Source organism: bacterium, assembly GCA_028820935.1.
Lineage (GTDB): Bacteria > Actinomycetota > Acidimicrobiia > Spongiisociales > Spongiisociaceae > Spongiisocius.
Genome location: JAPPHZ010000026.1, coordinates 1 through 56,761, shown reverse-complemented (window position 1 = coordinate 56,761; position 56,761 = coordinate 1). Strand labels below are relative to the sequence as shown.

Annotated in this window: 58 protein-coding genes (1 of these 58 cut by a window edge); 21 read left to right on the top strand and 37 right to left on the bottom strand. The window is 67.7% G+C overall.

The genetic code is table 11. The features are described 5' to 3' along the window. The 6 genes from OXM57_05680 to plsY all read right to left on the bottom strand — a co-directional run. Positions 1-621: the 5' portion of a haloacid dehalogenase gene (locus tag OXM57_05680; GenBank protein MDE0352161.1), read on the bottom strand. Its footprint begins 18 nt before the window's first position; the window shows 621 of its 639 coding nt (coding positions 1-621); it begins with the start codon at positions 619-621; its stop codon lies beyond the left edge, outside the window. Between the two features lie 70 nt (positions 622-691). Further along, complete coding sequence (locus OXM57_05675; protein ID MDE0352160.1) at positions 692-1,006, bottom strand: hypothetical protein; 315 nt, start codon at positions 1,004-1,006, stop codon at positions 692-694. A 263-nt stretch (positions 1,007-1,269) separates the two neighbouring features. After that, entirely contained in the window at positions 1,270-1,758 is a 489-nt protein-coding gene (moaC, locus tag OXM57_05670) for a cyclic pyranopterin monophosphate synthase MoaC (protein ID MDE0352159.1), read from the bottom strand. Next, positions 1,751-2,983, bottom strand: coding sequence for a molybdopterin molybdotransferase MoeA (locus OXM57_05665; protein ID MDE0352158.1), 1,233 nt, complete (start codon positions 2,981-2,983; stop codon positions 1,751-1,753). Before OXM57_05665 ends, moaC begins: the two co-directional genes overlap by 8 nt. Before the next feature lie 4 nt (positions 2,984-2,987). Beyond that, complete coding sequence (locus OXM57_05660; protein MDE0352157.1) at positions 2,988-3,806, bottom strand: sugar phosphate nucleotidyltransferase; 819 nt, start codon at positions 3,804-3,806, stop codon at positions 2,988-2,990. A gap of 22 nt (positions 3,807-3,828) precedes the next feature. Next, complete coding sequence (plsY, locus tag OXM57_05655; GenBank protein ID MDE0352156.1) at positions 3,829-4,410, bottom strand: glycerol-3-phosphate 1-O-acyltransferase PlsY; 582 nt, start codon at positions 4,408-4,410, stop codon at positions 3,829-3,831. Between the two features lie 95 nt (positions 4,411-4,505). Here plsY and OXM57_05650 point away from each other — a divergent pair, with 95 nt between their 5' ends. From OXM57_05650 to OXM57_05635, 4 genes are all read left to right on the top strand, one after another. Continuing rightward, a complete protein-coding gene (locus OXM57_05650; GenBank protein ID MDE0352155.1) occupies positions 4,506-4,814 on the top strand; it encodes an FmdB family transcriptional regulator in 309 nt (102 codons plus the stop codon). A gap of 43 nt (positions 4,815-4,857) precedes the next feature. After that, positions 4,858-5,442 (top strand): molybdenum cofactor guanylyltransferase, encoded by a 585-nt coding sequence (locus OXM57_05645; protein MDE0352154.1) that lies wholly within the window; start codon positions 4,858-4,860, stop codon positions 5,440-5,442. An 81-nt stretch (positions 5,443-5,523) separates the two neighbouring features. Next, on the top strand, positions 5,524-6,072 hold the full coding sequence (locus OXM57_05640; protein ID MDE0352153.1) for a hypothetical protein: 549 nt from the start codon (positions 5,524-5,526) through the stop codon (positions 6,070-6,072). 95 nt (positions 6,073-6,167) lie between these two features. Beyond that, entirely contained in the window at positions 6,168-6,932 is a 765-nt protein-coding gene (locus OXM57_05635) for an undecaprenyl-diphosphate phosphatase (GenBank protein MDE0352152.1), read from the top strand. A 48-nt stretch (positions 6,933-6,980) separates the two neighbouring features. Here OXM57_05635 and OXM57_05630 read toward each other — a convergent pair whose 3' ends face one another. Continuing rightward, complete coding sequence (locus tag OXM57_05630) at positions 6,981-8,072, bottom strand: Mrp/NBP35 family ATP-binding protein (protein MDE0352151.1); 1,092 nt, start codon at positions 8,070-8,072, stop codon at positions 6,981-6,983. 563 nt (positions 8,073-8,635) lie between these two features. Here OXM57_05630 and acnA point away from each other — a divergent pair. Beyond that, complete coding sequence (gene acnA / locus OXM57_05625; protein ID MDE0352150.1) at positions 8,636-11,323, top strand: aconitate hydratase AcnA; 2,688 nt, start codon at positions 8,636-8,638, stop codon at positions 11,321-11,323. A gap of 10 nt (positions 11,324-11,333) precedes the next feature. Here the strand turns inward: acnA and OXM57_05620 are convergent, their stop codons facing one another. Further along, positions 11,334-12,119, bottom strand: coding sequence for a VOC family protein (locus OXM57_05620; protein MDE0352149.1), 786 nt, complete (start codon positions 12,117-12,119; stop codon positions 11,334-11,336). A 315-nt stretch (positions 12,120-12,434) separates the two neighbouring features. Here OXM57_05620 and OXM57_05615 point away from each other — a divergent pair, with 315 nt between their 5' ends. Continuing rightward, positions 12,435-14,018 carry an NAD(P)/FAD-dependent oxidoreductase gene (locus OXM57_05615; protein MDE0352148.1) on the top strand — a complete coding sequence of 528 codons (1,584 nt, stop codon included), beginning with the start codon at positions 12,435-12,437 and terminating at the stop codon, positions 14,016-14,018. A 147-nt stretch (positions 14,019-14,165) separates the two neighbouring features. After that, positions 14,166-14,819: a TlpA disulfide reductase family protein gene (locus OXM57_05610; protein ID MDE0352147.1), complete on the top strand. Its 654-nt coding sequence runs from the start codon at positions 14,166-14,168 to the stop codon at positions 14,817-14,819. A gap of 29 nt (positions 14,820-14,848) precedes the next feature. Here the strand turns inward: OXM57_05610 and OXM57_05605 are convergent, their stop codons facing one another. Then, positions 14,849-15,349, bottom strand: coding sequence for a flavin reductase family protein (locus OXM57_05605; protein MDE0352146.1), 501 nt, complete (start codon positions 15,347-15,349; stop codon positions 14,849-14,851). A 58-nt stretch (positions 15,350-15,407) separates the two neighbouring features. On the opposite strand from OXM57_05605, the gene OXM57_05600 reads away from it, so the two are divergent. Next, entirely contained in the window at positions 15,408-15,548 is a 141-nt protein-coding gene (locus tag OXM57_05600; GenBank protein MDE0352145.1) for a hypothetical protein, read from the top strand. A gap of 23 nt (positions 15,549-15,571) precedes the next feature. Here OXM57_05600 and OXM57_05595 read toward each other — a convergent pair whose 3' ends face one another. Continuing rightward, positions 15,572-16,591, bottom strand: coding sequence for a TIGR03617 family F420-dependent LLM class oxidoreductase (locus OXM57_05595; protein ID MDE0352144.1), 1,020 nt, complete (start codon positions 16,589-16,591; stop codon positions 15,572-15,574). Positions 16,592-16,759: 168 nt separating this feature from the next. Between OXM57_05595 and OXM57_05590 the strand changes: the two genes are divergently transcribed. Both OXM57_05590 and OXM57_05585 read left to right on the top strand, forming a co-directional pair. Further along, positions 16,760-17,059 (top strand): hypothetical protein, encoded by a 300-nt coding sequence (locus OXM57_05590; GenBank protein ID MDE0352143.1) that lies wholly within the window; start codon positions 16,760-16,762, stop codon positions 17,057-17,059. A 173-nt stretch (positions 17,060-17,232) separates the two neighbouring features. Then, positions 17,233-18,927 carry a thiamine pyrophosphate-requiring protein gene (locus tag OXM57_05585; GenBank protein MDE0352142.1) on the top strand — a complete coding sequence of 565 codons (1,695 nt, stop codon included), beginning with the start codon at positions 17,233-17,235 and terminating at the stop codon, positions 18,925-18,927. Positions 18,928-19,017: 90 nt separating this feature from the next. Here the strand turns inward: OXM57_05585 and OXM57_05580 are convergent, their stop codons facing one another. The 7 genes from OXM57_05580 to OXM57_05550 form a co-directional block, all read right to left on the bottom strand. Then, on the bottom strand, positions 19,018-20,028 hold the full coding sequence (locus OXM57_05580) for a pyridoxal-phosphate dependent enzyme (GenBank protein MDE0352141.1): 1,011 nt from the start codon (positions 20,026-20,028) through the stop codon (positions 19,018-19,020). A 126-nt stretch (positions 20,029-20,154) separates the two neighbouring features. Beyond that, the gene (groL, locus tag OXM57_05575; GenBank protein ID MDE0352140.1) at positions 20,155-21,789 is read right to left on the bottom strand and encodes a chaperonin GroEL; all 1,635 of its coding nucleotides are present in this window, start codon (positions 21,787-21,789) and stop codon (positions 20,155-20,157) included. Positions 21,790-21,828: 39 nt separating this feature from the next. Then, complete coding sequence (gene groES / locus OXM57_05570; GenBank protein ID MDE0352139.1) at positions 21,829-22,119, bottom strand: co-chaperone GroES; 291 nt, start codon at positions 22,117-22,119, stop codon at positions 21,829-21,831. A 269-nt stretch (positions 22,120-22,388) separates the two neighbouring features. Further along, positions 22,389-23,180 carry an ABC transporter ATP-binding protein gene (locus OXM57_05565; GenBank protein ID MDE0352138.1) on the bottom strand — a complete coding sequence of 264 codons (792 nt, stop codon included), beginning with the start codon at positions 23,178-23,180 and terminating at the stop codon, positions 22,389-22,391. Continuing rightward, positions 23,177-24,202: an iron ABC transporter permease gene (locus OXM57_05560; GenBank protein ID MDE0352137.1), complete on the bottom strand. Its 1,026-nt coding sequence runs from the start codon at positions 24,200-24,202 to the stop codon at positions 23,177-23,179. The genes OXM57_05565 and OXM57_05560 overlap by 4 nt, the downstream gene beginning before the upstream one ends. Continuing rightward, positions 24,199-25,239 carry an iron ABC transporter permease gene (locus tag OXM57_05555; protein MDE0352136.1) on the bottom strand — a complete coding sequence of 347 codons (1,041 nt, stop codon included), beginning with the start codon at positions 25,237-25,239 and terminating at the stop codon, positions 24,199-24,201. Before OXM57_05555 ends, OXM57_05560 begins: the two co-directional genes overlap by 4 nt. Beyond that, positions 25,236-26,447, bottom strand: coding sequence for an ABC transporter substrate-binding protein (locus OXM57_05550; GenBank protein MDE0352135.1), 1,212 nt, complete (start codon positions 26,445-26,447; stop codon positions 25,236-25,238). Before OXM57_05550 ends, OXM57_05555 begins: the two co-directional genes overlap by 4 nt. 133 nt (positions 26,448-26,580) lie before the next feature. Between OXM57_05550 and OXM57_05545 the strand changes: the two genes are divergently transcribed. The 4 genes from OXM57_05545 (at position 26,581) to OXM57_05530 (ending at position 31,074) form a co-directional block, all read left to right on the top strand. Then, a complete protein-coding gene (locus OXM57_05545) occupies positions 26,581-28,296 on the top strand; it encodes an ABC transporter ATP-binding protein (protein MDE0352134.1) in 1,716 nt (571 codons plus the stop codon). Continuing rightward, positions 28,293-30,104: a thiol reductant ABC exporter subunit CydC gene (gene cydC, locus OXM57_05540; GenBank protein MDE0352133.1), complete on the top strand. Its 1,812-nt coding sequence runs from the start codon at positions 28,293-28,295 to the stop codon at positions 30,102-30,104. The genes OXM57_05545 and cydC overlap by 4 nt, the downstream gene beginning before the upstream one ends. Positions 30,105-30,183: 79 nt before the next feature. Then, positions 30,184-30,339 carry a hypothetical protein gene (locus OXM57_05535; GenBank protein ID MDE0352132.1) on the top strand — a complete coding sequence of 52 codons (156 nt, stop codon included), beginning with the start codon at positions 30,184-30,186 and terminating at the stop codon, positions 30,337-30,339. Positions 30,340-30,342: 3 nt separating this feature from the next. After that, on the top strand, positions 30,343-31,074 hold the full coding sequence (locus OXM57_05530) for a nucleoside phosphorylase (protein ID MDE0352131.1): 732 nt from the start codon (positions 30,343-30,345) through the stop codon (positions 31,072-31,074). A gap of 87 nt (positions 31,075-31,161) precedes the next feature. Here OXM57_05530 and tsaD read toward each other — a convergent pair whose 3' ends face one another. Genes tsaD through OXM57_05495 form a run of 7 tightly spaced genes read right to left on the bottom strand, consistent with a single transcriptional unit; the run spans position 31,162 to position 36,536 of the window. Then, positions 31,162-32,166: a tRNA (adenosine(37)-N6)-threonylcarbamoyltransferase complex transferase subunit TsaD gene (gene tsaD / locus OXM57_05525; protein MDE0352130.1), complete on the bottom strand. Its 1,005-nt coding sequence runs from the start codon at positions 32,164-32,166 to the stop codon at positions 31,162-31,164. Next, positions 32,163-32,663: a ribosomal protein S18-alanine N-acetyltransferase gene (rimI, locus tag OXM57_05520; GenBank protein MDE0352129.1), complete on the bottom strand. Its 501-nt coding sequence runs from the start codon at positions 32,661-32,663 to the stop codon at positions 32,163-32,165. Before rimI ends, tsaD begins: the two co-directional genes overlap by 4 nt. Beyond that, the gene (gene tsaB, locus OXM57_05515) at positions 32,654-33,358 is read right to left on the bottom strand and encodes a tRNA (adenosine(37)-N6)-threonylcarbamoyltransferase complex dimerization subunit type 1 TsaB (GenBank protein MDE0352128.1); all 705 of its coding nucleotides are present in this window, start codon (positions 33,356-33,358) and stop codon (positions 32,654-32,656) included. The genes rimI and tsaB overlap by 10 nt, the downstream gene beginning before the upstream one ends. Continuing rightward, the gene (tsaE, locus tag OXM57_05510) at positions 33,355-33,834 is read right to left on the bottom strand and encodes a tRNA (adenosine(37)-N6)-threonylcarbamoyltransferase complex ATPase subunit type 1 TsaE (protein MDE0352127.1); all 480 of its coding nucleotides are present in this window, start codon (positions 33,832-33,834) and stop codon (positions 33,355-33,357) included. The genes tsaB and tsaE overlap by 4 nt, the downstream gene beginning before the upstream one ends. Then, complete coding sequence (locus tag OXM57_05505) at positions 33,831-34,475, bottom strand: uracil-DNA glycosylase (GenBank protein ID MDE0352126.1); 645 nt, start codon at positions 34,473-34,475, stop codon at positions 33,831-33,833. The genes tsaE and OXM57_05505 overlap by 4 nt, the downstream gene beginning before the upstream one ends. Then, positions 34,472-35,383, bottom strand: a complete 912-nt coding sequence (locus OXM57_05500; protein ID MDE0352125.1) for a P1 family peptidase — start codon at positions 35,381-35,383, stop codon at positions 34,472-34,474. The genes OXM57_05505 and OXM57_05500 overlap by 4 nt, the downstream gene beginning before the upstream one ends. Before the next feature lie 13 nt (positions 35,384-35,396). Further along, the gene (locus OXM57_05495; protein MDE0352124.1) at positions 35,397-36,536 is read right to left on the bottom strand and encodes a hypothetical protein; all 1,140 of its coding nucleotides are present in this window, start codon (positions 36,534-36,536) and stop codon (positions 35,397-35,399) included. Between the two features lie 38 nt (positions 36,537-36,574). Between OXM57_05495 and alr the strand changes: the two genes are divergently transcribed. From alr to OXM57_05480, 3 genes are read left to right on the top strand one after another with little or no spacing between them, the layout of a single operon-like run. Next, the gene (gene alr / locus OXM57_05490) at positions 36,575-37,780 is read left to right on the top strand and encodes an alanine racemase (protein MDE0352123.1); all 1,206 of its coding nucleotides are present in this window, start codon (positions 36,575-36,577) and stop codon (positions 37,778-37,780) included. Positions 37,781-37,802: 22 nt separating this feature from the next. Continuing rightward, complete coding sequence (locus OXM57_05485) at positions 37,803-38,057, top strand: type II toxin-antitoxin system prevent-host-death family antitoxin (GenBank protein MDE0352122.1); 255 nt, start codon at positions 37,803-37,805, stop codon at positions 38,055-38,057. Beyond that, on the top strand, positions 38,050-38,463 hold the full coding sequence (locus OXM57_05480; GenBank protein ID MDE0352121.1) for a type II toxin-antitoxin system VapC family toxin: 414 nt from the start codon (positions 38,050-38,052) through the stop codon (positions 38,461-38,463). The genes OXM57_05485 and OXM57_05480 overlap by 8 nt, the downstream gene beginning before the upstream one ends. 42 nt (positions 38,464-38,505) lie before the next feature. On the opposite strand, the gene OXM57_05475 is transcribed toward OXM57_05480, so the two are convergent. Further along, complete coding sequence (locus OXM57_05475) at positions 38,506-39,423, bottom strand: permease (protein ID MDE0352120.1); 918 nt, start codon at positions 39,421-39,423, stop codon at positions 38,506-38,508. A gap of 51 nt (positions 39,424-39,474) precedes the next feature. Continuing rightward, positions 39,475-39,972, bottom strand: coding sequence for a YbhB/YbcL family Raf kinase inhibitor-like protein (locus OXM57_05470; GenBank protein ID MDE0352119.1), 498 nt, complete (start codon positions 39,970-39,972; stop codon positions 39,475-39,477). A 102-nt stretch (positions 39,973-40,074) separates the two neighbouring features. Here OXM57_05470 and OXM57_05465 point away from each other — a divergent pair, with 102 nt between their 5' ends. Next, entirely contained in the window at positions 40,075-40,770 is a 696-nt protein-coding gene (locus OXM57_05465; protein ID MDE0352118.1) for a hypothetical protein, read from the top strand. A gap of 9 nt (positions 40,771-40,779) precedes the next feature. On the opposite strand, the gene pabB is transcribed toward OXM57_05465, so the two are convergent. The 11 genes from pabB to OXM57_05410 all read right to left on the bottom strand — a co-directional run bounded on the left by pabB (position 40,780) and on the right by OXM57_05410 (position 52,067). Continuing rightward, positions 40,780-42,567, bottom strand: a complete 1,788-nt coding sequence (pabB, locus tag OXM57_05460) for an aminodeoxychorismate synthase component I (GenBank protein MDE0352117.1) — start codon at positions 42,565-42,567, stop codon at positions 40,780-40,782. A gap of 42 nt (positions 42,568-42,609) precedes the next feature. Continuing rightward, the gene (locus OXM57_05455) at positions 42,610-43,461 is read right to left on the bottom strand and encodes a methylenetetrahydrofolate reductase (GenBank protein MDE0352116.1); all 852 of its coding nucleotides are present in this window, start codon (positions 43,459-43,461) and stop codon (positions 42,610-42,612) included. A 1-nt stretch (position 43,462) separates the two neighbouring features. Beyond that, complete coding sequence (locus OXM57_05450) at positions 43,463-45,001, bottom strand: trimethylamine methyltransferase family protein (protein ID MDE0352115.1); 1,539 nt, start codon at positions 44,999-45,001, stop codon at positions 43,463-43,465. Continuing rightward, positions 44,998-47,067: an ASKHA domain-containing protein gene (locus OXM57_05445; GenBank protein MDE0352114.1), complete on the bottom strand. Its 2,070-nt coding sequence runs from the start codon at positions 47,065-47,067 to the stop codon at positions 44,998-45,000. The genes OXM57_05450 and OXM57_05445 overlap by 4 nt, the downstream gene beginning before the upstream one ends. A gap of 9 nt (positions 47,068-47,076) precedes the next feature. Continuing rightward, complete coding sequence (locus OXM57_05440) at positions 47,077-47,985, bottom strand: dihydropteroate synthase (GenBank protein ID MDE0352113.1); 909 nt, start codon at positions 47,983-47,985, stop codon at positions 47,077-47,079. Further along, positions 47,982-48,341, bottom strand: coding sequence for a virulence factor (locus OXM57_05435; GenBank protein ID MDE0352112.1), 360 nt, complete (start codon positions 48,339-48,341; stop codon positions 47,982-47,984). Before OXM57_05435 ends, OXM57_05440 begins: the two co-directional genes overlap by 4 nt. A gap of 28 nt (positions 48,342-48,369) precedes the next feature. Then, positions 48,370-49,035, bottom strand: a complete 666-nt coding sequence (locus OXM57_05430; GenBank protein ID MDE0352111.1) for a DUF1638 domain-containing protein — start codon at positions 49,033-49,035, stop codon at positions 48,370-48,372. Between the two features lie 4 nt (positions 49,036-49,039). Continuing rightward, positions 49,040-49,741 (bottom strand): B12-binding domain-containing protein, encoded by a 702-nt coding sequence (locus OXM57_05425; GenBank protein MDE0352110.1) that lies wholly within the window; start codon positions 49,739-49,741, stop codon positions 49,040-49,042. Positions 49,742-49,910: 169 nt separating this feature from the next. Then, positions 49,911-51,011: an aromatic ring-hydroxylating dioxygenase subunit alpha gene (locus tag OXM57_05420; protein MDE0352109.1), complete on the bottom strand. Its 1,101-nt coding sequence runs from the start codon at positions 51,009-51,011 to the stop codon at positions 49,911-49,913. After that, the gene (locus OXM57_05415; protein MDE0352108.1) at positions 50,998-51,909 is read right to left on the bottom strand and encodes a MurR/RpiR family transcriptional regulator; all 912 of its coding nucleotides are present in this window, start codon (positions 51,907-51,909) and stop codon (positions 50,998-51,000) included. The genes OXM57_05420 and OXM57_05415 overlap by 14 nt, the downstream gene beginning before the upstream one ends. A gap of 35 nt (positions 51,910-51,944) precedes the next feature. Continuing rightward, positions 51,945-52,067: a hypothetical protein gene (locus OXM57_05410; GenBank protein ID MDE0352107.1), complete on the bottom strand. Its 123-nt coding sequence runs from the start codon at positions 52,065-52,067 to the stop codon at positions 51,945-51,947. On the opposite strand from OXM57_05410, the gene OXM57_05405 reads away from it, so the two are divergent. From OXM57_05405 to OXM57_05395, 3 genes are all read left to right on the top strand, one after another. Continuing rightward, on the top strand, positions 52,066-54,480 hold the full coding sequence (locus OXM57_05405; protein MDE0352106.1) for an FAD-dependent oxidoreductase: 2,415 nt from the start codon (positions 52,066-52,068) through the stop codon (positions 54,478-54,480). The genes OXM57_05410 and OXM57_05405 overlap by 2 nt on opposite strands. Beyond that, entirely contained in the window at positions 54,477-55,811 is a 1,335-nt protein-coding gene (locus OXM57_05400; protein MDE0352105.1) for an aminotransferase class III-fold pyridoxal phosphate-dependent enzyme, read from the top strand. Before OXM57_05405 ends, OXM57_05400 begins: the two co-directional genes overlap by 4 nt. A gap of 174 nt (positions 55,812-55,985) precedes the next feature. Continuing rightward, the coding region (locus OXM57_05395; GenBank protein MDE0352104.1) for an FAD-binding oxidoreductase at positions 55,986-56,761 on the top strand (776 nt) is incomplete at its 3' end.

Here is a 56,761-nt window from a genome sequence, read left to right as displayed (position 1 = left end):
GGCGCGGAAGGCGGCCATGTCCTGGCGCAAGCGGTCGGCGACCAGGGCCGAGGTCAGATCGGCCCGGCTCCGTTCGGTAAGGCTGCGGGCCACGTCGGTAGTACGGCGCAGGCCGCCGGTCATGCCGTCGGGATAGTCGAGCGAGGCCAGCAGGTCCACCACCTCGTCCATGATCTCCAGCAACCGCTCCGCCTCGGCGAAGTCGTCCCCTCTCAGTCGATCGAGGAGCCTGCGCCTCAACTCACCCACGACTTCACCGAGGCCGTTGAGATAGGGCCCCATCCGCGTTCCCAGCTCCGAGGCCGCCGGAAGTTCGTCCCCCCGGGCCATGGCCAGGAACAGACGGGCCTCCGCGTACTCCTTGGCCGCGTCGTTGAGGATCCCGATCTTGATGTCGGGATGATCTGCGATGGCGGCGGTCGATTCGGCAAGCAACTCGCCGGCCTCGGCCAGCATCACTCCGGCTTCGTCCAACTCACCCCGATGACCGGCGCGGATCGCCTTGGCGGAGAACCGGATGACCCGCCGCCCGTTGGAGATGGCCACCTCCCGGGCCGTGAACTTGGGATCCAACTCGGCTCGCGCCGCCTTCTCGATGGAGGAAAGGTCCGGCTTGCTCACCAGGATCTAGTCGTCTACCCGAGAAACGGGTTGGTGTGTTCCGGCGGCCATCGACCTTCCCCAGACGCCACTAGCGGCGCTGCACGACCTTTATCGCCGAGTGGTCGCGGGTGGGAGCAACGTAGTCGTGGTCGGCGAACAGAGCGTTGACATCTTCGCGAAATGCCCGTATCCGGCGCAGCATCATGATGTACCAGACAAATACCGCATCCACGATGGCGTGTATCAGGAGCATCCACAGACTATTGAGAACGAACCAGCCGGCGAGGCTGGCTACGGCAGCGCCGAAGAGAACCGCCGCCGCCCGGCGCCGGCGGGTCAGCACGGCTTCCCGATGGGAACCGGTGTTGCCTTCCTCGCTCGACGGGGCCAGAACCCGCCCCACCAATCGGCCGAACCCGGCTTCGGAGTTCGATCGCTGGAGGGGTCTGAAGTCCGGGCGGACCGAACTGGGACTCTGGCTGGCACGATCAGCCCACCATCGCGGGATGAGGAACATCGCCCAAACAGCCGCGACTGCTAGAAATAGAGCCCAAGGCATATCCGAGGCCGTCTCCCGGATCCGCTAACCGGAAGGCAGCTTATACCCGAGCCCGGCCGAAGCCAAGGATTTCAGGAACCGGGTTCGCCCCGGCGGCACGGGATGGACTACCCGGCGAGCCCGGGGGCTGACCACTCCCCCGAGCGTCCACCTGCCTTGTGCAGCAGACGCACGCTCTCGATCCGGGCACCCCGCTCCACCCCCTTGATCATGTCGAACAGGGTCAGCGCGGCCACGGCCGCCGCGGTCATGGCCTCCATCTCCACCCCGGTACGGTCGGCGTTGCGCACCGTCGTCCGGATCCGGGCCGCCGAGGAGACCCTGTCAATCTCTACCGCCACCTCGGACAGCGAGATCGGATGGCACAGCGGGATGAGGTCCGAGGTCCTCTTGGCGCCCATGATCCCTGCGAGGCGGGCGGTGCCGATGGCGTCGCCCTTGGGCAGAGCACCCTCGAAGATCAGGTCGAGCGTGGCGCCGGACATGGACACCCGGGCTTCCGCAGTGGCCCGACGGTCGGTAACCGCCTTGTCCCCCACGTCGACCATCCTGACCCGGCCCCGGGCGTCGGTATGGGTCAGGCCTCCCTCATTCATCGAGAACCTCCGATGCGGTCCGAGCCTCAGGCGACCGGAACAGCTCGATGGTGATCGGGTCAGCGGGCTGCACCATCCCGGTGCCCACGGGAATGACCGCGAAGGCATCGGCCCGGGCCAGCGCGGAGAGGACGTTGGACGACTGCCCGCCGCTGCTCCGGACCAGCGTTACCCCGTCCTCGACCTCGGTGACCACCCGGGCGAAGACCGTCTTGGCCGGATCGGTCCGCCAGGTCTCGGCGGCCCGGGCCCCGGCCTGGGCCCGGAAGACGGCCCGGCATCCCATCATTTGCAGGAGGGCCGGGCGGGCGAACTGCTCGAACGCCACCATCACCGACACCGGATTGCCGGGCAGGCCCAGCAGCGGCGTCCCCTCGATGTGGCCGAAGGCGAAGGGCTTGGCGGGCTGCATCGCCACCTTCCAGAAGTCGATGGTGCCGAGCTCCCCGAGGACGATCTTCACGAGGTCGTACTCGCCCATCGAAACGCCACCCGACGTCAGCACCATGTCGGCCTCACCGGCGCCCCGCTCCAGGGTGTTGCGGAGCACCTCGGCGTCGTCTCCCACGATGCCCAGGTCGACGACTTCGACCCCCAACTCGTCCAGCATGGCCGCCAGCAACGGCCGGTTGGTGTCCCGGATCTGACCGGGACCGAGGGTCCCGGTCTCCGGCGGTAGAACCTCGTCGCCTGTGGACAGCATCGCCACCCTGGGCCGGCGATGTACTCTCGGGTTAACTCCCAGCGACGCCAGCACGGCCAGATGGGGGGGCGTGAGCCGCTCACCGGCCGCGAACACGGGATCCCCGGCCGCCAGGTCGCCCCCGGCGGGGCGCACCGCTGTGCCGGTCGGCGTGGCCGCCATGATCCGCACTCCGTCCGGCAGCGGCTCCGTGTCCTCGACCTTGACCACCGTGTCAGCGCCCTCCGGCATGGGCGCGCCGGTCATGATCTTGATGGCCGCACCGGAGCTTACGGCCTGATGCGCGACATGGCCCGCCGGGACGTCCTCGAGAAGCCGCAGGGTCACCGGCCCCTCCTCCACATCGGCGCCAAGCACCGCGTACCCGTCCATGGCCGAATTCGTGAAGGGTGGGACGGCGTGGGGCGCCACCACCGGGCCGGCCAGGCCCAGCCCCAGGGCATCCCACACGGGAAGTTGGAGCACCGGAAGGGTTTGAACGGCAGCCAGCACGTCTCGTTGGGCCTGCTCTAGGGAGCGCATGGGGTCATTCCACCAGAAGATCGTCGACTATGGACCGGTAAGCGTCACGGTAGGCCGGGTCGGCGAGACCGAGGACGGTGTTCGCCCGCAGGTAATCCAGCGGGTTCCCGACATCGAGCAGCTCCACGTCGGCCACGTAGGCCCGACACCGGCCTGCTCGGGCGAGAGAATCTACCGCATCGGTGAGTTGTATCTCGCCGCCGTAGCCCGGGGCGACGCCCATCAGGTGATCGAACACCTCGGGCATGAACACGTAGCGGCCATGTATGGCGTAGTTGGAGGGGGCCCGCGCCGCACCCGGTTTCTCCACCGCCCCCCCGATCTCCATCACCGAGTCGGACACGCCGGAGCCGGGAACGACCACTCCTTTCGCTCCCAGCATCCCATCGGGCAGCCTCCGGACGTACACGACGGAGATCTCCGGGTCGGCGGCTCTAGCCAGGGGTCTGAGCAGGTCTTCCCCGGGACGGATCAGGTCATCGGCAAGCATCACGTAGAAGGGCCGAAGGCCGATGGCCTCCCGCCCGGCCAGCACCGCATGGCCCAGCCCTCTTGCCTCCTCCTGTGTGACAGTTCGTACCTTGATACCGGAGAGGCCGGGCAGGAATCGTGACTCCTCGAAGTGTCGCTCGATCATCGCCCCCCCGTCGGGATCGACCACCACCACCACCTCCGTGACTCCGGCGCGGGCCGCCTCCTCGACCACCCACTGGACACTGGGACGATCCACGACCGTCAGGAGGGCCTTGGGGATGGCGTTGGTGGCGGGCCGCATCCGCGTACCGCGGCCGGCGGCCGGGACCAGCGCAACGTCCACCCTCATCGCGGCGAGACCGTTCGGCGCATCAGGCGAGCCGGTTCTCGGTGCCGGAGCGGAGACGGCTCAGGTTGGAGCGATGCCGGAAGACGATCAGCGCCATCATCAGCGCGAACCAGGCGACGGTCGCGCCTGTCTCACCGGTAATCAGCAAGACCGGGATGGAGACCACCGCCGCCGCCAGGGACCCGACCGCCGAGATCCGCGAGAACGCCAGCGCCGCCCCGTACACGATCACCATGGCGACCATGACCTGGGGCGACACGGCCAGCATCACTCCCCCGGCCGTCGCCACGCCCTTCCCTCCCCGGAACCGGTAATAGATCGGGTAGCAGTGACCGATTACCGCCCCCAGGCCGGCCACAGTCCCGATGGTGGGCGACCAGGCGAGAGACCCCACCAGCGCGGGCAGGAACCCCTTTGCCAGGTCGACCAGATATACGGCGGCCGCCGGCGCCTTACCGAGCGCACGCAACACGTTGGACGCGCCCGGATTGCCGCTCCCCACTTGCCGGATGTCCACTCCCCTGGCGCGGGACACGACCAGCGCCATGTTGATACCACCCACCAAATAGGCTCCGAGGAAGAGGGCGATAGCACCGATCAGCATCTCCGGTGGAGTCTAGGAGGGTGCTGGTATGATCCCGCCCGGAACGGCCCTTCGTCGCGGGCCGTGCTCCCCAGTCCCGACCGGAGTACCTGCGAATGCCTACGTACGTCTATCAGTGCAAGGAGTGCGGTCACCGGTTCGAGATCTTCCAGAGCTTCTCGGCGGATCCGCTCGATACCTGCCCGGAGTGCCGCGAGGTTGCCCTGCGCAAGGTGCTGTTCCCCGCCGGGGTGGTCTTCAAGGGGTCGGGTTTCTACGTCACGGACTCTCGCAGTCCGAAGCCATCCACCTCCGGCAAGAAGGAACGGTCCGGCGACAAGAAGGACAAGAAGCCCGACAGTTCCTCCAACGGCGCCGCATCCAAGCAGGAACCCGCCAAAGCAGGCGCCAAGAACGACGGCTAGTGCTGCCCGCCCGGTGCTACTCGAACTGGTACCGGTGATGTGAATGAGGGGTGTGGTCGGGATCATCCTGGCGGGCGGCGAGTCGCGACGCATGGGAAGCGACAAGGCCCTGGTCGAGGTGGGCGGCCGCCCGATGGCCGGATGGGTGGCCGATGCGATGGCCGGATTCGACCAGGTGGTGATGGTGGGGCGCCGCCGGGGCGTGGCGGGATTAGAGGCGATTCCCGACCTGCAACCAGGCCCCGCCGGGCCCCTTAGCGGGCTCCAGACCGCGCTGGCAGTGTTCAAGAGCCCTGTGGTGGCGGTGGCGGTCGATCAACCGCTGGTGCGATCCGGGACGTTGGCCCGCCTGGCCGAAAGGGCCGCCTCCAACGAGACAGCCGTCTGCGTCGACGAGCGGCCGCAGGTGACCTGCGCGGCATACTCACCGGACTGCCTTGACGAGGCCACCCGGGTCCTCCGTTCGGGAGGGTCGATACAGCAGATGCTCCGGTCGGTACCTTGGACTCGGGTGGGGCGAGAGGTCTGGTCCTCCTGGGGAGAGGACGGCCGGTCGTGGTTCTCCATGGACTCCCAGGACGCCATCGTCGCCGCCGAGCGGCGCTTCCGCATCGACCTCCTCGGTTAGAGGAAGCGGGGCACCCGGAGTCCGGCGACAAGCCTCTTCAATCCATGCCGGAACGGCGATACGTTCCGTGATGTGCTCTGGTTGACCCGTCCTCCGTACCTGCGCTGGTCGCTCGTCGGCCTGTTGGTCATCATCAGCCTCTGGGTGGAGATACGCCCCACGTCCAGCGTCAGGCATCCCTATGTCACCCGTGATGTGGCCCGCGGGGAGTCGGTGGAAGGCGCCCTCGAGTGGCGGACCGTGGCCGGCGGCGTGCTCGAGCCGGTCCTGGGCATCGGGTTCGCCGACCGCTACCTGACGGCCGGCCATCCCCTCCTGCCTGGTGACACCACCGAGGCTCCGATCCTGATTCCACCCGGTTGGTGGCTTCTAGATGTAGCGGTGCCGGCCGAGACCACCGCCGGGATGAGTGTCCAACTCGTGATCCTCCCCCCTTCGGGCGAGCGGGCCCTGCCGCCGATCGGCGGTCTGGTGACCAGCGTCCGTTCGGGTGACTACCAGAGCGACGGTCTGGTCGGTTCGGTGGCCTTCCCGCCGGACCGGGCGGCCACGGCGGCGGTAGCGATCGCCGAGGACCGTGTCTCGGTGCTGATCGAGGCCCGCCGCGAGCGGACGGCCGCCAGCCTCTAGGTACGGACAAACGAATCAGCAGCTCGCCGGTTGACGACCCGGGCCTCGAACGCGTGGTGTCCGTTCACGCGACATCTTCCGGGTACCCTGCGAGGATGCTGGAAGCCGTGGTCTGGGGACTCGTCCAGGGCATCACCGAGTTCCTGCCGGTCTCGTCGAGCGGGCACCTACGGATCATCCCCGACCTCTTCGGGCTCGAGCCCCCCGATCTGTCCACGTCGGCGATCCTCCATCTGGGAACGCTCGCCGCCGTGGTCGCGTATTACCGCCGGGACGTCGCCTGGATGGTGGGCGGGTTCGGGAGGGATCCGGTCGCCCGACGGATGGCGGCCATGGTCGTGGTCGCGACGGTCCCGGCCGGGGTCGTCGGGTTGCTGTTCTCATCGACCATCGAAAGATTCCAGGAGTCCGCTGCCGGCGTGGGGGTGGCGTTGGTGGCCACCGGTGCAGTGCTGTTCCTGACCCGGCTCGCCGGCCGTGGGTCGGGGAAGGCCGAGGACCTCACCGCCGGGGACGCCATCGTGATCGGACTGAGCCAGGCGCTGGCTCTGTTACCCGGAATCTCCCGGTCGGGAATGGTCATCACCGCCGGCATACTGCGGGGAGTGTCGCCCGAGGAGTCCGGACGGTTCGGCTTCATCATCGCCATACCGGCAATCCTCGGCGCCGGCCTGCGTGAGTTCATCGACCTGGGTTCGGCCTCGACCCTGTCGATCGAGTTGTTGGTAGCGACGCTGGTGGCAGGCGTGTGCGGATACTGGGCCATCAAGTTCCTGATCGATCGCCTTGCCCGGCGAAGCCTCGTGCCGTTCGCCGTCTACTGCGTGGGAATCGGGCTCGTCACCCTGATCTGGCTCTAGCAGGGAGCGGTCGCGGACCGGTACACGCCAGACAGGGGCTGGTGTGGGTCAGCCGATCCGAAGCTCAGGATGCATCCTGATGCGGGGTCGGGTTGCGACAAGGCGGGCGGCCAGGTCATCGAAGGCATGCACCGCCTCGCTGCCGGGCGCGGCCACCTTGACGGGGTCGCCCCGGTCGGCGCCCGATCGCATGGCCTCCAGGATCGGGATCTGCGCCAGGAGGTCCACACCCGTCGCCTCGGCCAGGTCGGCGCCGCCGCCCGATCCGAAGATCTCGTAGTGCTTGCCGTCATCGCCCACGAACCAACTCATGTTTTCGACCACCCCGATGACCTTCTGATCGACCCGATCGGCCATTCGAGCCGCCCGCGATGCCACCCGGCTGGCGGTGGGCTGGGGCGTGGTCACCAGGAGGACCCGTGCCCTGGGCACGAACTGGGATATCGAAATGGCGATGTCGCCCGTGCCCGGGGGCATGTCGATGAGCAGGAACTCGGGTTCGTCCCAGAACACGTCGGTCAGGAATTGCTCCAGCGCCTTGTGGAGCATGGGCCCGCGCCAGACCACCGCTTGGCCATCCGGCACGAAGTAGTCGATGGAGATGACCGACACCCCATGAGCGCGGAGGGGGATGATGGAGTCGGCGATCACGGCCGGTGCGCCCTCGGCGCCCAGCATCTTCGGGATCGAGTATCCCCAAACGTCCGCGTCGATCACCCCGACCGTGTGGCCCATGCCGGCCAGGCTCACCGCCAGGTTGGTGGTCACGGAGGACTTGCCCACCCCGCCCTTTCCGGACGACACCGCGACCACGTAGGTCGAGGAGCCGGGACCGCCGACGGCGCGCTTCTCTCCCCTCACCCGGGCCATGAGGTTGTCCCGCTGCTCGTCGGTCATCAACTCGTGCTTGATCTGGACCGAACGCACGCCTGGGACGGATCGGGCCGCGGCCGTGACGGTCTCGATCAGCGCATGTCCCGGAGGGCCGGGTACGGGGAGGAGCACATCTATCACAGCCGCTCCCAGGCGCTTCGTCCGGGCCGAGGTTACGTAACCCAACTCGGCCAAGGGCCGCTGCAGGATGGGATCGATGGTGCTGGCAAGGGTCGAGGAAAGCGCCTCGGTCTTGGAATCGGTCATAGGTGGGTCCGCCGGGAATCGGCTCCATACGTTAGTGGCCCGTACATGGCGGGAAGCCAGGCCCCCCCGGTGACCCGCAGCGCGTCCAACCTCAGGTTCAGGGCGTCATATGTGGTGTCCTGTTCCTGAGGTTCAGGGCGTCATATATGACGCCCTCTGCCTCAAGAACGTCCTGGAGTACCCAAACTCGCGAAAATCGCAGCAGGCGGGCTTCGCCCGCTGGGCCCCACCCCCGCCACCGCCGCCTTGGTTCGGGAGACGCGTTCGCCTATGTCCCGCCTGGGACCTTCTCCCGAGAGTATGTCCCCCGTCCCGCCGGACTGACGTCCCGGACCGCCGGTACGAGGTGCTTGGTCGCAATCACGAGTATGCGGCCACCGTGTGACAGTTTTAGGGTGCTCCCGCATCGCAAGGCGCCCGCCGGTCCGCTCGATTTCTGATCGGGCGCCGGTGGCGCCCGGTTGAACCGGCCCGGACAATTATCATCCGATGCGTGTCCGGGCGTTTCGCGTGAACGCCCGGCCCGCCAGGACCAACAGCGAGAGAACCCGGACCGTGCCCCCATGACCAACACCCCCTTCTCCAACCCCTTCGAAGCCGCCGCCACGATCCGGACGCCGCTCGGCGCCCGGACGGTCCACCGACTCGACGCGGTCCGCGACCACGGCGACATCCACTCGCTGCCCTACTCCATCAAGGTCCTGCTCGAGTCGGCGCTGCGCAACTGCGACGGCCGGACGGTCACCGAGGAGGATGTGGTCACGCTCGCCTCCTACAACGGCGCCAAGGTTCCCGAATCCGAGATCCCGTTCTCCCCCGGTCGCGTGGTGCTGCAGGACTTCACTGGAGTCCCGGCCATCGTCGACCTGGCCGCCATGAGGGACGCCATCGTCCGCATGACCGGCAATCCCTCGGCCGCCCGCAAGGTCAACCCCAGGGTTCCCTGCGACCTGGTGATCGACCACTCCATCCAGGTCGACACGTTCAATTCCAGCACCGCCCTGCAGATCAACTCCCAGCGTGAGTTCGAGCGCAACCGGGAACGCTACGAGTTCCTCAAATGGGGGCAGTCGGCCTTCGACAACTTCCGCGTGGTGCCGCCCGCCACCGGCATCGTCCACCAGGTCAACCTCGAATACCTGGCCCGGGTCGTCTGGGACGACGGCGCCGCCCTGTATCCCGATTCGCTGGTCGGGACCGACTCGCACACCACGATGATCAACGGCCTCGGCGTCCTCGGATGGGGAGTGGGCGGCATCGAGGCGGAAGCGGCCATGGTCGGCCAGCCGATCTTCATGCTGGTTCCGGAGGTGGTCGGGGTCCGGCTCACCGGACGTCTGCCCGAAGGGGCGACCGCCACCGACCTGGTGCTGCGGGTCACCGAGATCCTCCGTGAGCACGGGGTGGTCGGACGGTTCGTGGAGTTCCACGGTCCGGGCCTCGATGCCATGCCGCTGGCCAACCGGGCCACGATCGCCAACATGGCGCCCGAGTACGGCGCCACCTGCGGCTTCTTCCCGGTCGATCGGCAGACCATCTCCTATCTGGAGTTGACCGGACGCCCGCCCGAGCTGATCGAGACCATCGAGCAGTACGCCCGCCTCCAGGGACTGTGGCGGGACGACAGCCACGACATCGTCTATTCATCCCTGATCGAGCTCGACATGGGCGCCATCGAGCCCTCTCTGGCCGGCCCGCGCCGGCCCCAGGACCGCATCGCCCTCTGCGGTATGAAGGACCAGTGGGCGGCCGATCTGGAGACCACCTTCGCCGGCCACGGTCACCCCGAGGGCGCCGAGGGCGTGGAGAGCGACGGGGCGGACTTCGACCTGATGGACGGGTCGGTGGTCATCGCCGCCATAACCAGCTGCACCAACACGTCCAATCCGGAGGTCATGATCGGGGCCGGTCTGCTGGCCCGCAAGGCCCGCCGGCTGGGCCTGACCCGCCGGCCCTGGGTCAAGACCTCCCTGGCCCCCGGCTCCAGGGTGGTGACCGACTACCTCGACCGGGCCGGCCTCACCGAGGACCTGGAGGCACTCGGCTTCTACAACGTCGGCTACGGGTGCACCACGTGCATCGGTAACTCCGGCCCCCTCCCCGACCCCATCGCCGATGCCATCGACAGCCACGACCTGGTGGTCGCATCGGTTCTCTCCGGCAACCGCAACTTCGAGGGGCGGATCAGCCCGCACATCCGCGCCAACTACCTTGCTTCGCCGCCGCTGGTCGTGGCATACGCCCTGGCCGGGACAGTCGACATCGACCTGACCTCCGAACCGCTCGGGAAGGACCCCACCGGCAAGGACGTCTACCTTCGAGACATCTGGCCCCCACCGGCCGAGATCGCCGACATCGTGGGCGGGTCCATCTCCTCCGATCAGTTCACCCGGCAGTACTCGACCGTGTTCGACGGGTCCCCCGAATGGCAGGAGATCACCACCCACGCCTCCAACCTGTTCCAATGGAACCCGGACAGCACCTACATCCAGGCCCCGCCGTTCTTCGACGGTCTGACGATGGAGACCGACACCATCACGCCCATCAGCGGAGCCCGGGTGCTGGTGAAGGTGGGAGACTCGGTCACCACCGACCATATCTCCCCGGCGGGCTCGATCCCGGCCGACACTCCGGCCGGTAGGTACCTTCACGAGTCGGGCGTGCCCACCCTGATGTTCAACAGCTACGGGTCCCGCCGGGGCAACGACCGGGTCATGGCCAGGGGAACCTTCGCCAACCTTCGCGTGCGGAACCATCTGGCGCCGGGAACGGAGGGGGGCTGGACCACCGACTTCACCGACGGGCAGGTCAAGAGCATCTTCGAGGCCTCGCTGAGCTACCGGGCCGCCGGCACTCCCACCATCGTGATCGCCGGGATCGACTACGGGATGGGATCGAGCCGGGACTGGGCCGCCAAAGGCCCGTTCCTGCTGGGAGTGAAGGCGGCCATAGCCGAGAGCTACGAGCGGATCCACCGGTCCAACCTGGTGGGAATGGGGATCCTGCCTCTCGAGTTCATGCCGGGCGACAGCGCCGGTTCGCTGGGCCTAGACGGGTCCGAGACCTACGACATCGAGGTCGACGACTCCGTGAGGCCGAGGCAGATGTTGACGGTGACGGCCCGGCGGGAGGACGGTTCGGAGACATCGTTCCAGGCACTGGCCCGGATCGACACCCCGGTGGAAGTCGACTACTACCGCAACGGCGGGATCCTCCACACCGTCCTCAAGGAGATGGCCGCGACAGATTGACCCCGTCGCTCTAACAATCGGCGGCGGTGGAGTAGTCGTGGACGAGGAACACGCCTCCGGCCGGATCCGCGGCCACGATCATCTGCCCGAGCGGGGTGGGGAAGGGCCCGTTCATCACTTGGCCGCCCAGTCCGGTCACGCTGCCGGCGGTCTCGTTGATATCGGCGGCGCCGAAGTAGACGCTCCACGAAGGAGGAACGTTCTCGGGAGGCTCCATCACCCCGGCCACGATCTCGTCACCGGCCTTGAGCAGCGTATAGGACATCGGACCCATGTCGGAGGTCTCGGCGGTCAGGCCGAGGACGGTGCCGAGAAACCCGGTCGCAGCGCCGACGTCCGGCACGTAGAGCTCGCTCCAACTCATCGTCCCGGGCTCCTTGATCAACTGGGCGCCCGTATGGTCTCCCGCCTGCCAGAAACCGACGGCGGCACCCTGGTTGTCCATGATGTAGGCCATCCGACCCGTGGTCATGACGTCGAACGGCTCGGCGAGTCCCCTGCCGCCGGCTTCGATCGCCTTCCGGTATGCCTCGTCGGCCGAGTCGACCGCCAGGTAGGTGTTCCATACCGACCGCAGCCCCATCGCCAGCAACTCCGGCGGGGCCGGTCCCAGGCCGGCCACGTTGCAACCATCCTTCTGGGCCATCGAATAGGTCATGTCCGAGTCCGGCATGCTCCGGTCCTCCCAGGTCCAGCCGAACAGTCCTCCGTAGAAGGCCTTGGCGCCCTCGGTGTCCTCGGCGCTGAGATCTGCCCAGCACGGCTCTCCCTGGATGAATCCGTCCCTGCGCGGCATGTTCTCCCGTCCTCTTGTCAGATAGCGCACGGAGTCTAGGAGAGGGTGAGGACATACCAAACCTGTGGAGAAATGCTTGGAATCCGGCCGGCCCCGGGCAACGCTACTGACATGGAAGAGTCGCAAGAACGCGATAATCGCTGAAACCGGGCCCGACCCGGCGGCCCGGCCCCCGCCACCACCTCCCGGGCTTCCGGGGCGTGGTCGGCCATGCCCGTCCCCCTTCTGGGGTGAGGATGGGTTCGCCCCGGACGCACCCGCTCCACTCGGCAAGAGAACGTGCAATGAACCGATCGACATCGTACGGTTGGAGTCATGAGCGAACAACAGCACTCCCCGATTACTCGACGTTGCGATGTCGCGGTCGTGGGCGGTTCGGCTGCCGGGCTCGCTGCGGCGTTGCAGATCCAACGCCAGAGCCGGTCGGTGATCGTCATCGACAGCGGCGAACCTCGTAACGCGCCGGCTGCCCATCTGCATGGATACCTCGGCTACGACGGCGAAGCCCCCACGGAGCTCATCGCCGCGGGCAGAGCTGAGCTCCGACGCTATGGAGGCGAGATCCTCACCGGCCGCGTCGACGCCGTCGACCGGGACGCTGATGGGTTCGGGCTCGACGCCGGTGGCGTGACGGTCCGCGCCCGCCGGGTCGTCGCCGCGACCGGCGTGGCCGATGAGCTTCCGGCGATCGAGGGAATCGCCCGCCACTGGGGCAAGACGGTCATTCACTGCCCGTTCTGCCACGGCTACGAGGTCCGGGGGCAAGGACTCGTCCAGGTCGTCACCCACCCGGCCGGATTGCACCCGGCGCGCCTCTTCGCCCATCTCAGCGACCGATTCACCCTGGTGATCTCCGCCGACTTCGAAGTCGACACGGATGAGGTGGCCGCGTTCGAGGTCGGCGGGACCCATGTTCTCCGCGGCAACGTTCGGCGAATCATCAATGGACCGAACGAGACGATCGCGGCAGTGGAGCTCACCGATGGACGTCGCATCGCCGCCGACGCGGTGGTGGTGACCACCTACCTGCGACCCCGTATCGAGCCATTCAGCGGGCTCGGGCTCACGGCCGAGCCGCACCCTATCGGAGTGGCTGACGTCGTCGCCACGGACCCGACCGGCGAAACGTCTGTCGACGGCTTGTACGCGGCCGGCAACCTCACCGACCCGAGCCAACAGGTTCTCGCGGCCGCGGCGGACGGCAGCTACGTCGGCGCCATGGTGGCACTCGACCTCGCCACGAGAGATCGGGCCACGGCATGCCGCCGGTCGCCTGCTGAAGCTGAGTGGAACGCTCGCTACTCGGGAGACGAGGTCTGGAGCGGCGCACCCAACGGCACCCTCGTCGCCGAGATCGCACGCATGACACCGGGACGGGTCCTAGATCTCGGAGCCGGCGAAGGAGGCGACTCCCTCTGGCTGGCCGAGCGCGGCTGGGACGTCACCGCAACCGACGTGGCCCAAGCCGGACTCGACCGCCTCGCCTCCAAGGCCACCACCCGGGGAGCGGACATCCGATGCGTGACAGCCGACGCCAACGCCCGGCACGCGTTCGGCGACGACACCTACGACCTGGTCTCTCTGTTCTACTCCGCCATCCCCCGGACAGGGGACGACCGCGCCATCGCGAACATCATGAACGCGGTCGCTCCCGGCGGCACCCTTCTGATGGTCGGACACGCAGCCCCACGCCCGGGTGCTCCGACACGCGACGATGGCCACATCGCAGCATGGGACCGGGCATCATACGTCGGCGTCGACCACGTGGAGACAGCCATCCGATCCACACCAGGTTGGACTGTCGTGACCAGCGAGGTCCGAGAGAGACCGCCCGGCTCATCGACCCATCACCACCACGACCAAGACGTGGTATTCCGCGCCCAACGGGACGATGCCTGAGGATCCCTCGCCTGCAGGCTTGGCCGCAGTAACCGTCGGGGCGCTCCATCCCGACACGAGAGCGTGACATTCCAGTCTGGGAACAGTCGGTAGCGCCCCAAACCGTGTGTCAATGACCTACCTGACCAGTACAGCTAGCCTGCGGCCGTGGCCGAGTCGAACCAGCAACCGCCTGCCGACGCGGCGCCCGCCTCTCCCCCGGAGCACGCAGGCCGGCGGCGGATGCCGGTAGCCTGGAAGCTTGCCGCCACCGCAATGGCGGTCATCGTCATCGCCGGGGCGGCGGTGCTGACCCGCACCCCTGACCCGCCACCCGGCGATGCCACAGGTACCGGATCCCTTTCGATCGATGTGGCGGGATTCCCGAGGGGCCCTCTGGCCGGAGAACCCGCCCCTGACATGTCCGTGGCGCTGTTCGACGGGTCCAGGTTCGTGATGTCCGAGTACCGAGCCGCTGACGGGCGGCCCCTGGTGCTCAACCTGTGGGCCAGCTGGTGCGCCCCCTGCCGGATCGAGATACCGGAGTTCTCGCGGGTGGCGGAGGAGAATCCGCAGGTGGCGTTCCTGGGCGTCGCCGTGGAGGATGCTCCCGGGCCCGCAGAGAACTTCGCCGCCGAAGTCGGTGCGTACTACCCGTTGGGAATCGATGACAGCCGCAGCGTCACGGACAACTACCCGTTCATGGGGCTCCCGGTCACCTACCTGATCGGAGCAGATGGCCTGATCACTCGCCAGGTCAACGGCCAGATCAGCGGCGGCACCCTGAAGGCTTTCATCGACCACGACTTCGGAAGCCCATAGGCCGCGGTCCGTCCGCCGGAACCTCGTAACTAGCTGGACTCGAGGCGGCGGAAGTCACGCTGCCAGTAGAGGAGCGGGCGACCGGGGTCGTATCGGGCGGCGTGTTCCACCTGGCCGATGAAGATGGTGTGATCCCCCGCCTCGGCCGACTCGACCGTGCGGCATTCGAGGCAGGCGAAGGAGTGCGAGGGCAGGGACAGACCTGCGGCCTCGTACCGGGGCGCCCGCACCGGCAGGCCACGGAACTTGTCGGGGTCCTTCGAAGCGAACCTCAGGGCGACGTCGGCGGTGCCCTCCCGGAGCATGTTGACGGTGAACCCGCCGGCCGCCCGCAAGGCCTCGATGCTGTGCGAGGCGTGGTCGATGCAGATCAGCACCAGGGGCGGAACCAGAGACACGGAGGTGAACGCCGACACCGTCAGCCCGTGGTGGCGTTCGTCCCAGTAGCTGGTCACGACCGTCACGCTGGCCGCGAAGTTGGCCATGATGTCGCGGAAGACATCCTCCAGGTTGACCGGATGCGACGACACGTCCCACGCTCCTCTCCGGATCGGGAGGGTAGCCACAGGATCACCTGACCTGAGCGCTATGACCCATGACGGGATCGGCGTCCACGACCGCTGGAAACCGGACTGGGGACCCATATCGGCGGTCACCGTCTCAGCCGGCGGTCTGAGGGAGGCGGTGGCCGATCCGCGGGTCGAGACCGCCCTCGCCCTGAGCGGCTGAGGTCGCGGGGCGCCTACCCGGCTTCAGTCCCGGACCTGGGCCAGGATCGTGCCCCACTCCTCGTCGGTAAGAGAAGGCTGCGCCCCTCCGACCGAATAGCAGCCCACCCGGTCCAGCACCCCCTCGTAGCGAGCTCTGATGGCCGACCCGAGCCTGTCCACCGGCGCCTCCACCGCCACCTCCGCTACCACCTCATCGGGTATCAGATCGGCCATCCTCTCCCACCGACCCCTCCTCGCCAGCGCGGCGAGCGCCGGGCCGAAGTCCCAGCCATGGGCATCGAGAACCCGGCGATAGGCCGGCGTGGAAGCGTAGAAGGCGATCTGTCGCCTGACGTCGCGCCGGGACTCCTCGATCTGGCTCTCGTCTCGGCCGGTGACCACCATCACCGACGACGCCATCTCCACCCGATCGAGCGAGCGACCTGCCGCATCGGCGCCGGCGCGCATGGCCGGAAGGGTGACCTCTCGCAGGTACCGGACCGTGTGGAAAGGATGGACGTGGTAGCCGTCGCACATCTCTCCCGCCAGCCGGGACATGAGGGGGCCGACGCCGGCTATGTGGATAGGCACGTCCGGATGGGCGATCGGTCCCGGATCGAAGAAGGGAGTCATGAGGGTGAACGAGTAATGCTCACCGCGAAAGCGGAGGCGGGTTCCGTTCTGCCAGGTGTCCCAGATGGCCCTCAGGGCGCCGACGAACTCGGCCATCCGCCCCGCCGGCCGGCTCCAGGACATCGAGAATCGCCGCTCGATGTGGGGCTTCACCTGGGTTCCCAGGCCCAGCCGGAACCGGCCCCCGGTGAAGGAGGCCAGATCCCAGGCAGTCTGGGCAACCACCATCGGCGACCGGGCGAAGGCCACAGCCACAGAGGTACCGACCTCGACATCCGGGGCGGCGCACGCGGCGGCCATCACCCGCAGGAACGGGTCATGGGCCGTGTCGGCCGTGAAGATCCCGTCAAAGCCGAGGGCGCGGGCGCGAACCGCCCGCTCCGCAACAACGCCGAGCGCGCCGTCCTCCAGGTAGTAGTCGATCTTCAAGGCAACTTCCTTCCGGACACACCGCTCTGTCCGGCGAGGCTACCGCAGGCCGTGTGCCCCGTTCCGATGCGTTCCGGGGCCGAGTACCATGGGGGATGAAGGGTCCTCGCCATCGGAGGTGGCTCCGGGACCGGTGGATGACAACCGAGAAGAGACGGGCCAATCACCATGAAGAGGCTGCTGAAACTGTTCGCTTTCATCGGAGGAATCGGCGCCGTGGGCTGGTTGCTCCAGAACCGGATCGTGACCGTGACCATGAGCCGCGAACCGAGGGAGCCCGAACTGGCGCCGGAGCCCTCCAACCCGGATTCTCCGAAAACTTACTTCACGGCAGAGGCGAGGGTGAACCTCGGCCTCGACGGGGGGACGCCCGAGCCTGAGTCCGCGACCGCCACCCCGGCAGACGAAACGGTGACCGCAACCCCTCCCGAGCAACCGGAGGAAGACCAGGTCGTCACCGACGCCTAGGTTCCGGACGGGCGCCTCGCGGGGGATCCGATTCCGACAAACGACCTCCGGAACAAGAAGCGACCGCGGGAACACCGGTAAGGCTTGGTGGTCCTTAGCGTCCGGGACAGCTGGCGAGTCCGGCCTGCGCCGGTAATACTTCGCGCCAGTCGACCTCGAGCGGGAGGGCCGGGATGAGCGGATCAAGCCTCACTGTCGCTGAAGCCCTGCTACTCCGGCTCGGAAAGGCAGGCGTGCCGTATCTGTTCGCCAACGCGGGAACCGATGCCGCACCGCTAATCGAAGCCTACGCCCACTTCGATGCGGAGCGCATCGGACCCGTGCCGCAACCCGTCACCGTTGCCCACGAGATGGCAGCGGTCAGCATGGCACATGGACACGCGATGGCGACCGGCGTGCCGTCTGCAGTCTTCCTCCATGTGAGCGTCGGAACGGCCAATGCCGCCTCGGGGATCATGAACGCATCCCGGCAGCGGATTCCGATGCTGGTCATGGCGGGCAGAACCCCGGTCCTCGCCGATGGGAGCCCAGGATCGCGCGACATGTACATCCATTGGGCCCAGGAGAGCTTCGACCAGGCGTCCATGGTACGTGAGTACACGCGCTGGGACTACGAGTTGCGCTACCCGCGCCAGGTGAACGATGTGGTCGACCGGGCACTCGCAGTGGCCACCGCCGATCCGGCCGGCCCTGTCTACCTGTCCCTTCCGCGGGAACTGCTCGCCGCACGTGCGGCCCCTGCAGTTGACTCGCGGCCACCTCGCTCCGACCCAGCCTCTACCACCGCGGCAGAGCAGTCCGCGATCGCCCGCGTCGCCGATCTCGTAGCGGGATCCGGAAACCTGCTGGTCATCACCAATTCACTGGGACGGGACTCGAGAGCCGTGGCCGCGCTCGTCGAGTTCGCCGAAGCTGCCGGAGCAGGTGTCGTCGAAGTCTTCCGCGAGCGTATGTCCTTTCCGTCCTCGCATCCGCAACATCTGGGATTCGACGCGGCCCCGTTGATCGAGGATGCCGATCTGCTGATCGTCGTGGAAGCGGACGTTCCCTGGTTCCCGCAGGACGAGCCCGCCCCTGATGTGCCGGTGGTGCATATCGGCCTCGATCCGATTCGCCGCGACTATCCGATGTGGAACTTCCCGATCCATATCGCCCTCGGCGGATGTCCATCCCAGACGCTCGATGGGCTGACGGCCGCCGTGAAGAGCAGGATCGCCGGTAGTTCCCTGCAACCCAGGCTGAGCCGGCTGGCTGCGCAACACGAAGGATCACGCGCGGACGCGAGGCATCGGGCCAAGGCCGCGAGTTCGGCCCGGCCCATCGATCCGGCATTCCTCTCCCGCCGCATCGGAGACGCTCTTGCCCCGGATGGAATCGTCGTCAACGAGTACGACGCGCATTCGGACCAACTCAGGCTGGACCGCCCGGGCGGCTACTACGGTCCCTCGTCGGTCTCGGGGCTGGGCTGGGGCTTCGGCGCCGCACTGGGAGTCAAACTCGGCGAGCCGGACCGCACTGTCGTATGCGCGCTCGGCGACGGCGCCTACATCTTCAGCAACCCTCTCGCCTGCCACCTGACGGCCGAGCAACTCGGGCTCGCGCTCCTGGTGGTCGTGTTCAACAACAGCAGCTGGAAGGCGGTGCGCACTGCGGTCCAGAGGATCGCTCCAGGTGGCTGGGCCGAGTCTTCCGGTAACTATCCACTCACCGATCTCAGCCCATCACCCGCCTTCGCAGAGGTGGCCTCCGCATGCGGCGCGTACGCGGAAGGCGTGGACGATCCCGCCGAACTCCAAGGCGCCTTGGAACGTGCTCTGCGGCAGGTGAGCAAAGGCAGGCAAGCCCTGCTCGACGTGCGTACCACCTGACCGGAGTCCCCTGCCGGCGCGACCGGGGACGAAGCTCTCGGCCGCACGCCGCGCCCGAGTATCCGGGGGAGCCGGCCGGAAACCAACCGATCAGTTGACGGCGCCGAAGCCTCCTCCGGTGTGCCAGAAGACGATGTGGTCGTCGGGACCGAACCGGCCCTTGCGGATCTCGTTCTTCAGCCCGTACATGGCCTTGCCGGTGTAGGTGGTGTCGAACAGCAGGCCGGTCAGCCGGGTGGCCTCCACCATGGTCTCCACCAGTTCTTCGTTCACCTTGCCGTAGCCGCCGCAGAGGTAGTCGTCGATGTACTGGAGGTCCGGCTGCGGCATGTCGCCCCCAAAGGTCTCCACCCCGGCCTTCCAGATCCGGTCCACCCGCTCGATCAGGTTCTCGGCCGGCTCCGAGATGCATAGGGCCACGACCGGACTCTCGAAACCGGTGCGGTCGGCGCCCCAGCCGAAGCCGGAAGTGGTGCCACCCGAGGATCCGGTGTGGCACACCGCCGCCACGTCGGCGCCGATCACGTCGGGGATCTGACCGACGAACTCGCGGAAGCCCAACGACATCCCCCACATCCCCAGCTTGTCGGATGCGCCCTGGGGAATCACCCACGACTTGTGGCCCTGCTCGGCCAGTCTGGCCGCGTCCGCAGCCATGATCTCGTCGCGGTCGGGCCATTGCGCCTCGGAGATGTAGCTGATCTCGGCGCCGGCGAGGGTGTCGATCCGCAGGTTGGCCACCGAGACATTCGGCTCGTTCCCATCCGGGGTGCGGAGCACCAGGCGGATATCGAGCCCGAACCGGGCGCCGGCCAGGGCGGTGGCCCGGCAATGGTTGGACTGGTAGGCGCCGCAGGTGATCACCGTGTCGCAGCCGGACTCCATGGCCGCAGCCATGTGGAACTCCAGCTTGCGCACCTTGTTTCCCGACAGGCCGAAGCCGGTCAGGTCGTCACGCTTCACCCAGATGTGGGGGCCTCCCCAGGCCTCTCGCAAGCGCGGGAAGTAGTGGAGGGGCGTGGGCTTGAAGGCTAGTTCGACCTGCGGGATGGATTGGGTCGTGAGGGTGTCGGTCATGCCCCGGATGATACCTGCCGGCACCCCATAAACCTTTCTTTCCGGCTCCGGCGACTGCTCGAGCAACTGCTTCCAGGTCCCCGGGACGCGGAACGACCCGCCCGTTGGAGGGCGGGTCGTTCGATGTCTTGTCCGGTGGTCGGAGCGGGACTAGAAGTCCATCCCCGGCGCACCACCGCCGTGCCCGTGGTCCCCTCCAGGAGGCGACTCGTCCTTGTGCTCAGCCACCAACGCCTCGGTGGTGAGCAGCAGGCCGGCGATCGACGCAGCGTTCTGCACCGTCGACCGGGTGACCTTGGCGGGATCCGGGATCCCGGCCTCCAGCAGATCCTGGTACTCGCCGGTCAGGGCGTTGAACCCGTAGGCTCCGTCGCCCTGGCGTACCCTGTCGACCACCACGCCGGCCTCGTAGCCGCCGTTTGAAGCGATCTGGCGGAGGGGCTCCTCGAGAGCCCGCCGCACGATCGACCGTCCGGTCTCCTCGTCAGCCGTTCCGCCGTCGACGCCGTCGACCACGGTCTGGGCCCGCAGCAGGGTGACGCCGCCGCCGGCCACGATGCCTTCCTCGACCGAAGCCCGGGTAGCCGACACCGCATCCTCGATCCGGTGCTTCTTCTCCTTGAGCTCGACCTCGGTGGCCGCGCCGACCTTGATGACCGCCACGCCGCCGGCCAGCTTGGCCAGACGTTCCTGCAGCTTCTCGCGGTCCCAGTCGGAGTCGGTGTTGTCGATCTCTCGCTCGATCTGGCGGATCCGAGCCTTGACATCCGACTCGGAGCCGGCGCCGTCGACGATCGTCGAGTTGTCCTTCGCCACGATCACCCGGCGGGCCCGGCCCAGCATGTCGAGGGCAACCCCGTCCAGCTTGAGCCCGACCTCTTCGGAGATGACCGTGCCGCCGGTGAGGATGGCGATGTCCTGGAGCATGGCCTTGCGCCGCTCGCCGAACCCGGGGGCCTTGACACCCAGGGACGCGAAGGTCCCGCGGATCTTGTTGACCACCAGGGTGGCGAGGGCCTCGCCCTCGACGTCCTCGGCCAGCACCATGAGCGGCTTGCCGGTCTGCATGATCTTCTCCAGCACCGGAAGCATGTCGTTGACCGAGCTGATCTTCTGGTTGGCGATCAGGATGTAGGGGTCCTCCAGCACCGCTTCCTGGGAATCGGGGTCGGTGATGAAATAGGGCGAGATGTAGCCCTTGTCGAACTGCATCCCCTCGGTGAACTCGAGTTCGAGCCCGAAGGTCTGGCCCTCCTCCACCGTGATCACGCCATCCTTGCCGGCGCTCTCGAACGCCTCGGCGATCGTGGAACCGATCTCGGGATCGGCTGCCGAGATGGCCGCCACGGACGCGATCTCCTCGGTGGTCTCGATGTCCTTGGAGAAGTCACCGATGAACTCGGTCACCGCTCCCACCGCCGACTCGATGCCGCGCTTCAGCCCCATCGGGTTGGCGCCGGCCGCCAGGTTGCGGAGACCCTCCCGCACCATGGCCTGGGCCAGCACGGTCGCCGTGGTGGTCCCGTCGCCGGCCACGTCGTTGGTCTTGGTCGCTACTTCCTTGGCGAGCTGAGCACCCATGTTCTCCCATGGATCCTCGAACTCGATCTCCTTGGCGATGGTGACCCCGTCGTTGGTGATGGTCGGGGCGCCCCACTTCTTCTCTAGCACCACGTTGCGGCCCTTTGGTCCGAGGGTTACCTTGACCACGTCGGCGAGCTTGTTGACTCCCGACTCCAGACCGCGTCGTGCGTCCTCGTCGAAACGAAGATCCTTCGCTGCCATTGTTGAGTTCCTTTCTCGAGGCCTGTCCTGCCGCTACCGTCAGCCGACGATGGCCAGCAGGTCGCGGGACGCGAGAATCAGGTACTCCTCGCCTTCGTACTTCAGTTCGGTTCCGGCGTACTTCGAGTAGACGACCGTGTCGCCCGGGGCAACATCCACGGGAATACGGTCGCCGTCATCGTTCAGATCGCCGGGGCCGACGGCCAGGACGGTGCCGGTCACCGGCTTCTCCTTGGCCGTGTCGGGGATTACCAGTCCCGACGCCGTGCGCTGCTCGTCATCCTCGTTGGGCGAGACGATCACGCGGTCGCCGAGTGGCTTCAGATTCATCCGAAGTCCTCCTTGAATAAAGGTGGCGTTACGTGCGAGATGCCAACCGGCCGGCCGAGAAAGGCGGACCTGTTGGCAATCTCTCCTTACGATTGCCAGAGGTTAGCAGCCCTTGGGGCGGAGTGCTAAACGGGGAAGTGCTGCTCTGCCAACGCGGCGGTGGTGAGTGGCGAGTGCCCGGATCAGCCGCGCCGGGCGGAAGGATCGGGTGGCTGGGTCGCTGGTGAGTGCAGAGTCTATGATGCGGCGTGGCCGCACGGAGATCAACCTCAGCCGGGGCCGATCGGCAGGCAGATCATCCGACCGGACTCGGGATCGGTGAAGACCTTGGCTGCCACGCCGAACACCGTCCGCATCAGCTCGACGGTTAGCACTACGGAGGGCGCACCGTCCGCCACGATCCGGCCTTCGTCCACCACGACGACACGGTCCGCGTAGTTCGCCGCATGCACGAGATCGTGGAGCACCATCACGACCGTCATGCCGCCGCTCGCGCAGAGGGACTCAACGAGGTCGAGAACCTCGAACTGGTGCCGGACGTCGAGAAACGTGGTCGGCTCGTCCAGAAGTAGGGTGCCGGCGCCTTGAGCGAGGGCGAGCGCGATCCATGCGCGCTGGCGTTCGCCCCCGGAGAGTTCGTCCAAGGGACGCTCGGCGAAATCGGTCAAACCCGTGAGCGTGAGCGCGGACTCCACGGCCAGTGTGCCCTCGGCGCCGAGCCGTCCGAACAGCCCGGTATGGGGGAAGCGGCCCAACTCGACGAGCTCGCGAACGGTCAGACCCGGCGGACTCGATGGAGATTGGGGAAGGACGGATACGAGGCGGGCGATACCGCGAGATCCGAAGCTCCGGATGTCCTGCCCGTCGAGGAGTACGACGCCGCTCCGCGCCGGAAGCAGCCGGGCCATCGCCCGGATCACCGTGGACTTCCCCGACCCGTTCGGCCCGACGATCGCAGTGATCGTGCCATGCCGTAGCCCCAGGTCGAGGCCATCGAGCACCACCCGCTTCCCGTAGCCGGCGCTGACCTGTGCCAGCCTGATCGGTTCGACCTCGTTCATCTGGTGCTCCGCCGGATGAGAAAGATGAGCAGTGGCGCCCCGAATACGGCCAGGACGGCCCCGACGGGAAGGCCCACACGGTACGCCGAGGAGGGAATCGGCGGCTTGATGGAGAACGATTGGGCAACGAGGTCGGCGGCCAGCAGGAGGACGCAGCCGATGAGGGCGGCCAAGGGCAGGACACGGCGCGCGTCTGCGCCGACGACGGCCCGGGCGGCGTTCGGCGCCATCAGGCCGACGAATGCGATAGCCCCGGAGACACTCACGGCCCCGGCGGCCAAGACCGCGGCCAGCCCGAATAGGACAACTCGGGCAGGTTGCAAGGGGAGACCGAGAGCGCGCCCTGATTCGTCGTCAAGCTGGAGAAGGTTGGCGGCGCGGGCGGCCAGCAATCCCGCTGCGACACCGACAGCGGCCCACGGCAGGGCAAGCCAGACGTCATCCCACACGCGGCCATGCAACGACCCGATGAGCCAGGAGAGGATGTTCCCGAGGGCATAATTGGAGCGCAGCATGACGATCGCGGTCAGCGACCCGAGGATCGCGTTGACGATTACCGCCGTGAGGATCAGTCGTAAGGGATCGATGCCTCCGCGCGCCGAACTCACGAAGAGCACCAGTATTCCCCCCGCCAGGGCGCCCAGGAGCACGACGAACGGAAGCAACCGGCCGGGTTGAGGCAGGCCCCACGTGCCCGCGAGGAATAGGACCGCAAGGAGGATCCCTCCCGTTGAGACGCCGGTGAGCCCGGGCTCGGCGAGGCGATTGCGCATGACGACCTGCAGCAACGCCCCCGAGAGGCCCAGCATGCAACCCACCAGGAGCCCGAGGATCGCGCGAGGCATCCGCAGGTCCCAGACGATCGTCCGGTCCGTGGGGTCCGCGAATCCGTCCACCAGGGCCCCGATGACACGATCCGGTGGGATCCAGACGGTGCCCAGTCCGAGGTGGAGGATGAAGAGGGTGACAGCCGCCATGCCTGCCACCAGCACGAGGGCCGCAAACGAACGCGCCGATGTCACGAGCGGTTCAGTCCCAGGCTCTTGCGGCGGAGAAGCACGAGGATCATCGGGGCGGCCAGGAGGGTCGTGCACAGCCCTACGGGAATCTCGCCCGGATAGATGACGACCTTGGCAAGTACGTCGGACGCCAGCAACAGGAGGGCTCCGATCACTGTGGCCACCGGAAAGAGGAGCCTCGCATCCGGCCGGATGACTATCAGCCGAGCGATGTGCGGCGTCAGAAGCCCGACCCAGGCGATGGGCCCGGCGACCGCCACGATGCTCCCGACGAGCAGCGCGGCCAGTGCGACGAAGACGCCGCGCATGCGCCTTGCCTGCATCCCCAGGGACGAGGTGACATCCTCGTCCAACTGGAGCACGTTGGCGCCTCGAGCGAGGAGGAAGGCTACGGGAATCCCCGCAAGCAGCCACGGCCACACGAGCCGGACATGATCCCATGTCCTACCCGAGAGGTTGCCGACCGTGAAAAGGAAGAAGACCCGCACCGCGCCGGATGAGGCGGCGAGGCCGATTATCGCCAGGATGATCCCATGGAGGAGCGCCGCAACCGCGACGCCGGTCAGCGCGGCTTCAATCGGCGTTCGCGCCCCCCGTGAGGCCGCGAGGACGATCAGGCCGCCGCCGAGTCCCCCGGCGAGAGCCACGATCGGATGAAGCGCGAACAAGACCGGTGCGTTCAGCAACAGGATGATTGCCATTGCCAGTGATGCTCCGGCCGACACGCCGAGCAGCCCCGGCGAGGCCAGCGGGTTCCTGAGAACGACCTGAAGGATTGCCCCGGAGAGCCCGAGCGCCGCGCCGGCGAGCAGCGCCAGGATCAACCTGGGCAGCCCCAACTCGCGGACCACGAGCCGTTCGATCCGGCCGCCGGATTCGCCCAGCAGGATGCCGGGAAGTTGCCCGGGCGCCACCCTCGGCTCAACCATGCTCAGGTGGACTACGGCGAGGACGGCGAGCGCCGCGAGGATCGCTCCGGCGACGATCACCCGGGTCCAGGACCAGCCCGGACCCGCCGCCGCGCCCGGGGGTGCGCTCAAGGCTGAGGAGCCGGGAAGTCCTCCGGGTAGATCTTCGGCATCGCCTCGTCGAGCACGAAGTTGGTGCCGTTAATGCCACGGGATGTGCCCCAGATAAAGAAGTCCACCTCGTGTACCTCGCCGTTCTGGACCGCTACGAGCTCTCTCCAGATCACATGGTCAACGAGCTGCTCGGACACCGGTTCCGGGGGTGTAGGCCCGAATCCGTACGTCTGGACGAAGATGACGTCGGGATCGATACCCAGCAGCTGCTCCACAGAGAAGCTCGGGAACGGCTGGTGGACATCACAGCCGGAGAACTCGGGTGCGTAGACCGCTGCATGAGCCAGCGCATCCACGGCCGGCGTGCACACCGTGTCGGCTCCGATGTTCACGTCGGACCCGTACACGACCATGACGGACCTCTTGGTGGTGACTCCCGCAACATACTGCTCGAGCCGGGACTCGAATGCTGCCACCGCGTCCTCGGCCTCGTGCTCCATTCCGAGAAGGATTCCGATCTCGACGACATGCTCGAGCATGCCCTCGACGCCGATCGGGTTGACGATGAACAGCGGTGCGATGCTCTCGAGGGCGGCGCGCAGGCCGTCGTGAACGCCGCCGAGCCCGATGACTATGTCGGGGCTCGCCGCAGCGATGTCTTCCAGGCTTGGCTCGAAGAACGAGCCGCTGACGGGTCCGATTTCGTTCTCGTCCGGTCCCCAGTAGGCCGGATCCCGGTGGAGCAAGTCATTCGCAGCCACGGGCTTGACACCTAGCACGAACATCGTGTCCACGCAGAGCCCCGTGAGGCAGACAACCCGGACCGCCGGCGCGTCCAGCGTGACCATCTCACCTGTAGCGTCCTCGACGCTGGGCGGAGCCGCGGCATCGTCCTCGTCATCCTCGTGCTCGTGCTCGTCGTCCTCGTGTTCGTGCTCGTCGTCCTCGTGCTCGTGGTGGTCGTCTTCGTGCTCGTCCTCGTCGTCCTCGTGCTCGTGGTGGTCGTCTTCGTCGTCGTGGTCGTGGTCGTCGGTTGTCGGGGGTGCGGAGGTGGTGGTTGTGGCCGAGGTGGTGGTTGTGGCCTCGGCCATCACGGTGGTGGCCACCGTGTCGTCGCTCGCTTCGTCTCCGCCACATGCCGCTGCTACCAACACCAGCGCCAGCATCGCGGCGGCGGTCCGGGCTATCCGACCGGGTCTGGCCTTGGGTACCTGGACACGCGACATTCCGACTCTCCTTCTCCGGGGTTTCTCCTTCTCCCGATTAGACTAATGAGACTGATTCTCATTATCAATACAGGCCCGCGCCCATGCGGGCGGCGGAGGCGCGAAACCACACATGATGATTCACCGACGAATCGTGGGGCTGACTGTTGGCGTTCGTCCGCTCCTGGGCCTCTCCATTGCGCTTGGCCTCGCCGTCTCCGCGACCTGGGTTGCCCAGGGGGTGCTCATCGCGCTCGTAGTGCGGCGAATCCTCAATGGCGGCGGCTGGGCTGCGATCGCTGGATTCGTCGGGGCGGTCGCCGGCCTGGCCCTGCTTCGCGCCGCACTGATATTCGCCCGCGAAGTCCTGGCGAAGAAGGTCTCAGCCGTTGTCAAGACCAAGCTGCGCCTCCGGCTGTTCGCTCAGTTGCTCCTGCTTGGTCCCGGTTACCTGGAACACACGGAAACGGGCAAGGTGCAAGCGACGCTGGTCGATGGCGTCGAGGCACTCGAGTCGTATGTCGGCTACTACCTGCCCCATGCGGTGGTGTCGGTCGTCGTTCCGATCTGCATCGTCGTGGTCATCCTGTCTCTCGATCCACTGATCGGCGTTGTCGTCCTGGCCTTCGCGCTGGCCGTGCCGCTCATCCCCCGGATCTGGGACCGCATCCTGGGCGAGTACGGCCAGCGGCATTGGGCCGCGTATTCGTCGCTGGATGCCCAGTTTGTCGACTCCATGCAGGGGATGGTCACGCTGAAGGCGCTGAACGCGAGCGAGCGGCGAGGAGAACAGCTCCGCGCTGCGAGCCAGGCGCTCTACCGAGCCACCATGGCGCAGCTCTCGATCTCGATGATCCGGAACGGACTGGTCGGGTTCGCGATGAGCTCGGGCGTGGCGCTCGCCGTCGGCATAGGAAGCTTCGAGGTGGCTTCCGGCGAACTGGGCATCGCCGCGCTGCTGGTCATCCTCTTCCTCTCGGCCGAGTGCTTTCGACCCCTCGTCGAACTGGATGCCTACTGGCATGCCGGCTACATGGGCATTTCGGCTTCGACGGGCATATTCGAACTGCTCGATACGGAACCCGGGGTTCGTGACGCGACCGCCGGAAGGACCGGCGTCGCCACATCACCCGGCGGAACGATCGCCCTCCACGACGTCACGTTTCGCTACTCGAGTGATGCCCGTCCGGCCGTGGAGGATGTTTCTCTGAAGATTCGCGAGGGCGAGACCGTCGCGATCGTCGGCAGCTCCGGCGCGGGCAAGACCACGGTGGCTTCACTCCTGCTCCGGTTCTTCGATCCGCAGGAGGGCCGGCTGACATTCGGCGAAACCGACTTCCGCCACATCCCCCTGGACGACCTGCGGCGGTCCATAGGCTACGTCTCCCAGGATACGTACCTCTTCCACGGGACCATCGAGGACAACCTCCGGATCGGCCGGGCCGACGCCACACCGGAGGCAATCCGGGATGCCGCCGGGAAGGCGAACATCCACGCGTTCATCCAGTCGCTTCCGAACGGCTACGACACCGTCGTGGGCGAGCGCGGCGCGAAGCTGTCGGGCGGTGAACGCCAGCGCATCGCCATCGCCCGCGCGCTCCTGAAGGATGCGCCGGTGCTTATCCTTGACGAGGCTACTTCGAACCTCGACAGCGCCAACGAGGCGGCGATCCGGGAGGCACTCGGCCTTCTCACGCGAGGGCGGACCACCATCATCATCGCCCATCGCCTCTCGGCAGTCGTCAACGCGGACCGCATCGTGGCGCTCGACAACGGACGGGTCGCGGAGTCGGGTCGGCACGAGGATCTCCTGTTGCGCGGTGGCCACTACGCGGAATTGGTTCGCGCACAGCGGGAAGGCGCCTCATGACCACGATGGCCGACCCGAGGACCGCGCCCGCGCAGGGCGGACGGAAGGCAACCCGATTCTCGTCCGGATTCTGGCAACTCCTCTGGATGATCCGGGGTTACTACGGCCTCATGGCGCTCGCAATCGTGACGGGCGTGTTGAACCAGGGCGCCACGATTGCATCCGCGGCGCTCGGCGCCTACATGGTCGGCCAGGTCGCTGTTGGCGCGACCGTCGCCGACCTTGGCACGCCTGCGATTGCCCTGGGGGCCGCCGTCATCCTTCGGGCCGTGATGGCCTGGGCCGAGATGTGGATAGCACATGATCTGGCCTACCGGATCCTCGCCGAACTCCGCGGCCACCTCTACGACGCGCTCGAACGGCTCGCCCCCGGGTACCTGATCCGGCGGCGGTCCGGCGACGTGGCGTCTGCGGCCATGGCCGACATCGAGACCGCTGAGTGGTTCTATGCCCACACCGTAGGAACGTTCGTCGTGGCCGTCGTGGTTCCGCTCCTGGCCTTCGCCACCCTCGGAGTGATGCACTGGACCCTTGCGCTCGTGCCTCTGCCCTTCGCTGTCCTGGTGGCGGGCGCGCCACTCGTGCTGCGCCGTCGGGCCGCCAGGCAGGGCGACGCGCTGAGGGCCGACCTCGGCAATCTGAACGCGGAGGTCGTGGACGGCGTGCAGGGCCTGCGCGAACTGGTGGCCTTCGGCTCCCAGCGGAGGTTCCTCGCCAACCTCGAGTCCCACAGCAACCGGCTCGTCCGTTCGCAGCTGGTCTATGGAATGCGGGCGGGGATCGAGCAGGGCGCCGTGGTGACGTTCATGAGTTGCGGCATGCTGAGCGTCGTTGCGGTGGCAGCAAACCAGGTTTCCCGTGGTGACCTCGATCCTGCCTACTACCCCGTGGTGATCACGCTCGCCATCTTCGTCTTCATCCCGATTCTCGCCGTCGCGAACGTGGCCCAGAGCCTCGGGATCGTCTTCGCTTCAGCCGAACGCGCCTTCCACCTGTTGCGCGAACCGGCGCCCGTTACAGACACGCCGGGGGCCGCTCCGCCGGATTCCGAGGTTGAGCCCCGAGTCACTTTCACGGGAGTGACGTTCGGCTACCCCGGCGCCGCGGATCACGCGCTCCGAGATGTCTCGTTCGAGATTGCGCCCGGGGAGACCGTGGCGCTCGTCGGTCACTCCGGGGCAGGGAAGACCACCTGCGCGAGCCTGCTCATGCGATTCTGGGACGCTGACGCCGGGACCATTGCCATCGGGGGACACGACGTGCGCCTGCTGCCCCAGCGCTTCCTTCGAGAGATCATCGCGTGGGTGCCCCAGGACATCTACCTCTTCAATACCAGCCTCCGCGAGAACATTCGCATGGCTCGCCCCGACGCCACCGACGCCGAGATCGAGAACGCGGCACGGACGGCCCTGGCGCACGAGTTCATCACCGAAATGCCCCGCGGCTACGACACCGCCGCAGGAGAGCGCGGCGTCCAGATGTCCGGTGGCCAGCGCCAGCGGATCGCGATCGCCCGCGCTCTGCTGAAGGACTCACCGGTGCTCGTGCTCGACGAGGCTGTGTCGAGCCTCGACACTCGCAACGAGCAAGAACTCAACCTGGCGCTCCATGCTGTCCGGCAGGGACGGGCGACCCTCGTCATTGCTCACCGGCTGTCGACTATTCGCAGCGCCGACCGGATCGTCGTCCTCGAGGAGGGGCGAGTAGTGGAACAGGGCACCCATGACGACCTCCTTGCTCACGGACGCGTCTACAGCCCGCTGATCGCCGCTCAGACCGAGGCGGCCCACCGTGTCTCCACCCAGTAGACACGCAGATCCGACGCGACCTCCGTCTTAGCTGCCCGGGGCGAGAAGTTGATCGCCGAGCGGGCGGCACAATTACAACATGGATGTACAGTCGTACAAGCGGCGGAACCTCTTGGGAACGGAGGTCACCTACGGCCACGTGGCTGCCGCGATTGCCCAACTGGTCAGTGGGAGGTTCTCGGTGGGCACCACAGCGCAGATTCCCGTCGACGGCGGAGACGAAAGGGTCTTTTGAGACATGTTCCTCCCCATCCTTTGCGTTGAATCCGATGACGTGCCGGAGCGGATGCTGGTGGTCGGCGATCCCGACCGCGCCCTGCGGGCGGCCTCGCGGCTCGAGGGCGCCGCCGAGATAGGTCGTTTCCGGGAATACGTCACCCTGGTGGGCCACCATCGGGGAACGCGGGTGGGAGTGTCCTCTCACGGGGTGGGGGCGGCGGGTGCCGCGGTGTGCTTCGAGGAGCTGTTTCTGGCCGGCGTGCAGCGTGTGATCCGGGCGGGGACCTGCGGAGGCATGCAGGACGACGTGATGGACGGCCACCTGGTGATCTCAACCGGAGCGGTGCGCAACGAGGGCTACACCCCCCAGATAGTGCCCGACGGCTATCCCGCTCTGGCTTCCGTCGACGTGGTGATGGCGCTGCGGCGCGCCGCCGAGGGCGCCGAGAACATCCACGAGGGAGTGACACTGACCACTTCCGCTTTCTTCACCCACGACATTCTGGGCTCCCCGGTGGCCTTGTGGCAGAAGACCGGCGTGAAGGCGGTGGAGATGGAGGCCGCGGCGCTGTTCGTGCTGGCCGGACTGGCGGGGAGGCAGGCGGGCGCCATCCTGGCGGTAGACGGCGAGCCGCTGGCGCAGAAGAAGAACGAGAACACGGACTACTACAACCCCCACCGGGACGTGGTCCGGGACGCAGTGGGTCGGATGATCGACATAGCCTGGGATGCCTTGGTCGACGATCGGTAGCTGAACCGCACCCGCTTCCGCTCACTCACCCGCAGACATCATCCCCCGCAGGTCCCGAGCGGCTTGTTAAGGCGCCCTCTTACCGACTCACAGCCTCATCGAGGAATCGACCCCGGCCCGCCACTCGGTCCGCTCGCCCCGCTCCAGCCGGAAGGCCGCCGCCGCGCCGATCATGGCGCCGTTGTCGGTACACATGATCGGCCTGGGCAGGAACAGCCCCACGCCCCTGCGGGCGGCCTCCTCCCCGAGCCGCGCTCTGAGACGCCGGTTGGCCACCACGCCGCCCCCGCCACCGACGACCTCGACCCGATGGTCCTCGACCGCGTTCATCGTCTTCTGCACCAGCACATCGACGATCGCCTCCTGGATCGACGCGGCTGCGTCCTCCCGGGAGGGCAGCGTCCCGGATGCCCGCGCCTTCTCCAGGGTGGTCACGACGGACGTCTTGAGGCCGGAGAAGGAGAAGTCGTAGCGGCGGTCGGCCAGCGCCCGCGGGAACCTGATCCGGTCGGGATCTCCCGTCTCCGAGAGAGCGTCGATGGCCGGCCCGCCCGGAAAGCCCAGTCCCATGAAGCGGGCCAGCTTGTCGAATGCTTCGCCGGCCGCGTCGTCGATGGTCTGGCCGAGGACGCGGTAGTCCCCCCACCCGTTGACCAGGACCACTTGGCTGTGGCCTCCCGAGGCCAGCAGCACCACGCCGGGAGGCCGGAAATCGTCGAAGTCCAGGCGGGGCGCGAACAGGTGTCCCTCCATGTGGTCCACGCCGAGGAACGGAAGGCCGCGGCTCCACGCCATGGCCTTGGCGAACGAGAAGCCCACCAGCAGCGATCCGACCAGGCCCGGCCCCCTGGTGGCGGCTATGCCGTCCAGCGAGTCGGGGTGTACCCCGGCTTCCCGCAACGCCCGGTGCGTGAGGGAGCGGATCGCTTCGACATGGGCGCGGGCAGCCACCTCGGGCACCACTCCCCCGAACCGGGCGTGCATGTCCACCTGCGACGAGAGCACGTTGGACAGCACCCGCCGGCCGTCGGTGACCGCCACCGCCGTCTCGTCGCACGAGGTCTCGAACGCCAGCACCAGCGGCCCGCTCAAGGCAGGGCCTCCTCGATCAGCCGGAGCCGTTCCCGGTACCCGGCGCCGGTGATGTCGTGCGCCCACATGATCAGGGCATCCTCGTCCCGGTAGTAGTGCTTTCGCACCCCGACCGGAGCCATGCCGAATTTCCGGTAGAACTCCTGGGCGCGCCGGTTGGAGGCCCGGACCTCCAGGGTCAGGTGCTCGGCACCACCCGCCAACCCGATGTGCACCAGCGCCAGCATGAGACGGGTTCCCACGGCAGGCACCGGCGCCGGGCGCCGCGCGGCCAGCGTGTTTATGTGGGCGTCGAGTTCCACCAGCATGAGACCGCCGTAACCGACCACCTGCTCCTGGTAGTCCGCCACCAGGTACGACCGTCCCGGAGCGTCCAGTTCCGCCTCGAACACCTCGCGGGACCACGGCATCCGGAAGGTGGCGGCCTCGAGTTCGAGGATCTGATCCAAGTCCTCTGTGAGCAGATCCCGGACCACCAGCCCGCCGTTCAGGACCACAGGCCCGCCTCCCGGCGGTGTACCGAGCCGAGGGTGACGTCCGGCTCCCGCATGTAGAAGGGTCGCACCTCTCGAGGATGGCCGAAATCCCCCCGCTCCGCCTTGGAGACCACCATCTCGGCCAGGGCGTCCGCCGACGGGTAGCGGGGCATGCCGGTACGGACTCCTCGCAGTCCGCGCAAGACCGAGAGCGGGAGAGCCTCCCAATCGCCCACCACCAGGATCTCCCTGGCATCGGACTCGAGGATCCCACGGAACTGCTGGTAACCGACCAACTCGGCGGGTGCGTCCAGCGCGGCGCCGCCGGGAACCGGCTGGTAACCGGCCACCGCCACCTCGCCGCGGCGAACGTCCACCACCGCCCAGATGTACCTGTGCCCGGTGGTGGCGCGGAGAGCCAGCGCATCCAGCGAGGAGGCGCCCATGATCGGCACGCCCAGCATCGTGGCCAGACCCTGCGCGGTGGCGATGCCGACCCGGACACCGGTGAACAGGCCCGGCCCCACATCGACCACAACGGCATCCAGCTCCTCGGGACGCCACCCGGCCTGGGCGAAGCAGAAGTCGATGGCCGGGATGAGGAAGGCATCGTGGTCCCGGCTCCCCGAGCGTCCGGCGGAGGCCACCAGGCGCCTCGACTCCAGGAGCGCCACCGACGAAGCCCCCGTGGCGGTGTCGATTCCGAGGATCCTCACCTTCGCACGCCTCGCGCCGCTTCCTGCATGGCGGGTTCGAGCGGGCGGCCGGTCCAAGGCTCCGAGGGGCAGAGCCGGATCGTCCGGGTGCCGTCACCGGTACCCTCGATCTCCACGGACAGGCACGTGTCGGGCAGGCGACCGGCCACCACGTCGCCCCACTCGATGAGCAGCACGCCGTCACTAGCCGCTTCGATCAGGTCGAGGTCCTCGAATTCACCGGATGATCCGATCCGGTAGACATCGGCGTGGAGCAGCGGCATGAACCCGTCGCGGTAGTGACGGGCCAGCACGAAGCTCGGCGACGTGAGCGGCTCCGCCACGCCGATGCCCTCGCCGATGCCCGCGGCCAGGACGGTCTTGCCGGCCCCCAGGGATCCGGAGAGCAGGATGATGTCGCCCGGTTGCACCAACCCTGCCAGGGCCCGGCCGATCCGGCGAGTGTCGCTCGGGGTTTGCGCTTCGACAACGATCATCCGAACAGGCCGAGCTGTTCGTAGGAGTCGGGAGCCTCCGGCGCGCCGGCCTGCGCATCCGGATCCGCCAACCGCTCCCGGGCTGTTCGCACCGCCATCTCCAGATCGGCCTTGATAGTCGCCTCCATGGCGGGACCGCTCCGCAGGGCAGCCGCCGGGTGGAAGGTCGGGATCACCACCCGCCCCCACCACGGGTACACCTGGCCTCGGGTGCGGGTGATACCCACCGATGTCTTGAGGAGGAGCTTGGTCGAGAAGTTGCCCATCGTCATGACCACGGCCGGGTCCACCAGCCGGAGTTGGTCCACCAGGAAGTGCTTGCATGCCTCTATCTCGTCCGGGCGGGGATCCCGGTTGTTCGGAGGCCGGCACTTCACCACGTTGGCGATGTACACCTCGCTCCGATCCAGACCCACCTCACCGAGAAGCCGATTCAACAGCATGCCCGCCTTGCCCACGAACGGCAGGCCTTCCTTGTCCTCGTTGTAGCCGGGACCCTCGCCGATGAACATGATGTCCGCCTCGGGCGAACCGTCGGCGAAGACGGCCTGCGTGCGTCGTTCGTGAAGGCGGCAGGCCGTGCAGGTGGCCGCCCGTCCGGCCAGTTCGCCCAGCCGCTCCCGAATCTCAACAGGGGTCATGGTCCGGTTTCCGTCCGGTCAGGATCGCACGGACGGGTGCTGGTCACCGCCGCGGCGATAGCCCGTCCGGTGGCGACAAAGGCGGCCTCGCCCAACGCATCTGGATCTCCCATCAACTCTCCACAGGACACCGCGAACGCCGAGTCGCCATCATATCTGGTATGGGCCGGCCGGATACAGGCCGCCACCGCATCCTGGGACCGCACGCACAGCCGGAAGAGGTCGTTCCGCTCCAGGCGGGCATCGGTGGCCACGGCGACCAGGGTGGTATTGGCATGGGGTGTGACGGCGGAGGCGGCCGGGCCGGGAACCAGCTCGCCGCCGGTGAGCGAATCCCCTTCGAGGGTGAAGACATCGCCCACCGCGTTGACCACCGCCAGCACGCCGACCGTCACGGCGCCGACCTCGACCCGGGCGGATCCGAGCCCGGAGGGCCGGACGGCGGCCGGGCCCCGCCATTGCGAGGTGGTCGCGCCCCGACCGGCCCCGATCCGTCCCTGAGGCACGGGCACCGGCGAGCGACTCCGGTAGGCGAGTGCTCCTTCCGGCCCTCCGGGGTGGAAGCCGGACGGTCGATCGAGGTCGTAGATGACCGCCGCGGGGACGATGGGAACCGGGCCGTTGCGGGTGGGATGCCCCCGGCCGTCGCCGGCCAACTCCCGGACCACCCCATCCACCGCCGCCAGCCCGAAGGCGGACCCTCCGGTGAGCACCAACGCCTGTATCTGCTGGACCCGCATCCCGGGGCCGAGCAAGGCCGTCTCGCGGCTTCCGGGCGCCGCTCCCCTGATCTCCGTCGCCGCCACGTTGGGCTCGGGGAACACCAGCACGGTGACCCCGGTACGGTGCTCCTCCGATGTCCAGTGCCCGACTTCCACCCCGGGCACCGCGGTTATGGTCTCGTTCACGGCGCACCGCCCTTCATGCCGGCTCCCGGCGGATCACGAAGCTCTCGTTGTTGAACCACACCCGGCCGTAGCGCTGGAGCACCGACCTGGTGCCGTCGTGGTAGGCGCCGAACGCCACCGCCTCCTCCATCCGTTCCTCGTCGATCTGGGCCACATAGGCGGCGGCGTTCCAGGCCGCCAGGATCGCGGACGTCCCGATGTGTTCCTTGGCCTCGACCGGCATGGTCCGCATCTCGTAGCGGAAGATCGACTCCGAGTCCTCCCACTCCTCCATCACCAGGTCTCGATCGGCCGGGCTCGACAGCTGCCGGGCGGCCTCGGCCAGCAGGGCCCGGCGGTCCGTGCGGAACGGATCCTCGTCCGGCCACAGGGTGTGGATGATCTCCATGCCGGGATCGTGGCCGTAGGCGTGGATGCCCAGCAGCCGGCCACCGCGAGCCAGCGCCCGGGCCAGGGGGACGATCACGGTGCGAACCTTGTGCTCCGCCGGAGTTCGTGCCCGGTAGGGCTGGGAGGCGATGACGAGGTCGAAGGCCGCCCGGTAGGTACTCGGATCAGGAAGCACCCGGCGAAGGATGAACTCCCGATCCTTTCGATAGATCACGTGGACCGCGGGGCGGACGTAGACCGGGTTGCCCGTCCTGGGGCTGGTGGTCACCTGCCAATCCTCGGCCAGGGTGTCGTGGAGGCTGCGTATCTGCTGGGCGAAGCCCACGGTGGTCGCCCCCTCCAGGGCGGTGCTCCGCCATGCCATCTCACCCTTCCCGGGTCCCGGCCGGAGGTTGGTAGCCTCGCCGTAGGTCATGTTGGTCGCCACGAACACCATCTCGGGGTGTTCGTGGAAACGGTCGGGCAGCCGGTCCAGGGCGATGCGGACATCCTCGATGCTTATCTCCTTGCCGACCACCAGCCACGGGACGTGAGGGCGGAGCGCGTGGAGGCTCCGCATCACCTCGACCAGCACCGTGGCGTCTCCCAGACCGGCGTCGAACAGACGAAAGGCATCGGGCCCAGGAGCCACCAGGCGAGCTTCCCGAGCGATCCGAGCCGCCACCTCCGCCTTCTCCGTTGTCGTGGTGATGAACATCATGTAGGCCGTTCGGGTATCGAAGAACCGGGGCCGTCCCCCGTCTGGCCCATCGACCGTGCTCATCTTGTCGCCGGACCTCCCACCTGTAACCTCCTGACCGAATGATCCTCGATCCCACCGCAGCCCCGCGGGTGCCCCGCCCAACCCATGTGGAGATCGATCTCGACCAGCTTACGGCCAACTACCGGGCTGTCGAGCGAGCAGTAACTCCGGCCGGGATGTTGCCGGTGGTGAAGGCCGGCGCCTACGGCCACGGCCTGGTGGAGGTAGCCCGGTTGTTCGAGAACTGCGGACCGACCGGGCTGGCGGTGGCGTTCCTCGAGGAAGGGGCGAAGCTTCGGGAGGCCGGAAGCGTGTGTCCCATCCTCGTGATGGGGGGACTCGACATCCCCCAGATTCCCGATTTCCTCCACTACGGCCTCACCATGACCGTCTCCTCGATACAGGCAGTGGGAGCGATCGAGGAGGCCGCCGACCGCCTGGGGACGGTTGCCAGGGTCCATGCCAAGGTGGACACCGGGATGGGCCGGATGGGGGTGCGACCCGAAGGCGCCCCCGAGTTGCTGGATGCCCTGCACCGCAGTCCGCATGTTGACGTCGAGGCCGTCTACAGCCACTTCGCAACCGCCGACGAGCCGGATCCCGCCCAGACCGTCGACCAGATGGCCACCTTCCGCCGGGTGGTCTCGTGCTTCGGTGACCGGGGCCTCCCCACCCCTACCCTCCACCTGGCCAACTCGGGCGCCGTCCTCCAGCACCCCGGCTCCTACCTCGACCTGGTGCGGCCCGGCCTCATGCTGTACGGGGTCTACCCGACCGACACCATCCCCAGGACGGTCGGGACCGAGCCGGCCCTCACGTGGAGGTCGACAGTGGTGCTCTCGAAGCCCCTCCCCTCCGGTAGCCCGGTCAGCTACGGGGCAACCTGGACCCCCGACCGCGACACCCGCATCGTGGTCGTCCCGATGGGATACGGGGACGGCTACCCCCGGCTCCTGTCCAACCGGGGGGAGGTGCTGATCAGGGGCCGGCGCCACCCCGTGGTGGGCCGGGTATGCATGGACCAGTTCATGGTCGACGCCGGACCCGATACCGACGTCCGCGTCGGCGATGAGGTGGTGATCATCGGCGCCCAGGGTGACGAGAGGATCACGGCTAACGAGTTGGCGGCCTGGGCCGAGACCATCCCCTACGAGATCCTCACCGGCATCAGCAGCCGGGTCCCCCGCCGCTACCGGGGAGGTGCCCAACAAAACGATCTCACAGTTAGGGCCCCGCCGGAGTGGCAATACGGCCACCTACCGTAGCACGACGTGCTACAGTCCCAATATGGATCAAGACATTAGCCAGCGAGAGCTACGCAACAACAGCGGGAAGGTCATGCGCGAGTTGAGAGCAGGCAAGAGCTTTGTCGTTACCAGCAACGGTACGCCTATCGGAGAACTCACACCCCTGAGCCGCCGCCGGTTCATTCCTGCCGCCGAGGCGGTGGGGTTCTTCCGTACCGCACCCGACATCGACTACGAGAGATGGCGCGCTGACCTCGATGCTATAGCCGACCAAGACCCGACACCTCTTGCCTGAGCCGACCAAGCCTTCAAGAGGTCTACTGGATACCTCAGTTCTGATCGATGTCGGCACCGTAGATCCGACCAAGCTGCCGGTTGAGGTGGCCATCAGCGCCATCACGCTCGCTGAACTCGCCGCCGGCCCGCATGCCGCTCAGGATCCGTACGAGCGCGCTCGGCGCCAAGAACACCTCCAACGAGCCGAAGCCGCCTTCAACCCGGTCCCCTTCGGCGTAACCTGCGCCCGCGCCTACGGTCGCGTTTTCGCCGCCGTGACCGCAAGTGGCAGGAAGGCCAGAGGCGCCCGAATGGTCGACCTACTGATCGCCGCAACCGCACTCGCGGAGGAACTACCCCTGTACACCAGGAACATCGGAGATTTCGTCGGCCTTGAGCACCTATTGGATGTCATCGAAATCTGACTGAGGACGACTACCTCGCCAGGGTCTCGCGCTGCAACACCTCTAGGCGACCGTTAGCTCGACCAGGAGGCCGGCGGCCAGGGCGACCACGAAGACGTAGCCTCCGAACACCGCCAGCACCTTGCGGCTGGTCAGCCGGGCCAGCATGACGAATTCGGGGACGTTGGCCCCTGCACCGGCGATGGTGAGCGCCACCACCGCGCCGATGCCGATCCCCGCCGCCCTGAGACCGTCGGCGATCGGCACGAACAACTCGGTGTTGATGTAGAAGACCGTCCCGACCGCCGCCGCGGCGGGGATGGCCGCATCCCCCGACAGGACCGGCACGCGGGCCACCGTCTCGGCGGGCAGGAAGGCGGCGATCGCCAGGCCGATCAGGACGCCCAGCGCCAGCAGGGGAAGCATGGTGCGGAGCAACGCCCGAGCCGACAGCATGGCGGGACGCCACTCCCTCCTAAACCCGCGCCACGGGCCGGTTTCGATGTCCGGATCGGGACCTCCATCCACATCCACCGGGGTCAAGGGCTTCATGAAACGGTCGAGATCGACCCGTTCGGCCAGGAGCGCCAGACCGATCGACGCCGCGAACACCACTACCAGGTAGATGATCGCGGCCGGCAGGCCCACGATGATCACCAGCGCTCCGAACAGGATCGGGTCGAGGACCGGCGCCGCCACGATGAACGCCGCGTATCCGGCCGGGCTCACGCCGGCCCGCCGGAGGGAGACCAGCACCGGGATGGCCGAATAGGTGCAGAAGGGGGTGATGAAACCGACCCCGATCCCCCGTAGGGCGGCCCCGACCGGCGAGGCGCCCATGAGCGTCCGGAAGCGCTCGTCGCCGACCCGGCGCCGCAGGAGGTTCAGCCCGAAGCTGACCCCCACGAACAGCAGGAAGAGCTCGGCGAACAGAACAAGGGCGTCACGGATCAGCGGGTGGATGGTGGGACTCCCCGCCACGAGGCCGCCATGGTGCGCCTCTCTGCTACCCGGATCTGCCGGGACGGCCGCCTAGCGCCGCTTGTAGAGCCCCATCAGGCCGGCCTTCTCGAGCGTGTTGAAGTTCAACATGAACCCGACCACCGCCGGCATGGTATCGGCATCGACGGGTAGCTCCTCCACGCCCACCGCGTGGACGGTGAAGAGGTAGCGATGGGGGTGGTCGCCCTCGGGAGGGCACGGGCCGCCGTACCCGGGCTTGCCGAAATCGGTCCGGGTCTGTAGGGCGCCGGCGGGGATTCCGGACCCGTCACCTGCGCCCGCTGCCAGTTCGGTCACGCCAGCAGGAATGTTGACCACAACCCAGTGCCAGAAACCCGAACCGGTCGGCGCATCCGGGTCGTAGCAGGTGAGGGCGTAGCTGGCGGTTCCTTCCGGAGCTCCCGACCAGGAGAGCTGCGGCGACCGGTTGCCTCCGGCGCACCCGAACCCGTACTCCTCCGCGAGGATGTGATCCGGTCCCAGATAGTCGCCGTCGTCGAAGTCGGTGGAGGTGATCTGCAACGCCATGTCGTATCTCCTTCCGATGAGCCGCTCGGTCGAGACTACCCCACCGGTGCCCGCCATGGCCTCGGGGCAGGCCGGCGGGGAAATCGGTACCCTTTCGCCGGTATGCCACCACCGGACGAGCGATCCATCGAAGAGGCACTGGCGCGGATGGACTTCCGCGCCGCCCTGGCCCGGGCCGGCCGGGCGGCGGAGGGAGACCGTGAGCGGCTCCGCCGCCTCGTCAAGGCCCGGCGGCAGGAGGCTGTCACCAGGGCGGAGCACCTGGCGGCGCGGATCCAGTCGATGGCCCGGGCCGACCACTACGAGGGCTTGTTAGGGCTGGCGAAGGACCCCGAAACAGAGCTGCTATTGGCCCTGCTGTCACAGGAGTTACGCCGGGGCGCCCAACTGCATCTCGACGGGGCCCTGCGCAGGAGGAAGCGGTTCCGGGCTGCCGCCGAGCGGCACATGAAGGTCGCCTCGGAGGCCCTGGTCCTATTCGACACAGGCACCGCTCTCAGCGAGATCGCCAAGGTGGAGATGCGGTGGCTCGATGCTGCGCAACGCGAGGAGTTGGACGCCCTGCGCGCCCAGGCAGAGAAGGTCGTCGCCGAGCGCCTCGAGCTCGAGAGCAGGACCGCCGAGGTGCTACGCGAGCACCTGTCCGAGAACCCGATCGAACCGCCGAGCCGCGGGCTCGCCAGTAGGTCCTCCCGGCGCGGCGCCCAATCGACACGGGCGGGGTGTCTGGGTTCGGTACTGCTCGTATTCGGCGCTATCGCGGCACCGGTCGGTCTTTGGATCGGTAGCTGGCCGTAGATCGGTCGATTACAGACCCTCAACGATCTTCGCGGTTCGCCATCCGCGAACCGAGTTGACCACGGCCACCTCGTCGGCCGCCATCAGGTCGGCCACCGATACCGGTCGCTCGCTCAGGGTCCCGCGATCTATGAGTTCCTCCCGGTAGGTGCCCGGCAGGCAGCCCGAGCCGATCGGCGGGGTGACCCATGCGTCGCCCATTCGCACCGCCAGATTGGCGATGGTGGTCTCGACCACCTCCCCCGTCTCGTTCACGAGCACCACATCGTCTGCGGCCGGGTGCCGGGCCGCGGCCTGCTCGTAGGCTTCCCGCCGGGTCGTCTTGTGGTAGCGCAGGTGGTCGCTCCGGTCGATCGGGTGATCATCGACGGCCAACCCCACCACCAGCGGGCCCGGAGCGAAGGGCGACGTCTCGATCGAAGCGGACCCGTCCTCCGAAACCAGCAGGCGGACCCGGAGCGGCTCGTCGCCTGACAGACCTTCGAGGAGATCGGCGATCGCCACCTCACGGAGGGTCACACCCAGGTAGCGGGCAGAGGAGCGGAGCCGGTTCAGATGGCGGTCCCGCAACCAGATTCCCCGGCCGGGCTCCCACCGCATCGTCTCGAGCAGGGTCACCGGCGTCCTGCGACGCGACAGGACCCGCGCCTTGACCATCGCCTCCTCGTACTCCCGGGCCGCGGTCGACTCGTACACCACTCCCCCGCCCACGCCGTACTCGGCCTCGCCGCTGCGCGTGTCCGCGACGAGCGTCCGGATGGCCACCGAGAACTCGGCCCTCGACCGGCCCGATCCGGGCGGCGCCAGCAACCCTATGGCGCCGCAGTAGACGCCCCGGGGGGAGGCTTCCAAGGACTCGATGATCTCCATCGTCCTGACCTTCGGAGCTCCGGTCACCGATCCGCACGGGAACATGGCTGTGAGTATGTCGAACAGGCCCACCTCGGGTCGGGTCTCGGCCACCACCGTCGAGGTCATCTGCCAGACCGTCTCCAGCCGCTCGACCTCGAACAGGCGCTCCACCTGGACGCTGCCGAACCGGGCCACCCGGCCCAGGTCGTTGCGCAGCAGGTCCACGATCATCACGTTCTCGGCCCGGTCCTTGCCCGAGGAGAGCAACCGCTCGCGGAACCGGGAATCCTCCTGTTCCCAGCGGCCCCGGGCCATGGTGCCCTTCATGGGCCGGCTCTCGATACGCCGGCCGTCCCAGCGGAAGAACAGCTCCGGGGAGGCGGAGACCAGTGTGTGGCGGCCGGTCTCCAGGAATGCGTGATAACCGCCCCCCTGGGCGCCCAGCAGGTCGGTGTAGAGCGACCGGAGGTCCCCGCCGACCCGTCCTCGCAGGCGGAAGGTGTAGTTGGTCTGGTAGGTGTCGCCGACCCTGATGAACTCCCGTATGGTGTCCACGTCGCGGCCGTAGCGGGCGTCCGAGATTTCGGGTCGCCACGGCCCGATCCGGTACTCGCCGCCCGGTCCTGTCGGCTCGGACACCGCGCCGCGGAACCCCGCGAACCAGGCCAGCGGCAGGCCGGAGGGCTGCGGCCGGACCGCCAGCCGGCCATCGAAGGCGGGGGCGGCCTCGTAGGAGACGAACCCGGCCACCCAACTGCCGGCCCGCACCTCGGACTCCGCCCGGCGAATCACTTCCGGGACATCGTCGAGGTTGTGGGCGACCCAGACCCGGTACGGGTCGACCAGCCGGAGCGGGACCAACTCCCCACGGAAGTCGTCGAACCGGGCGCTCACACCCGCCAATGCAGGATCGGGCGGCGGGCCGGGAACTTTCGGAGGGGTCACGTGTCGAAGCCTCTGGCTGGCGGCGGGGGCCACCTGGATACTCTAGAGGGTGGCCAGGTACTCCTGCCGCCAGCGCTCGGTGGTCTCACACTGGTTGAAGGTGTAGATGTGCACCCCCACGATGGCAGCTGCGGGATCGTCGGCCAGCGGAGCGAGCCCTTCGAGAAGGTCGTCCGGTGCGTACCCACCGGGTTTGATGAACTTGGTCACCAAACCCCGGTGCTTGGAGAGGAAACGCACGGACTGGCCCACCCCGATCCGGGTCGAGATCTGGATGAGCTTCAGCCGGTCGGCGACCCCCGGGATCCCGATCCGGACGGGGAGAGCGATGCCGTCCGCCCGGCAACCGGAGACGAAGTCACCGATGGCCTCGGGATCGAAACACATCTGGGTGGTCAGGTAGGCCGCGAACGGCTGCTTGTCGTGAAGAGCCTGCCACAGCTTGTCGTCCGGGATCACCGCATGTCCCTCGGGGTAGGAGGTCACCCCGATCTCGGTGAGGTGGTGGCCCAGGTCGTCCATGGCCAGGAGCAGGGAGTAGGCGTCGGGGAAGATCCCTCGCTGCGGAGCGTCCCCACCGACCACGAACACCCTGGAGATCTCCAACTCCTCCATGCGTCCCAGCAGGGCGGCGAGATGCATCTTGTCGTGGGTCATGCGCGCCGACAGGTGAGGTACGACCTGGAAGCCCCTCAGGCAGAGTTCGGCGGCCACGTCCATCGTGTCCTCGAGCGTCTTGGTGGGAGAGGCGGTTATGGACACCAGGGCGCCTTCCGGCAGCCACCGCACCTGATCGAGCACGTTCTTGAGAGGGAGAACCTCGAACTTAGGGTGTTCGAGGATGCGCCTCACCGCCGCCCTCCCGGCGCGATCGAGTCCGGAAGGACCTGTCATCTCAGACGTCCGAGTCCGGGAAGGAGGCTTTGCGCGCTGCGATCCATTCGGTCAACTCCTCGTGAACGGCTTCATCCAGGGGCGGCTGCTCGTACTCCGCCAGCATGCGTTTCCACTCGGCGTTGGCCCTGCTCACCGAGTCCAGCGACCCGTTCAGCTCCCACTGCTCGAAGCTGTCGACATCGGACTGGTCCGACACCCAGAAGGCGTCCTCGAAGTTGGCCATCGTGTGGGCGGTGCCGAGATGGTGCTGGCCGGGACCGTTGGTCAGGAGCGGTTCCATCGCCTGGCCGTTCTCGGTCAGGTCCACCCCGCCCACGAGGCGCGCCATCATCGACGCCTGGTCGGCGTCGAGGACGAACTTCTCGTACCCCATGGTCAGGCCGCCCTCGAGCCACCCGGCCGTGTGGAGAACGAAGTTGACGCCGGCAGCCAGCGCGGGCAGGAAGGTCGTGGCGCTCTCGTAGGCGGCCTGGGCGTCGGGGATCTTCGAGGCGGTCAGGTTGCCGCCAGACCGGAACGGAACCCCGAGCCTCGAGGCGAGCTGGCCGACCGCGTAGAGCACCAGGGCCGGCTCCGGGGTTCCGAAGGTGGGGGCCCCGCTCTGCATCGACATGGAGGCGGCGAAGGAGCCGAAGATGACGGGTGCCCCGGGCCGGACCAGTTGGGTGAAGGCTATGCCGGCCAGAGCCTCCGCCAGGGTCTGGGTCGCCGCCGCGGCCACCGTTACCGGAGCCATCGCGCCGGCGATGATGAACGGGGTGATGAGAGCGCACTGGTTGTTCTCCGCGAGGACCTTGGCCGACCCGAGCATGGCGTAGTCCCATGTCAGGGGGGAGTTGGCGTTGCACAGACCCATCAGCACTGTGTTGTCGCGAACGAAGTCCTCCCCGAAGACGATCTTGCAGATATCGACCGAGTCCTGGGCCCTCTCGGGCTTGGTCACCGAGGACATGAAGGGCTTGTCGTGGCACACGACGTGGGAGTAGACCATGTCGAAGTGGCGCTTGTTGACCGGCAGGTCGACCGGCTCGCAGAGGGTTCCGCCACCGTGATGGAGGGCCGGGCTCATGTGGACGAGCTTGGCGAAGTTCCTGAAGTCCTCGATGGTGGCGTAGCGACGACCGGCGTCGGCATCCCGGACGAAGGGGGAGCCGTACGCGGGAGCGAACACGATGTGGGGATCCCCGATGGTGACCGACCGGTCCGGGTTACGGGCGTGCTGGACGAACGAGGCGGGCGCGGAGCGGGTGATGATCTCCCGGCACATGCCCCGCGGGAAGCGGACCCTCGTACCCTCCACGTCGGCGCCCGCTCCGGCGTAGATCGAGAGGGCCTCGGGGAAGTTCATGATCTCGATCCCGACCTCCTCGAGGAGCGTGTCGGCATTGTGCTCGATGAGCTCCATCCCCTCCTCGGAAAGCACCTCGGTGCGGCCCACGGCGCGGGTGAGGAACGGTTGCTGGTCGATGACCCGGGCGGTTCGCATGGCCTGGCGCGCCTCCCTACCGCCTCCTCTCCTTCTCCTGCGGGCGCTCATCCCTCCTCCTCTCCACGCCATCCGACCAAGGCTTCGGACCGCCGGGCGGCGGCCCCGCTCGCTCTCCTGCGACTCCTGCGACGGCGGCCGCCGGAAGCCGGCCCGGACGACACGATGCCTGACAGGTCCACCTTACGGGCGAGATGGTCGTATGCGACGGTGGCGTGGGGTATCCCCATGGCCTCCACGAAGTGCCGCTGAAACCCGGCCGCCACCGCCGTCTCGATCTTCTCGACCTCGCCCACCAGAGCTTCGATCTCGTCCCGGGCGGATCCGCTCAGCAACGCCATCATCGCCCCGGTTCCGGCCGCGTTGCCCGCCGCTGAAACCCGATCAGGATCGCAGTCGGGGATCATCCCCAGCACCATGGCGTAAATGGGATCGATGTGGCTGCCGAAGGCACCGGCCAGCCTGATCTCGTCCACCCGGTCCACTTCCAAGCGGTCCATCAGGAGCCGGACACCGGCCTGCAGGGCTGCTTTGGCCAACTGGATGGCCCTTACGTCGTTCTGGGTGATCATTATGCAGCTACCCCGCTCCTCCGGCCCCTCGTACAGCAGGTAGGCCGCCGACCGTCCGTCAGCTACGACCCGCCCGGTGCGGCCGCCATCCTGGATGAGGCCTTCGGTCGACACCACCCCGGTGAGCACCAACTCGGCCACCGCCTCGATGATGCCCGATCCGCAGATGCCGATCACGCCGGTCTCTGCTACCGCATCCTCGAAACCCTCCTGGTCCGACCACATGTCCACGCCGATCACCATGAAGCGGGGCTCGAGCGTCCTGCGATCGATCCGCACCCGTTCGATGGCGCCCGGCGCGGCCCGCTGGCCGGAGCTGATCTCGGCACCTTCGAAGGCTGGTCCGGTCGGGCTGGAGGCCGCCAGCAACCGACCGGCGCTACCCAGAACGATCTCCGCATTGGTACCCACATCCACGAGCAGCTGGATCGCCCGGCTCCGGTGGGGACCCTCGGACAGGATGGCTCCCGCCGCATCGGCTCCGACATGGCCCGCCACGCACGGCAGCACGTAGAGCCTGGCGCCCGGATGGGCCTCCATACCGATCGTCGATGCGGTGATGCGGACCGCCCCGTCGGTGGCCAGGGCGAACGGCGCCACGCCCAGGTGGTAGGGGCTGAGGCCGAGGACCAGGTGATGCATGATCGGGTTGCCTACCAGCGCCACCTCCAGCACCGAGTCCCGGGGCTTGCCCACCTGCTCGACCAGGTCTCCGACCATCTCATCGAGGGCCGAGCGGATCGCCGAGGTGAGAACTTCCTGGCCCCCCTCGTTCATCATCACGTAGGAGACGCGGCTCATCAGGTCCTCGCCGTACCGGATCTGGGGGTTCATCACGCCCGAGGAGGCCAGCACCGCGCCGGTGGAGAGGTCGCACAGATGACCGGCAACCGTCGTGGAGCCGACATCAAACGCCACTCCGAGCGGCCCGTCATGGAAACCGGGCCACACTCCCGTGATGGTGTCCCCATCGTGAACGGCCACCGTCACCGCCCATTGGCCGGCCCGCAGGACCTCTTGCAGCACCTGGAGCACATGATGATCGACCTCCACCCCGGCGATACCCCACTGCCGCTCCAGCGCATCGAGCACCCTGGATAGGTCGGATGCCTGGCGGTGCATGTCGGGAGGCTCCACCTCCAGATAGTGAAGGCGCACCACCGGATCCACCGGGATGTCGACCACCTCCGCCCGCTTGCGCACCACCTGGCGGCGCACCTGGCTGTAGGGGGGGACGTCGATGACCGCGTCGTCCTGGAGACGGGCCGCGCAGGCCAGGCGGTGACCGGCGCGGAGCGGGCGGCGACCCCGGTAACCCAGTTCCTGGGCCTCGGGAAGGGAGAGCCGGTGACCGCCGGAGTCTATGCCCTCGGCGGCGGAGCTGCCCAGAGTCACCTGGCAGCGCCCGCACAGCCCGCGCCCGCCGCACACGGAGTCCACATCGACCCCGAGACCGCGGGCTGCATCCAGCACCGTGGTACCCGGCTCGACCTTGCCCCGCCTTCCGGAGGGAGTGAACACCACCTGTACGGTCCCGGCAGCCATGGATCGGACCTATGGAGTGGGGGCGGGACGGCGCCGACCGCTGCGCCGGCGGGCGCGGGTGCGACCTCCGTCGGAGGGTTGCCGGAAGGCCCGGATCCACCTGGCGCAGTCCCGGTCGTTTCCCATGAGCACGTCCGCCGCCTTTACGGCCTGCGATATGTCCGGCTCGAGGGGGTTGGTGATGGCCGAGGTGAGGCCGTTGGCGATGGCCATGGTCAGGAAGGCGCTGTTGATGCCGTGCCGGTTTGGCAGACCGAAGCTGATGTTGGACGCCCCGCAGGTGGAGTTGACCCCCAGCTCGTCCCGGAGCCGATGCAGGATGTCGAACACCTGCTTACCCGCGTACCGGAGCGCGCCCACCGGCATCACGAGCGGATCCACCACCACGTCCTCGGGCGGGATCCCGAAACGGGCGGCCCGGTCCACGATCTTGGCCGCCACCTGGAAGCGCACCTCCGGATCCTCGGAGATGCCGGTCTCGTCGTTCGAGATGGCCACCACTGCCGCCCCGTACTCGGCCACTAGGGGCAGGACCCGCTCGAGACGCTCCTCCTCTCCGGTGACCGAGTTGACCAGGGCCTTACCCTCGTAGACGGACAGACCGGCTTCGAGCGCCTCCACGATGGATGAATCGATGGAGATGGGGACATCGACCAGCGACTGGACCAGCTGGATCGCTTCGGCGAGGATGGCGGGCTCGTCCGCGAGCGGAATACCTGCGTTGACATCCAGCATGTGGGCCCCGGCCGCCACTTGCGCCAGGGCGTCAGCCTCAACCCGGCTGTAGTCCCCCACCTTCATCTCGGCGGCCAGCAGTTTGCGGCCGGTGGGGTTGATCCGCTCCCCGATCACCACGAAGGGCCGGTCCGGGCCGATGACCACCTCGCGGGTGGCTGAGCTGACCACGGTACGGATCATGCCGGCTCTCCGGCGGGCAGGGTCTCCTCCAGGCCGCCGTTGGACGCGATGCGCCGGACGCGGTCCTTCGTGTATTCCCTCTCGATCCGGGCGGCGGCGGCTTTGGCCTCGGCCTCGACCTCCTGCCCGCAGGGCTCCGAGGTACGGCGCCACTCCTCGATGTACTGGTCGTAGGTCTTCTTCCCGGCCACCATCGCGGCCCGGTCGATCGCCCTCTGGAACCGGGGCGGTAGCTCGACCGCCATCTTGTTCCGGCCTGACCGGGCCGTGACCTGGGCCGGGATGTCACGCCAGTAGATGACGGTCAGCTCGGACCGGGAACGCTGGTTTCGGGAGACACCCCGGCGGCTGGTCATGACCGGCTCCGGCCGGCGCGATGCGCCATCATGACAAAGCGGCGGGCCAGGAGACGAAGGTCTCCAGACTCGTTGCCAGCTCGCCCAATCCCACCGGCTGGTGCTGGTACTCGAGCCCCAGCCTGCGGGCGGCCTCCTCGGCCTTCGTGCGCAGTTCCGGACGGTCGAACTGGGCCAGGTACACCAGCTTGCGGTAGTTCCCGAAGTACATGTCGCGAAGCTGCGGGTAGCGGTCGAGCCCCAGGAACTGCCACACGAGGCGATCGAAGTGCCTGGTCAGGAAGTCGGTCAGGTAGAAGGTGCCCAACTCCGCTGCGTGAAGATCGTGGAACACGGGCGAGGTGGCATAGAACTCGTAGCAGTGGGCGCCGGGGAGGCGCTCCACGTTCTCCCACTTCTCCAGGAGCGCATCCAGATGGCCTCCGGTTCCGCAGTCGGCGTATCCGATCAGCACGCGGTCGTATCGAGCCGCATCCGAGCGCAGACGGGCCTCCAACTCCGGCACGATCTGGTCGGGCGTGTTGTGGAGGCGGGCCGGTAGGCAGGCGAGCGACACATGGTCCCAGCCGTTGAGCCTGATGGAGTAGAGGATCTCCGAGGCGAGCGCCCCGCAGGCCAGTACCAGCAACCGGGGCGGCCGGATCGGTTCGCGCGCTCCCGGCCCGGTCCCGTTCGAGATCCGGTGGCGGGCCACCAATTCAGACCTGCTCGCTCATGAGGATCCGCTTCCTTGCCACCAGGTCCTTGGCGGTCTCGGCGGCCACCGCGGCGTCCCGGCAGTAGGCGTCGGCGCCCACGGCCAGGCCGAACTCCTCGTTGAGGGGAGCGCCACCCACCATGACGATGTAGTCCTCCCGCATGCCGCGGTTGGACAGGGTGTCGATCACCACCTTCATGTAGGGCATGGTGGTGGTGAGCAAGGCCGACATGCCGAGGATGTCGGGCTGGTGCTCCAGTATGGCGTCGATGAACTCATCCACGTCGGTGTTGATGCCCAGGTCGATGACCTCGAACCCGGCGCCCTCCATCATCATGGCCACCAGGTTCTTGCCGATGTCGTGGATGTCCCCTTTGACCGTCCCGATGACCACCTTCCCGACCGTCTCGGCGCCGGTCTCCGCCAGGAGGGGCCTCAACACGGCCATCCCGGCCTTCATGGCGTTGGCCGCCATCAACACCTCGGGGACGAACAGGATGCCGTCCCGGAAGTCGATACCGACGATGCGCATCCCCTCGACCAGAGCATCGTTCAGGACCTCCGGTGCGGACCAGCCTCGCTCCAGGAGAATCCGGGTTCCGTCGTAGATCTCCTCGGCGAGGCCGTCATAGAGATCGTCATGCATCTGCTCGACGAGCTCGTCGTCGGGAAGCGTGCGGAGGTCGAGATCTTCGTCGAACATGTCCATGAGAGCAGGTAAAACCCCTCCCCCGACAACGGGAGCCGACAGGTGTTTGTCCCATGATGCGGAACAGTCCTACATCGTGGAACAGCATACCCGAAAATCGAGGTCGGCAAGCTACATAGTCCTGGTTTCTGTACCACCGGCCACTTCGACGAAAAACTTACAACTAACTACCCATGGCCTCCATGTACCAGGCCTTGATCGCGGCCACGGTGTGCTCGCTGTTGAGTCCCATCTCGGGATCGATGACCAGCGGTCCGGGGCGATAACCCCGGCTCGAAAGACCACCCTGCACCGACCGCATCAGGGCCAGGTCCTCCGCCACCGTCGTGCGGGCGTCCTCGTCAGCCACCTGCCGGACGGTTGGTGAGTCCTCGCCGTCAAGGCTGAACCACTCGCGGAAGAAGGGAGTCCGATCCACCGACTCGGGCCGCCAGCAGAAGGTATTGAGAACCGGGCCCGGGTAGATCTGGAAGGAGAAGAGCGGCCACAGGTAGAAGGCGCGGTAGTCGGCGGCGTGGGGCGAGGCCTCGTGGTCGATCTCGTAATACTGCTCGGGAGAACTCTCGGCGCGGTGCTGGAGGGATTGTCCGACAGGCCGGATCGTGTAGGTCTTCGGGAGGACCACTCCCCTGGAGAAGGATGGATGCGCGGTCCGGCAGTGGTAGCACTCGTTGTAGTTCTCGATCGCCACCTTCCAGTTCGACTCGGCGGTGAACCAGCGGCGCTCGATCGGCCTCATCCGTCCGATGGAGGGAAGGAACTCGCGGATCGCCTCTCGAACGCCGGGATAGAGGGCCTCCATGGGAGGCGCATCGCCGTCCAGGTTCACGAAGAGGAAGCCCCACAGGTCCTCCGTCGCAACCTCGGTCAGGCATATTCCATCCGGATCGAATCCGGGACGTCCTTCGGCGTGGGGGGCATGGTCGAGGCGCCCGTCCAAGCGGTAGGTCCACGCGTGATAGGGGCAGACCAGCTTCGGGCGGACGCCGCTGCCCTGTACCAGGCGATGGCCGCGGTGCATGCAGACGTTGTAGAAGGTGCGGATCGCCCCCTCGCGGTCGCTGACCGTGAAGAGCGGCTCCCCGGCGACCTCGAACGTGATGTAGCTCCCCGGCCTGCCGAGCTCCGACCTATGGCAGGCATACTGCCAGGTGGACGACAGCAGGCTGCGCTGCTCGCGGTCGAACAGGTCCTCATCCAGGTACACGGACGGATCCATGACCCGCTGGGGTCGGGTGTAGGCGGAGCTCTCAGTGGTTCCCACGGTCCGGCTTCCAGTAGACACCGAGATCGTATCGGCGTTGATGCATGAGGTCTACGGCCGCCACCACGTCCGGTGGGGCGTCGGCCACGATGAACGACACCAGCGTCTCGAGGGCGGCGGCCGCCGCCAGGGTGGAGGGGAAGAACTGCGGTGTGTCGCTCGGAGCGAGGATCAGATGGTCGGCGCCCACCGCGATGGGAGAGCCGTGGCTGTCCGTGATCGCAACCACCCGGGCGCCCTGCCGCCGGGCGGCGCCGGTCGCCTCCACCACTTCCACCCGGTAGGGGGCGAAGGTCATGGCGATCACCACGTCTGCATGCCCCGCTTTGACGATGCCGTCCATCGGCACGTTCCCGCCACCCGGAACCGCCACCACGTTGTCCAGGGCCATCCCGGCCAGGTAGGCGAAGTTGTGGGCCAGGGCGTAGTTGGCGCCCACACCGATGACGTAAGTACGCCGGGAACTGACGATGTGGTCGGCGATCGCCTGCATCTCCGCAGCAGAGGTGCCGGTGAACATCCGCTCCAGGTTCCGTAGCGTGACCGCGGCTATCTCCCCATACAGGGCCGGGAGCCTCTCGCCCGACGACATCAACTGCAGCGACATGGCCCGGGCGTGAAACGGGCTGCGGCTCCTCAACTCGTTGCGGAAACGCTCGCGGAAGTCGTCGAAGCCCTCGAATCCCACCACGCGCGCCATGCGCACCAGGGTGTTGGGATGCACCTCGGCCAGTTCCGCCAGCTCCCGCACCGTGGCAAACCCGACCTCGTCGGGATGGTCGAGCACGAAGGCAGTCGCCTTGCGGACCTGTGGAGCCATGTCCCCGATCGCCGCGCTCATATGCTCGAGCAACGGGTCGAGCCCGGCGGCCGTGTCTGGTACAGTTGTACGGTTCATGATCTTCTCTCATACAAGCGTACCAGACCGGAGCCTCACGGCACGTTCTCACCCGCGGTGTTCCCCCCTCCCGCATACCTGTCCCGGTGCGACCGCTCCTCGTCGGGGCCATGCGTGAACTCTGACGCCCGGGCCATCATTATCGGAGGGGGGATCATGGGCACATCGCTCCTCTACCACCTGGCCGTCGAGGGTTGGAACGACTGCCTGCTGCTCGAGAAGGGCGAACTGGCCTCCGGATCCACGTGGCACGCCGCCGGCCAGATCACCCATTCGACCTCCAGTTACGGCTTGGCATGGATGACCGGGTACGGAACCCGCAAGTACGCCGGTCTGGAGGCGGAGACCGGCCGGCCGGTCAGCTGGCACCAGCCCGGATCGCTGCGGCTCGCTGTCCGGGAAGATGAACTGGACTGGTTGCGCTACACGGTCTCGGTGGGCCGTGGGGTGGGAAACCGCATGGAGTTGATCGACCCGGAACGGATCGCCGAACTCCATCCCTTCTGCAATCTCGACGGCGTGCTCGGGGCCCTCCATACACCGGATGACGGTCATGTCGATCCCGCCGGCGCCGTGTTCGCTTTCGCAGAGGGAGCCCGGCAGAGAGGAGCCACCATCAGGCGTAACACCAGGGTTACCGGCACGGTGGCCCTGCCGGACGGCCGCTGGAGGGTGGACACCGAGGTCGGATCGTATGTGTGCGACCAGGTGGTCAACGCCGCCGGCACGTACGCGCGCCAGGTGGCGGCCTGGGCCGGGCCGGCCGTAGACCTGCCGGTCATCCCCATGACCCACCAGTACTTCGTGACCGAGGAGGTGCCGGCCTTCGCCGACCTGGACGAGGAACTGCCGGTCCTGCGCGAGGACACCCACGTGTCGGGATACATCAGGATGGAGAGGCGGGCCGGCCTCATCGGTATCTACGAGAAGGCGGATCCGCGCTCGGTGTGGGAGGACGGCACTCCCTGGGAGGCGGACCATCACCTGTTCCCTCCCGACTACGACCGGGTGGCGCCCTGGCTCGAGGCCGCCTTCGAGCGGGTACCGGTCCTGGCGGACGCCGGGATCGTGAAGGAGGTCCACGGAGCGATCACCCATCCGCCCGACGGCAACATGCTGATCGGCCCCGCACCGGGCCTCACCAACTACTGGTACTGCACCGGGGTGCAGGTCGGCATCTCGTGGGGTCCGGGCGCTACCCGCCAACTCGCCACCTGGATGGTGCGGGGCGCCCCCACCATCAACCTGCGCGCCTTCGAGCCCTCCCGGTTCGGCCTCTTCGCCACGCCGGCCTACAACCGGACCAAAGCCCACGAGGACTACCTGCTGCGCCACGAGGTTCCGTTTCCCGACCTCGACCGCCCCGCCGGACGCCCGCACCAGACCTCCACCGTGCATGACAGGATGGCTCGGCGGGGCGCCGTGTTCGAGGAGGTCTTCGGGTGGGAACGGCCCCGGTGGTTCTCCCCCGAAGGATCCCCGGCCCGGCATCATCACTCCTTCCGGAGGGCTCGTTGGTTCGGGCCGGTTGCCGCGGAGGTGAAGGCGGTGAGGGAACGGGCCGGAGTGGCCGACCTGACTGCTTTCTCCAAGTTCGAGGTATCGGGCGCGGATTCGGCCGCATTCCTGGACCGCCTCACGCCAGGCCACCTGCCTGAGCTGGGCCGGATCGGCCTGGTGTACATGCTCACCGAACACGGGATGGTCGAGGCCGAGTTCACCGCTGCCCGCCTCGCCGATGATCGCTTCTACCTGGTGGGCGCCGCAGCCGGCGAACTCCGGTTCCTCGACTGGATGGGCTCCCACGTTCTCGACGGCAGGCGGGGACGCGGGCTCGGACCCCGTGGACCGGAACGAGTGCGCATCACCAACCGCTCCCGCGAACTGGGCGTGCTGGGAGTGGCAGGACCCCGCAGTCGCGATGTGCTGCAACCGCTCACCAATGCCGACCTTTCCAACGCCGGCGGGGGGTGGCTGTCGGCGCGCTCCATGGAGATCGCCGGGGCACGGGCCCTCGCGCTCCGGTTGTCCTTCACAGGGGAACTCGGATGGGAACTCCATGTGGCGATGGAGGACCTGCCGGTCGCGTTCGACGCGGTGACCCGGTCAGGCGCGGGCCACGGCTTGGGGGCGTTCGGATCCCTGGCCCTCAACTCCATGCGCATGGAGAAGGCCTACCGGGTCTCGGGCGACATGACCCAGGAGGTGACCGCCTACGAGGCCGGGCTGATGAGGTTCGTCGATCCCGCCAAGCGGGGCTACGTCGGTCATGAGGCCTTGGCCGCCAACATACGCAGCCCGCGATGGAAGCTAGCTTTGCTGGACGTGGACGTAACGGATGCGGATCCGCTCGGCGGGGAGGGCGTCTTCATGAGGAACCGGAGGGTCGGGGTGGTGACCACCACCGGCTACGGACACACCACGGGCCGCAGCCTGGCCTGGGCGTACGTGGATCCCGGGCTCGACGTTCCGGGAACCGACCTCGAGGTGCTGGTGCTGGGCACCCCGACTCCGGCGAGCGTCCTGCCCGGTCCTGTCTGGGATCCGGACGCGGTCAGGCCTCGCCGATGAATCCCCGGGACCGACCCGCGACCGACCCGGCCCGCGCCGAGGCGCTCCTGCCCGGCGGAGCGCTGGGTGCCAATGCGAACGTGGTGGGGCCTCGTTTCACCGTGGCGTCCGCGTCGGGCGCCCACATAACCGACACGGACGGCAACCGCTACCTGGACTACGTGATGGGCGCGGGGGCGCTCATCCTGGGGCACCAGCATCCTGCCGTGGTGGATGCCGTCGTCAGCCAGGCCGGTCGGACCATGCACCAGTACGGAGCCCTGACCGACGTGGCGATCGAACTGGCCGCTCAACTGGTGGACGCGATTCCGTGCGCCGAGCGCATAGTCTTCGCCACCACCGGCTCGGAGGCCACGGCCTACTCGCTGCGGATGGCCAGGGCTGTCACCGGCCGCGACCTGATCGTCAAATTCGAGGGCGGGTTCCACGGCAACCACGACTACGCGGGTATCGCGGTCGCCGCCCCGACCGCGGCCGACTACCCGACCGGCAAACCGTTCACCGCCGGAACCCCGGGTGCGGTAAGGGATACCGTGATGGTGGTCCCGTACAACGACCTGGAGGCTCTCGATCGGCTGGTCACCCCGGTAGCGGACCGGGTCGCGGGGATCATCGCCGAGCCGGTCCAGCGCATCATCCGGCCCCTGCCCGGGTTTCTCGAAGGGCTGCGGAGCTTCTGTGACCGCCACGGGCTGCTGCTGATCTTCGACGAGGTGGTAACCGGCTTCCGCCTGTCCTACGGCGGCGCGCAGGGCTACTTCGGCGTGACGCCCGACCTGGCGGCTTTCGGCAAGATCATCGGAGGAGGCGGGACGCTGTCATGCGTTGCCGGCCGGGCGGACGTGGTTGACCGGACCAACCCCCGCCTCAAGGGGACTCCTCGCTACGTGTACACGTCGGGGACCTTCCACGGCAATCCCCTGGCGGCGGCGGCCGGGCTGGCCACCCTCGAAGTACTCCGCCGACCGGGCTTCTACGAAGACCTGGCGGATCGGACCCGGCGCCTGTCAAGCCGGCTGACCCAGGTGCTCGCCGAACACGGCCGCCCGGCCCTGGTGGCGACAGCCGGCTCCCTCTGGCAGATCCTCCACATCGACCGACAACCGGAACGCTACGCCGACCTGCTGGCCTCCGACCAGGCCGCCAACCTCCGACTCGACCGGGCGCTGCTCGCCAACGGGATCAACGTGATACCCGGACTGCGACGCTTCGTCAGCCCGGCCCACTCGGATGACCACTTCGAGACGACCGCCCAGGCCCTGGACCGCGCCTGCCGTGAACCGGCTGCCGGCCAAGGCAGGGCCGTGCCGGGAACCGGGAGCTCCGGATGACTCCCGAGTGCGAAGCCTCCCGTCCCGGGCCGCCTCCGGGTGCGGTCCCGACCGCTGCTCACCCTCCTGATCGGATGAGCAAAGCCCGCGCCGGATAGATAGAATCGTTCCGTATCGTAAGAAGGTTCCGCATCGTGGAACCGGAAGGGCCGGGGAAGGCAGAGGAGGCACGAAATGAGCGACTTCCCGTCCAGTGCCCAGGTGGTAGTGATCGGCGCCGGAATCGTCGGGAACTCCGTGGTCAAGCACCTCGCCGCGCTCGGCTGGCGCGATATCGTCCAGCTCGACAAGGGCCCCCTCCCCAACCCGGGAGGTTCCACCGGCCATGCCTCCAACTTCATCTACCCGGTGGACCACAACAAGGAGATGGCCCACCTCACCCTCGACAGCCAGGAACAGTACGAGGAGATGGGTGTGAGTGTCACCTCGGGAGGTCTGGAGGTCGCCAGGACGGAAGCCCGCTTGCACGAACTGAACCGCCGCATGACCTCGGCCAAGTCCTGGGACATCGACAGCCGGCTGGTGACCCGGGAGGAGATCGAGGAGCTCGTACCTTTCATCGACGTCGACGTGGTCCTGGGTGGCTGGTTCTCGCCCTCCGTGTCCGTGGTGGACTCGTTGCGGGCAGGAACCCTCATGCGGGAGTACGCCCAGCAACTGGGCGCCCTGTCGGTACATCCCGTGACCGAGGTCCTGGACATCGAGACGGATCGGGGCCGGATCAGCGCGGTGGTCACCAACAAGGGAAGGATCGCCTGCGAGTACGTGGTGATCGCGTGTGGCGTCTGGTCTCCCCGCCTGGCACGGATGGCGGGCGCCTCCATCCCCCTGACTCCCGCCGTCCACCAGATGATCGACGTCGGCCCGCTCGAGATCCTGTCGGCCACGAACAGCGAGATCGGCTACCCGATCGTCCGGGACATGGACACGTTCTGCTACGAGCGCCAGAC

Excerpts from the sequence above, each read along its gene's own strand:
- OXM57_05505 (MDE0352126.1), bottom strand. The coding sequence starts at position 34,475 with ATGACCCCTGTTGAGATTCGGGAGCGGCTGGGCGAACTGGCCGGACGG.
- OXM57_05530 (MDE0352131.1), top strand. The coding sequence starts at position 30,343 with ATGTTCCTCCCCATCCTTTGCGTTGAATCCGATGACGTGCCGGAGCGG.
- cydC (MDE0352133.1), top strand. The coding sequence starts at position 28,293 with ATGACCACGATGGCCGACCCGAGGACCGCGCCCGCGCAGGGCGGACGG.
- OXM57_05415 (MDE0352108.1), bottom strand. The coding sequence starts at position 51,909 with ATGAACCGTACAACTGTACCAGACACGGCCGCCGGGCTCGACCCGTTG.
- OXM57_05565 (MDE0352138.1), bottom strand. The coding sequence starts at position 23,180 with ATGAACGAGGTCGAACCGATCAGGCTGGCACAGGTCAGCGCCGGCTAC.
- OXM57_05535 (MDE0352132.1), top strand. The coding sequence starts at position 30,184 with ATGGATGTACAGTCGTACAAGCGGCGGAACCTCTTGGGAACGGAGGTC.
- OXM57_05400 (MDE0352105.1), top strand. The coding sequence starts at position 54,477 with ATGAATCCCCGGGACCGACCCGCGACCGACCCGGCCCGCGCCGAGGCG.
- acnA (MDE0352150.1), top strand. The coding sequence starts at position 8,636 with ATGACCAACACCCCCTTCTCCAACCCCTTCGAAGCCGCCGCCACGATC.
- OXM57_05585 (MDE0352142.1), top strand. The coding sequence starts at position 17,233 with ATGAGCGGATCAAGCCTCACTGTCGCTGAAGCCCTGCTACTCCGGCTC.
- OXM57_05665 (MDE0352158.1), bottom strand. The coding sequence starts at position 2,983 with ATGCGCTCCCTAGAGCAGGCCCAACGAGACGTGCTGGCTGCCGTTCAA.
- alr (MDE0352123.1), top strand. The coding sequence starts at position 36,575 with ATGATCCTCGATCCCACCGCAGCCCCGCGGGTGCCCCGCCCAACCCAT.
- OXM57_05465 (MDE0352118.1), top strand. The coding sequence starts at position 40,075 with ATGCCACCACCGGACGAGCGATCCATCGAAGAGGCACTGGCGCGGATG.
- OXM57_05630 (MDE0352151.1), bottom strand. The coding sequence starts at position 8,072 with ATGACCGATTCCAAGACCGAGGCGCTTTCCTCGACCCTTGCCAGCACC.
- OXM57_05455 (MDE0352116.1), bottom strand. The coding sequence starts at position 43,461 with ATGACAGGTCCTTCCGGACTCGATCGCGCCGGGAGGGCGGCGGTGAGG.
- OXM57_05440 (MDE0352113.1), bottom strand. The coding sequence starts at position 47,985 with ATGATCCGTACCGTGGTCAGCTCAGCCACCCGCGAGGTGGTCATCGGC.
- OXM57_05445 (MDE0352114.1), bottom strand. The coding sequence starts at position 47,067 with ATGGCTGCCGGGACCGTACAGGTGGTGTTCACTCCCTCCGGAAGGCGG.
- plsY (MDE0352156.1), bottom strand. The coding sequence starts at position 4,410 with ATGCTGATCGGTGCTATCGCCCTCTTCCTCGGAGCCTATTTGGTGGGT.
- OXM57_05550 (MDE0352135.1), bottom strand. The coding sequence starts at position 26,447 with ATGTCGCGTGTCCAGGTACCCAAGGCCAGACCCGGTCGGATAGCCCGG.
- OXM57_05600 (MDE0352145.1), top strand. The coding sequence starts at position 15,408 with ATGACCCATGACGGGATCGGCGTCCACGACCGCTGGAAACCGGACTGG.
- OXM57_05485 (MDE0352122.1), top strand. The coding sequence starts at position 37,803 with ATGGATCAAGACATTAGCCAGCGAGAGCTACGCAACAACAGCGGGAAG.
- OXM57_05410 (MDE0352107.1), bottom strand. The coding sequence starts at position 52,067 with ATGATCCCCCCTCCGATAATGATGGCCCGGGCGTCAGAGTTCACGCAT.
- OXM57_05650 (MDE0352155.1), top strand. The coding sequence starts at position 4,506 with ATGCCTACGTACGTCTATCAGTGCAAGGAGTGCGGTCACCGGTTCGAG.
- OXM57_05435 (MDE0352112.1), bottom strand. The coding sequence starts at position 48,341 with ATGACCAGCCGCCGGGGTGTCTCCCGAAACCAGCGTTCCCGGTCCGAG.
- OXM57_05615 (MDE0352148.1), top strand. The coding sequence starts at position 12,435 with ATGAGCGAACAACAGCACTCCCCGATTACTCGACGTTGCGATGTCGCG.
- moaC (MDE0352159.1), bottom strand. The coding sequence starts at position 1,758 with ATGAATGAGGGAGGCCTGACCCATACCGACGCCCGGGGCCGGGTCAGG.
- OXM57_05470 (MDE0352119.1), bottom strand. The coding sequence starts at position 39,972 with ATGGCGTTGCAGATCACCTCCACCGACTTCGACGACGGCGACTATCTG.
- groES (MDE0352139.1), bottom strand. The coding sequence starts at position 22,119 with ATGAATCTGAAGCCACTCGGCGACCGCGTGATCGTCTCGCCCAACGAG.
- OXM57_05620 (MDE0352149.1), bottom strand. The coding sequence starts at position 12,119 with ATGCCGCGCAGGGACGGATTCATCCAGGGAGAGCCGTGCTGGGCAGAT.
- OXM57_05660 (MDE0352157.1), bottom strand. The coding sequence starts at position 3,806 with ATGAGGGTGGACGTTGCGCTGGTCCCGGCCGCCGGCCGCGGTACGCGG.
- OXM57_05495 (MDE0352124.1), bottom strand. The coding sequence starts at position 36,536 with ATGAGCACGGTCGATGGGCCAGACGGGGGACGGCCCCGGTTCTTCGAT.
- OXM57_05425 (MDE0352110.1), bottom strand. The coding sequence starts at position 49,741 with ATGTTCGACGAAGATCTCGACCTCCGCACGCTTCCCGACGACGAGCTC.
- OXM57_05645 (MDE0352154.1), top strand. The coding sequence starts at position 4,858 with ATGAGGGGTGTGGTCGGGATCATCCTGGCGGGCGGCGAGTCGCGACGC.
- OXM57_05405 (MDE0352106.1), top strand. The coding sequence starts at position 52,066 with ATGGGCACATCGCTCCTCTACCACCTGGCCGTCGAGGGTTGGAACGAC.
- OXM57_05450 (MDE0352115.1), bottom strand. The coding sequence starts at position 45,001 with ATGAGCGCCCGCAGGAGAAGGAGAGGAGGCGGTAGGGAGGCGCGCCAG.
- tsaE (MDE0352127.1), bottom strand. The coding sequence starts at position 33,834 with ATGATCGTTGTCGAAGCGCAAACCCCGAGCGACACTCGCCGGATCGGC.
- OXM57_05590 (MDE0352143.1), top strand. The coding sequence starts at position 16,760 with ATGAAGAGGCTGCTGAAACTGTTCGCTTTCATCGGAGGAATCGGCGCC.
- OXM57_05635 (MDE0352152.1), top strand. The coding sequence starts at position 6,168 with ATGCTGGAAGCCGTGGTCTGGGGACTCGTCCAGGGCATCACCGAGTTC.
- groL (MDE0352140.1), bottom strand. The coding sequence starts at position 21,789 with ATGGCAGCGAAGGATCTTCGTTTCGACGAGGACGCACGACGCGGTCTG.